The sequence below is a fragment of the Rhizobacter fulvus genome (assembly GCF_964020785.1).
The window spans coordinates 3,434,057-3,491,727 of the sequence record NZ_OZ224516.1 but is presented as its reverse complement, the minus strand read 5'-3'; the positions used below and the strand labels follow the sequence as shown (position 1 = coordinate 3,491,727).

The following is a 57,671-nucleotide window of genomic DNA, read 5'->3' as shown; positions in this document are numbered from 1 at the left end:
CAGGCCGGCAGCCACGGTCGTGAAGCGCGGCTTGATGGCGTTCAGCGAGCCCTTGCTGAAGTCCAGCAGCACGTTGTCGCCGAACACCAGGTCGTCCTGCGCGCCGCCGTCGAGGCGGTCGCCCGCGGCGCCGCCGGCCAGCACGTCGTCGCCGTCGCCACCGCGCAGGGTGTCGACACCGCCGGACGCGCGGTCGATGGTCTCGACCCGCACGATGACGTTGCCGAGACCGGCCACCGGCGCGAACTCGATCCGCGCCGCGTCGCCGACCAGGATGTCGTTGTCCGCCCCGCCGTCAGCGAGGTCGGCGCCGAGCCCGCCGAGCAGCAGGTCGTTGCCGGCGTCGCCATACAGCTTGTCGTCGCCCGTGACCAGGCGCGTGACGATGCTCAGCAGCTGCGTCGGGCCATCGTTGCCGGCCACCCGCGCGAAGTCGATGCGCGCGTCGTCGCCGGCCACGATGTCGGCGCCTGCGCCGGCATGCACCTCGTCGTTGCCGGCCCCGCCGATCACCAGGTCGGCGCCGCCGCCCGCATAGATCGTGTCGTCGCCGCCGATCGTCTCGTCGATCGACCAGACCACGCGCGGCCCGCGGAACAGCCCGTCGGTCTGGTCCTCGGGGAAGGCCGAGACGCGGTAGAAGTAGTTGTTCTTCTGCACCGGGGTCGTCAGCGGGTAGTTCCCCACCGGCTGGGCGTCCCAGGTCCGGTCGACGGTCAGCGTGTTGGCGGTGTTGCCGGTGATCGTGCGGTACTGCACGTGACCTTGCGGCGAGATCGCCTGCACGCTCAGACCGACCAGCCCGCCGTACAGCTGCGAGAACGCGGCGTTCGCGTCGGTGAGCGTGCTGACGGTCGAACCGGTCAGCGGCGGGTTGGTCGGGCTCAGCGGCACCGAGTGGCCGAGCCGCGTGACGATCTCGTCGACCAGCACGTTGTTGTCGGTGGTCGGGTCGCGGTCGGGATCGACCGACACCGTTCTGACGTAGTCGACACGGCCGCGGTCGCCGAACAGGATGTCGTCGCCGCTGCCGCCGGTGATCTTGTCGGCACCGTCCCAGCCGAACACGACCAGCGGCAGGCTCGACGCACTGCCGTCGGCCGTGTCGTCGCCGCTGTTCAGGTTCAGCGCGAACGCGCCGTCGTCGCCGTTCTGCAGGTTCACCGTGACCTTGTCGTTGCCGGCGCCGGTGTCGAGGAGGGTCAGCGTGTAGAAATCGCCGGTGCGCGCGGTGGTGTGGTCCTCGGCGTTGGTGGTGTAGTCGACGCGCACCGTGTCGTCGCCGCGGCCCAGGCTGACCTGGACCACCTCGATGTCGCCATAGCTCACGCCGCTCGGCTGCGGCCGGCCGTTGAACAGGATGCTCGGGCCCATGCCGAAGCCGGTGATCCGGCCGTGCGTATCGCCGCCGGCGATGCGGAACTCGCTGCGGTCGGTCGGCACCGCGGCACCCGCCGGCGTCGTCGGATTCTTCAGCTTGACCCAGCGCGTGTCGGCGTCGGTGCCGGCGCCGATGCTCTCGATCTCCCACGAGCGGCCCAGCCCGGGGCCGACGCTGATCTCGATGCGGCGGCCGACCAGCGGGGCGCCCGGATCGAGCTTCGCCACCGCATCGAGCGCCGCCGCCTCGACCAGCAGCTTCAGGTTGGCCGCGTCGAAGCCGCGGACCACGCCGTCGGCCGAGCTCAGTGCGCCGTTTTCGTTGGCGACGCTGTCGTTGTCGTACACGAACAGGTAGTCGACCTGCTCGCTCTCCTTGGCGAAGAAGTTTGCGCTCAGCGAGGTGATGGCGTACTGGCTGTCGGTCGTCGGCGCGGTCACGTTCGCGGTGCCCGGGTTGACGATGCTCGGGTTCAGGAGCTTGAGGCGCACCAGGCCGCCGCCGATCTCGGTCAGCTCGGTGATCTGCCAGAAGCGGTCGAACCTGTCGTCCGGGCGGGACGGGTCGAGCACGACGCCGGTCCCCGGACCACTGCTCAGCTCGAGCGTCTTGTCCAGCAGCACCTGGATGTCGGTGAGCGAGACGGTCGAATCGTCGGCGTGCAGTTCGGCGAGCGCCTTCAACAGGTCGGACTTCAACACCGTCATGGTCTCGAAGGCCCCGGCACCGGTGCCCGGCACGAAACCCTGCACCGCGCCGTGCGGCGGCAGGATGTTGAGCTCGCCCGGCAGCATCAGCGGCGTGGGCAGGCTCAGCGAGCCGGCCCCGGCCGCGCCCTCGATGATCAGCGGGCCGCGGATCTTGTTGACCGTCTGCAGGTCGGGCGCGAAGACCTGGGTCTCGTTGCCGTCGAACACCGTGTCGTCGATCGCGCGCACCGTGACCGTCTGCGGCGTGTTCCAGTTGGCCGAGGTGAAGGTCAGGAACATCTGCGAGGCGCCGCCGACCGTCACCTGCTCCTGGAACAGCGCGGTGCGGCCATAGGTGCTGCGGGTGTCGACCGCGTCGACCTTGATCCTGACGACCTGGCCGGCGGTCGGCGCCTGCGACAGGCGGACCGTGTAGCTGTCGCTGTTGCCGGCGGCGCCCTCGATCACGTCGATCGAGCCGTCGTCGGGCATCTGCACGATCACGCTCGGCGTGTCCTCGTCGTAGATGTCGACCACGCTGTCCTTGACGAAGGCACCCTGGTAGCCGGCCTCCTTGTAGTTGTAGGCGACGGTCACGAAGCCGGTCACGAACTCGGGCTGGCCGTTCGCGTCGAAGAAGCTCAGCGTGTTGCCGGTGACCGAGAAGCGCGCCGCATCCAGCAGCACCCCGTTGAGCTTGACGGCGACGCTGTCGACGATCGGCTTGTGCTCGAGCAGCAGATACGTGGTCGGCTTGGTCGCCGGGATCTCCGGGTCGACGCCGAGCTTGTCGAAGTCGCCATCCACCGCGACGAATGCGGGCGGCGTACCGGCCGCACCGCCGCCGGAGGGCAGCGTCTGCTCGGCATCCGCGCTGGCGACGGTGTAGCTGATGTAGTCGGTGTGGAAGCCCTCGACGACCGTGTCGTTCGGCGCGGTGATCGTGATCTGCTGGCGAACGTTCCAGTTCCCCGTCGTGAAGGTCAGGGTCGGCTTGCCGCCCACGGTCGTCACCGAGGGCCCGGACAGCACCACCTGGCCGTTCAGCACGTTCATCGTCACCGTCACGTTTGCGGTCGGCGCCTTCGTCAGCACCACGTCGAAGGTGTCGGTGAAGCCGGCCACGCTCGGGCCGTTCTCGAGCACGGTGTTGTCGCGCCCGGTCGGCGTGATGATCACGCCGTCGCGGTCGTCGTCCTCCATCAGCACCTTGACGCTCAGGGTCTGCGCGGCCTGGTAGTTCGGGTCGCTGCTGTCGCTGCTCTTCAGGCTGTGGTTGATGAAGGTGAAGCGCCGGCCTTCGCTGGCGGTGTCGTGCGCGGCCGCGAACTTGACGTACTGCACCTTGTCCCAGTTGCTCGCGTCGAAGGTCAGCGTCGGCACGTTCGCGGCGCCGGTCAGGCTGTCGAAGCCCAGCGACGTGTTGAGCAGGCCGAGGTTCGAATAGTCCTCGACCGGGCTGACCACGCCGTCGAAGAAGAACTCCAGGTCCTTGAAGTTCTTCGCCGCGTCCTCGGGCGACATGCCGGCCGGCACGACCTTGATCCGCACCGTGCCGGTGGGCGCGCGCGTGAGCCGGATGCCGTAGTAGTCGTAGGCCCAGCCGGCGCTGGCCACGCTCGAGTCCTCGACCACGCGCGAGCTGCCGCCGCTCTCGGTGACGATGACGAAGCTCTCCTCGTTGTCGGCGACGTTGGCCGACACGCCTTCGATCGGCACGCCGCTCCAGTCGGGATCGCTGTCGGGGGCGTTCTCGACGCTGTGCAGGATCACCCCGCTGTGGCCCTTGAAGTCGTTGCTGACCACGGCCACCGGCGCGCCCGACGGGTTGACGCCGACGAAGAAGGTGTCGCTGCCCAGCCCGCCGTCGATCTCGGTCACGACCTCCAGGCCGGTGGACTGCACGAAGAAGCGGTCGTCGCCCTCGGCGCCGTCGGCCACGATCTTTTCGATGTTGACGTAGCTGACGTTCAGGCCGGCGCCGAAGATGCCGGCGTCGGTGATGACGAAGTCGTCGCCGAACTCGGTGCCGACGATGCGCACCGTGTCGAAGCCATCGCCGCCGTCGATGCCGACCGGCGCGTTGACCACGTACAGGATCGTGTCGGCGCCGCCGTCGCCCTTCATGTCGGTGCGGGCGCGCTCGTTGTCGGTCGAGCCGCGCAGCGCGAACGCACGCACCGTGAACACGTCGTCGCCGTCGCCGCCGTTCAGGTTCAGCACCGCGATGTTGTGGAACACGGTGAACTGGTCGGCGCCGTCGCCGCCGTTGATCGTGGTGGCCGCGCTCACGCCGTTGGAAAGCCAGCCGCGGGTGATCTCGAGCGACGTGAACACGTCTTCCGCGGTGATGCCGGTGATCGCCGGCTGGCCCGCGAAGTCCTTGACCCGCTCGGAGCGGAACACCTGCCCGACCTGCACCTTGTCGGCGCCCAGGCCGAGGTTGACGGTCGTGGGCACGAGCACGTCGTCGAGCGCGACGATGTCGTCGCCGGCGAGCGTGTTGACCGTCAGCCCTTCGAGGTTGCGGTAGTTGAACCGCTCGACGTTCGCGCCGCCGTTGTTGATCAACGCGACGAAGCCGGTGTCGGTGTCGCTGCCCAGCACCTCCAGTTCGGTCTTGTAGGCGGCGGTGATCGCCGCCTCGAGCTGTGCCTTCAGCGGATCGCCGACCGCGTCCCAGGCGGCGCCGATCGCGTCCAGCAGCAGCGGCGGCAGCGGCTTGACGCCGTAGGCCGCGGTGATCGCCTTGGCGATCTCCTCCAGCTTGCCGGGGAACTGGCCGGTGTCGGTGGCGAGGAGACCGGTGACGAGCGTCTTGACGGCGGCGGCGCTCGGGGTGCCGGCGCCACCCGGGTTGGCGTCGATGGCGGCCAGCACGCCGGTCTGCACCGCGGCGGTGTAGAGCCCGATGAGGGTGTGCACCAGCCCGGCCGGGATGTCGTGCGGCCCGTAGGAATCCTCGAGCGCCTGCAGCACCGCGCGCAGCTTGTCGGGCTCCTCGGAGTTGAAGATCTTGTCGGTCAGGCCCTCGACCACGTCCTTCGGTGCCGGCGCGTCCTTTCCGACGAGCTTCGGCAACGTCGGGAAATAGAAGTCGGCCATGCCGCGCAGCAGCACGGTGTCGGCTCGCGGCGTGCCGATCAGCACCAGCTGGTCGGTGTCGCTCTTGTCCGGGCCGCTGTCGTAGGCGGTGCTCAGGTCGGTGATGTTGCCGCCCCGCGCGGTGATGCGGTAGGTGTCGCTGCCCTGCTCGCCGTCGAGCACGTCGGAGCCGTAGCCGGCGACGAGCAGGTCGTTGCCGAGACCTCCCTTGACGACGTCGTTGCCGTTGCCGCCTTCGAGGAAGTCGTTGCCGTCGTCGCCGAACAGCTTGTCGGGATCGGACTCGCCGTAGATCGTGTCGTTGCCGCCATCGCCGTAGAGGCTGTCGGCGCCGGTGCCGCCCCAGATGATGTCGCCGTCGCCGACGCTGACCGAGCCGTCGTCGCCGTGGATCACGTCGTTGCCGGCGCCGCCCAGGATCTTGTCCGCACCCATCCCGCCGAAGATCGTGTCGGCCTCGCCGCCGACGGTCACGGTCGGCTTCGCGAGGTCGCCGCCGATGAAGGTGCCGAAGTCGCCGAACAGCGTGTCGTCGCCGAGGCCGCCGTCGATCGTGTCCAGGCCCGAGCCGCCGAAGACGACGTCGTTGCCGGCGTCGCCGTGGATCGTGTCGTTGCCCTTGCCGCCGTACAGCCAGTCGTCGCCCTCGCCGCCGCTGATCAGCAGGTCCGCGAAGCCCGCACCGACCTCGGTGTCGCTGACGACGGCGGGGCTGTTGTAGGTGAACAGCGCGCCATCGCCGACGACGATGTCGTTGCCCTTGCCGCCGTCGAGCAGCTTGTCGGCCGCGCCGGAGCCGGCCACGATGTCGTCGCCGTCGTTGCCGCGGATGGTGTCTGCGCCGTCGCTGACGCCGATCAGCGCGCGCACGTAGCCGTGGCGCACCGCCATGTCGATCAGGCCTTCGGTGACCTCGCCGTTGTCGCCGAGCACGATGTCGTTGCCGCCCATCGCATCGATCGTGTCGCCGCCTTCGTTGCCGAAGATCAGGTCCGCGCCCGCGCCGCCGGTGATGAGGTCGTCGCCGGTGCCGCCGCGGATGATGCCGCCGCCGGCACCGCCCAGGAGGGTGTCGTTGCCGACGCCGCCGTCGATGTCGAACTTGACCGACCCGTCGACGCCGGACAGATCGATCGTGTCGTCGCCCTCGCCCCCGACGACGATGATCCGGCCGGTGACGCTGTAGGTCTGGTGCGGCTTGGCGTCGTCGCCGAGGTTGTCGGACCAGACTTCCACCTTGCCGGCGCCCGCACTCTTGACGAAGATGTGCTCGCCGAAGTCGGTCAGGTCGCCGAGCTTGCGCTGGCCGGCGAAGTCGCCGATGTTGATGATCAGGTCGCCGTTGTCGAGCTCGCTGGCCAGCACCGGCGGGCGGAAGAAGTCGACATCGAAGTCCGCCAGCGTCACCGGCGGCGTGATGTTGAACTTCTTGTCCAGCTCGAAGAAGCCGAAGTCGATCTTCAGGAACGCGAACAGCTCCGCCGTGACCTTGCCGCTCACGTCGAACACCGCCAGCGGCGCGAGGAAGCGCTCGGCCTCGTTCGGGGCCTTCAGCTGGTTGTTGAAGTTGGTGAAGAGTTCGTCCAGCCGCACCCGGCCGTCGTGGTCGTTGTCGAACAGGTTGAAGTCGACGCCGATGAAGATGCCGCCGCCGACGCCGCCGCGCGCGATCCCGAGGTTCAGCTCGGCCGCGGCCCACAGCCCGCCGTCGAAGGTGAGCTCGGGCGGGTCGGTGCCGTCGCTGGCGTCCGAGGGCGTCGGGTCGTCGTCGATGTACAGGCCGTTGGCCAGCAGCAGCGGGTTCTTGAAATCGCTGGCGGCGAAATCGGCGAAGCCCTTCGAGTCGTAGCCGAACGCGAAGTCGATGTTCAGCGCCGCCTCGAGGTTGATCGAGACGCCGAGCGGCCCGAAGATCGAGAAGAACGCGGAGAACTCGGCGTCGAAATGCAGCTTGGGCATGTCGTACGACACCAGCTTCGCCGGCTTGCCCAGCAGCAGGCCGAACACCTGCGCCGGGTCCTCGAGGATGTCGAGGCGGAACGGCTTCGGATTCGTGCCGCCTCCCTCCTGGTCGGCCAGGCCGCCCAGCACCTCGCCGGCCACGCCGGCGACCTCGCCGAGCACGTCCTGCAAGCCGTCCGGCAGACCGCTGATGTAGTCGTTGAAGCTGCCGTTCGGGCCGAACAGCTTGTTGGCGAAGCCGGCGACGTCGAAGTCGCCCGAGCCCAGATCGCCGAAGTTGTCGTACAGCGAATTGCCGCTCTCGTAGACCTTGAAGTCGCCGAACGGCACCAGCAGCGAGCCGTCGTCCGGGATGTCGATCGAGTTCAGCACCGAGATCACGTCGAGGATGGTCTCGAGCGCGTCGATGAACGCCGGGTCGACGCTGCCGGTGGCCTTGGCGATGTCCAGCAGCGTGATGTCCAGGCCGAGGTCGGACAGCACCGGCAGCGGCGTGGTCACGATGTCGATGATCGGCTGGATCGGCTCGGTGATCTCCTGGATCTTCTCGACCAGCGGGCTCACCACGTTGCTCAGGTACGAGCCGACATCCAGGCTCACGTTCCTGAATTCGACGAGCTTGAGGCCGTCCTGGATCGCGCTGCCGAACTGGAAGCCGTCGTTCGGGTTCAGCAGGCTGAACTGCGGCAGGTTCCAGTCGAGCAGGAAATCGGCCTGGATCTGCGGGAAGCCGCCGTCGTCCCCGGCGATGCCCAGCGTCATCGCGAGCTCGACCGACGCCTCGGCCGCGAACAGCACGTCGAAGCTCATGCGGCCCAGTTCGGACAGGCCCAGGCGGGTGTCGGCCGGGTTGTCGCCGTTTTCGATGTTGATCGCGAAGCTCGCGTTCAGGTGGGTCTGGTCGCCGTCGCCGTTCACGTCCTCGTTCAGGGCGGTGAACTGCAGGAAACCGAGCGTGCCCTTCAGGCTGCCGCCGGGCAGCGTGACGCCCACGTCGAGCAGCAGCTCGTCCGGGTCGTCGACGAACAGGAAGAAGCCGTCCTTGCCGCTCAGGCCGAAGCCGAGGTCGAGCTCCCAGTCGATGTTGAGCTTGATCTCGCCGTCGGTTTCCAGGCCGAGGCCCGGGATGCCGATGTCCAGGCCGATGTCGGCGCCGGCGTCGACCAGGTTCTGGCCGATCTTGACCTTCCACCAGATCTCGGCGTCGGCGATGTTGTTGACCTCCGCCAGGTTGTTGAAGCTGCGGATGTCGTTCGCGGTGCCGGCGACGAACTTGCCGCCCTGCTTCACCGCGTCGCCGTTCTGGTCGACCGCGATCAGCAGGCCGCTGTTGCCGAGCAGCTTGAACAGGATGTCCTTGATGCCGTTCTCGCTCGGGTCGGCCAGCTTCTCGACCTCGCTGCGGAAGTTGTTCAGGAAACCGGTGCGGAAGTCGCCGACCACGTCGGCGGCGCCGGCGAGCTTGTCGCCGATCAGCGGCAGGCTCAGGCCCATCACCTGGCCGTCGAGCGTGTCCTGCACGCCGCCCAGCACCACGTCGACGCCGTCGACGATGAACAGGATCTGGTCGAGCAGGCTCAGGTTCGCCAGGCCGCTGGTCAGGCCGTCCAGCACGTTGGACACGTCGAGCACGATCGTGTCGGCGGGCGGTGCGGTGCCGTCGGTCTTGAGTGCCAGCCCGTTGGCGATGTTCTTCAGGTCGCCCTTGAGCGTGATGTCGCCGATGCCGTGCGACTCGGTCGGGAAGTAGATCGGCAGCGTCACGTCGACCGGCGCGGCGAAGCTCGCGTCCAGCGTGCCCAGCACCGCGCCGAGCTGCCCGGTCAGCAGCACCCGGCCGCCGGCGTCCGCGACGACCGAGTCGCCGGTCTTGGCGAAGTCGAAGAACACCTTGAGGTCGCCATCGATGCTGGCTTCGCCGTCGATGATCGACAGGCTCAGCGGCCCGAGGCCGGCCTTGAACGCCATGTCGCTGCCGCTCAGACCCAGATGCGCGTCGAGCTTGCTGGTGTCGTACAGGTAGACCTGCGACGGGTCGTTCAGGCCGATGCCCAGGTCCAGGTAGAAGTGCCCGCTGCCCTCGGCCGCGAGCGTGGCCGCGCCGCCGAAGTCGACCAGGCCGGACGGCAGGTTCAGGTCGGGGATGCGCACGTTCAGGGACTTGCTGAACGCGGCGCCCAGGTCGAGCTTGATCTTGACCAGGTCGTCGCTTGTATCGCCGAGCAGCAGGTGGTCGTCGATCTCGAAGTCGATCAGGTCCGGTTGGCCCGGCGCCGGGTGCGCGGCGACGCCGAAGGCATCGCTGATCACCTGGTCGAGCAGCTGCAGCGAGCCCGCCGGGTTCTTCTGCGCCTGCTTCAGGGCCTCGGAGAAGGTGTCGACGAAGTTGAGCAGGTCGTTGATGCTGACGTCGACCAGCGGGATCGGCGTGTTCAGCACGCCCGAGACGCCGTCGATCTGGCTCAGCAGGTCGCGGATCAGCAGCAGGGCGTCGACGATCGACGCGAAGTCGAAATTGACGTTGTCGAATGCCAGCAGCTTGTCGAAGTTGTCGAACTGGAAGTCGACGGCCGGCGCGAGCGGCGTGGCCGCGGTCAGCCCGACCAAGGACGCAGGCAGCAGCCCGTCGTGGGTGGCGACCTTGACCGTCGTCCCGACGCCTGCGACGTAGACGACTTCGGTCGCGAAGGTGCTGTAGGCGCTGTCACCGGTGCCGATCTGGATGCGCGAACCGCGCGTCAGGTCGTGGGTGCGGTCGCCGCTCACGGTGAACGACTTGCCGTCGGCGGCACGCACTGCGCCGATGAGTGCCACCGGACCGTCGGCGAAGGTGTCGAACACGTCGCCCAGGTTCAGCAGGTCGAGCGTGACGGTCGGCGCGTCGGGCGAGCCCGGCGCGGGCAGGTTCAGGAAGTCCAGGCCGCTGACCGTGACGTCGAGCGTGACCTCGCCGCCGCCGGTCAGGGCCGGCGTGGCGAGCAGCTTGCTGGAGAAGTCGGGCAGCGCGTTGATGAATTCGCGCAGCGAGATGTTGCCGTCGGCCCCCGCGCCGCTGGTGGTCGGGTCCTTCAGGCCGACGCTCAGCTCGGCGCTGAACGCCGCATTGCCGCCCAGGTGGATGCCGACGAAACCGAAGTTGGCATCGGCGCTGACCGGGCCGACCGTGGTGACGTCCAAGGTCGCCGTCAGGTTCGCGTCCTTCATGAAGAAGCGATCGGTCAGCTGGACGCCGACCAGCTGGGCGCCATCGATCCGGCCATCGAGCTCGGCGTCCTTCGTCGAGTCGACCCCCGCGATGCCGAGGCCCGTGGCCGCACCGGAACCGTTGACCTGGCTGACCATGAAGCGCGCGGCGTTGGGGCCGCCGGGCACGAAGGTCGTGTCCCGGAGCGTCAGGCCGGTGGCGGCCGCGTTGACCTCGACCTGGACCTTGCCGGCCGTCGCGGCCTCGATCGCCGCGATCACGCCGGCGATGTCGGTCGCCCCGTCCAGCGTCACCTGGTAGACCGTGCCGTTGCTGACCCGGATCTCGACGTCGACGTTGTTGGACGACACCACGGCGACCGGCAGCCCGAGCCCGGCCGCGGCGGCATTGCCGGCCACGGTGAAGGCCGTGAGCGCAGGATCGGCGGCCGTGAGCAGCAACTTGTTGCCCTGCGAGCCGGCGACCAGCTTGCCGGCGAAGTTGGTCGCCACCGAGGAGCCCACCGGCAATTGCAGGCCGTTTCCGGCCAGCGCGGTGATTTCCAGCCGCAGGACGGTGCCCGCGTCGGCGACAAACTTGACCCGTGCCTTGCCCGCCTCGGAGCTCGTGCCCGACGACTTGGCGCTGACGAAGGCATCGAGGTTCGCCGCCTTCAGCGCGGCGTTGATGTCTTCGACCAGATCCGACAAGCTGGTGTTGCCGGCCAGGTTGGCGACGGTGACCGACACCAGTGCCCCGCCGTTGATGCGCACGCCGAAGGCCGCGCTGGCCGGCGCGAAGTTGCTCAGCACGCCGGTCTTCAGGGTCGGCACCGACAGGGCCTGGTTCACATCGTGGACCAGGCTCAGGATGGAATTGTTGGTCGCCGTGTCGTCGGCGTAGATCGTCACCGTGCCCGAAGGTCCGGTGCCGCCGGTGGTGGTCACGGTGAGCGTGGCATCGGCGGCCAGGCGCCCGACGAACGACACGAGGTCTTTCGTGGCCTGCACGGCGGGCTTGGTGATGACGGCCTGGGTGGACAGACCCAGCTCCAGCACCGCCGGGTCGTCGATCGCCGCGGCGAAGCCGACCTCGCCGACGGATGTGTCCGCGATGCGCAGCACCAGCGACGCGCCGTCGTTGTCCGCGACGATCTTGCCGTCGAGCCCGGCCGGCAGCGCGGCCAGCAGCGCCGCATTGACGTCGCCGACGAGCGTGGTCGGATTGCCCAGGATGTCGTTCAGGTCGGTGTTGTCCGCCGTGGCGGACAAGGGCACCGTGACCAGATAGCTCGCGTTGCCGACCTTGAGGGTGAAGTGCGCGTCGCCGCCGACCAGCTTGAAGGTCTCGAGCGCGTCGCCGACCAGCGCGCCGGTGGCCAGCTGGTACGCCGGCAGGCCCAGGTCCTTGACCGCCGGGTCCGTGGCCGCCGCCTTCACGCTGAAGCCTTCCAAGCCGAACGGCGCGCTCGTGGCCACGACCTTGAGCCGGTTGCCGTCGGCGACGACGTCGAATCCGTTGAGGGCGCTCAGCTGGTCGATCGCGAGGTTGATCTTTGCCAGGAGATCGACGAGCGGCGTGGCCGCGTCGGCGCCCTTGGCCACCTTCACGACGTGGGCGACGCGGTACGTGTCGCCCACCGCCCAGACATTGTTCGTGCCGCCGGTCAGCGCCGTGGTCGTGATCATCGGCGCGAAGAGCTGCACCGGCTGCGGCGAGATTTCCTTCTGACCTACCGAAACCACGATGGCCGACGAGCCGTCGGTGATGTTGAACACCGTGTCGCCGGGGCTGACGAACGCAAAATGGCCGTTCAGGTCGACCAGTTCCGTGCCGTTCCCGAACGCGTGCGTGGTGCCGCCCGCGGCGTCGTTGAACATGCTGATCTCGAAGGTCGCGTCGCCGCTCAGCTGGCGGATCGCGCTGATGACCGGGTTCGGCGCGGTGACCGCCGGCGCGGTCTGGATCGCGACGCCGGCGCCGTCGTTCAACGCGTCGAGCAGCGTCGCCGGGGTCGCGCCACTGCCGTCCGACAGGTTGGCCTGCGCGCCGGGCACCGTCTTGCCGAGGTAGACGCCGAGCATGAAGCCGTCGTCGAAGCCGACGCTCGCGCTGACCTTGACTTTGGTGTCGCTCTGGATGCCGATCAGCGGGCCGAGGTCGAGGTTGAAGTCGATCGGCAGTTCCTTGGTGAAGTCGAGCTGCGGCAGCAGCGCGCCGAGCTTGATCGTCAGCGCCTCGGTGCTCGGGTCGTAGGCGACCGCGGTGCCCGCGCCCAGGATCGTGCCGAGCCGCGCGACCAGCGACTGCGCGGTGTCGAAGGTGGCCGAGTTGTCGGCGCGCAGCAGCTTGACGGTGTCGTCGCCGATGCCCTTGTGCACGTTGGCGACCGCGAGGTTGTTGGCCGTGGCGGCGGCCGTCACGGTGACGAAGACCTGCTCCTCGACCGTGCCGCGCTTGAGCGTGACGCGCAGCTGCACGTCGCCCGCGATGATGCCGTCGGTCGGCGTCGCCTCGTGCTCGGTCTTGAACACGGCGGCCGCGAGCGCGGCGAAACCCAGACCGGCCGCGCCGAAGTCCGCAGCGGCACCGCTGGCGAGCTCGACCTTGAACGAATCGACCGTCGGATCGACGATCTGGAACAGCAGCTTGTTCGTGTTGGCCGGCGTGTTGCCCGTGCCCTGCACGATCAGCACCGAGCCGAGGCCGGCCGTGTCGAGCGCCGCGTTCAGGTCGGACGACAGGCGGTCGGCGCCGTCCTTGACGCCGTCGGCGCCCTTGTCGTACAGCAGGCCGCTGGTCAGCACGTCGGCGAAGCCGAGCACACCGTCGATTGCACCGTTCACCAGCGGCACGTCGATCTGGTCGAAGAAGCCGCTGTTGCGCAGCTTGTCGAGTTCGTCGGCCAGGCGCCCGATCAGGCTGACGACGCCGGCGGCGTCGATGTTGCCGAAATTCAGGGCCGTGGTGTCCAGGCCGCTGAAGTCGAAGGTGTAGGTCGTGGTGTCGAAGATGTCGGCGGCACCGAAGGTCACCGTGCCGGCGTCGAGATCGGTGACGCCCGAGAGCGCCTCGATGGTGATCGGCAGTTCCCCCGCCAGCGTGCCGCTGGTGGCCACGTCGATCGAGTCGATGTGGGCGGCGATCTCCGCCAGCGTGATGCGCTGGTCGGCGTTGGCATCGAGCACGCTCAGGTCGACGGTGACGTCGGCATCGAAGTCGATCGTGCCGTCGTTGACGCCGACCGACAGGAAGCCCAGGTGCGCGCCGAAATCGAGATCGGCCGAGTGGGCTTCGGCATGCAGCAGCAGCGTCTCGGCGCGGATGTAGAAGTTGCTCGCGACATCCTGCGTCAGGTCGACGCCGAACCCGAAGCGCGGCAGCTGCGACGCGGCGCTGTCGACGAACGCGAACAGCGCCCCCACGTCGAGCTGGCCGTCGAGCTCGAGGCCGAGGCCACCGGCCCCGTCGCCCAGGTGCAGCGGCAGGTTCGCGGCGAAGGCCTGGCGCAGGTCGATGTCGAACTCGAACGACGAGCCGTCGTTCGCGTTGAAGCTGCCGAGCAGGGGCGGCAGTATCGCGAAGAGCCCTTCGAAGGTCGGGTTCGGGTTGGCGGCGAAGTAGTCGACGATCGGCTGGCGGACCTCGCTCTGCACGGTGCCCGACAGATTGACCAGGTCGGCGATCGACTTGTCGATGCCGGGGATCTTCACCTGCAGCGGCGGCGCGGTCTCGATGCTGTGCGCGAAGTCGACCACGCCCTGCAGGCCGGCGAGGATCGCGGCCTCGAGCTCGGGGCTGATCGGCACCTGCAGCGTGTGGTCCGGGATCGTCGGGGCAAACGCAGTGGCGTGCGACGCAAGCTCGTTCCTCGCCGCCGCGTCGGTCACGGCCTGCGCGGTCGCGCCGTCGCCGAGATCGGGGAACTCGAGCGCGCCGTTCTGCCAGTCGTCGAACAGCGCGCGGAAGACCGGGCGCAGCGTGGCGCTCTCCCACAGCGGGTCGTTGCCGCTGCCGCCGCCGTAGACGACGTCGCTCCACGCCGCCGGCACGGTCTCGTTGTAGGTGAAGCCCGGCGTGGCCACCGGGGCGAGCGTGACCGGGTCGCGCTTGTTCTCGATCCGGAACCGGGCGCCGTCCGACACCCGCACCAGCATGATCGGGCCGGCGATGACGTGCTTGTCGCCGCCGCCCGTCACGTTGCTCAGGGTCACCTTCAGCGCCTGGCCGGCGGCGATCGTGAAGACGTGGTCCGTCTTCGCCGTCGCCTCGGCGGCGGTACGGAGCTGCTCGAACGCCAGGTCGCCGTCGCTCTCGTCGTTCGCGAACTGGCTCTGGTTCATCTGGAACGTGACGGCGCTGCCGCCGGCGATCGAGACGCTGTACTGCGCCTTGTCGGTCGGCGACATCTTCTGGTCCGGGAACGCCGAGTTCGCCAGGTTGTCCAGGTCCTGCGTGACGTTGCCCTGCCAGCTCGCGTAGACCTTGTACTCGCCCGCCGCCAGCCCGGTGGCGGTGTACTCGACGAGGCTCGGCGAGTTGGCGCCGTCGGTGAACTCGCCGATCCGGAACAGGGTGTTGTTGACGGTGTAGTTGTCGGCGCGCCAGATCTGGTCGGCGTCGATCGAGGTCAGCCACGGTCGGCCCTCGGCACTGCCGGGTGCGCCGGGCAGCGTCGCGGTCAGCACGTTGCCGCCGTGGGCGCCGTTCAGGTTCAAGGTGCTGAAGTCGTAGGGCGTGGCCGCGCCGTTGAGCTTGCCGAGCGCGTCGCTGTAGAGCTTGCTCAGCTGCCCGGCGGCCGCGCCGGCACCGGCCACGGCGTCGCCGGCCGGGCTTTCCATCAGCAGCGCCATCTTCGACAGCGTGACCGCATTCGCGTACGCGTCGAACGCCGCCTTGTCCATCACCGCCGTGGCGTTCAGGCCGCCCTCCGGATCGTCGAAGAACTTCAGCTGGAACGGGCCGCTGTCGACGTTCTGCGGGATCACCGTGCCATGGTGACCGGCCGGCAGGCCGAGCAGCGCGTCGAGCCGCTCGTGGTCGCCGGGCTTGAAGATCGGCACCAGCTTGCCGGCGATCGTGATGGACTCGAGGTCCATCTTGTTCGACAGCCCGCGCAGCTGCTCGAAGAACGTGAAGTCGACACCGAAGCGCTTCTCGATCTGGCCCTTCAGGAAGCTCTTGATGAAGCCCTTGGAGTCGTCGGCGGCCGGCGTGGCCGGGTTCAGCGTGGCGTCGACCGGCGCCAGGATCGCACCGAGCCCGCTCGCAAAATCCTTCAGCGCGCTGCGCAGCAGGCCGAGCTCGGCCGGCATCCCGATCATCGGCAGCAGGTGCTGGGTGAGGAACGAGTCGCGGGTCGAGCCGTCACCGTCCGGGTCGTCGAGCTCGGCGATGATCACGTCGAGCAGGCCGACGCTGTCCTCGGCCTTCGAGCGGATCGACGCCGAATCGGCGGTGTCGACGAAGCCGGTGGCGGCGCCGACCTTCTCCTGCAGTTCGCGCCGGCTGCCGGCGTCGAACATCGCCTTCGTGACCGCCAGGCCGAACTCGCCCCAGTGGCGCACGCCTTCGTCGATCTCGTCGACCCAGTTGTAGAGGTAGGCGCGGAAGACGTCGGCCTTGAACGTGTCGCTGACCGGGTCGCCGTTCACCAGCTTGTCGATCAGCTGGGCGGCCAGCGTGCCGAGGTCGTTGGTGTCGGTGCTGCGGGCGCCCTTCTCCACCGCCTTGTCGAGCACCGACGCACGGATCTTGTAGATGCCGTCGAGCAGCGGGCCGCGGCTGCCGATGCCCACCAGCTGCACGCCGGCCGCGCCGACCTCGTCGACCAGTTCGCCGCGGTGGGTCGCGTCGGCGAGGCCGCCGACCACCGTGATCGCGGCGGCGGTCACGGATTTCACGACGTAGGTGCTGCCGTTCGCGTTCATGCCGAGCGCGTCGAAGCGCATGCCGGCGACGAAGCCGTCGGCCAGGAAGCTGCCGCCGATGTCGCTGCGCGTGAAGGTGCCGGTCTCGGCATCGGCGACGAGCTGGCCGGCCGTGAACGCGGCCGTCTTGGCGGGCCGCACGACGATCTTCTCGTCGCCGTCGGCGACCTCGTTGGCGAGCGCCCCGCTCACCGTCAGCTGGGTCGGCGTCACCGCGGTGATCAGGAACGTGCCGTTGTTCGCGGCATTCGCGAAGCCGGTGACGGTGATCTTGTGGCCGACCTTGAAGCCCTCGTTCTCGAAGCCGTTGTATCCCGCCAGGCCGAGCAGGCCGATGTCCGAGCGCGTGAAGGTGCCGGACGTGGGGCCGGTGCTGGCGGCCGTCAGCGTGCCCTTGTCCCAGTCCATCTCGACCACCGAGGTCGGATCGTCGGGGAAGGCGCGCAGGAAGGTCTCGTAGATGAACCGGGCCGGCACGTCGTAGGCGATCGCCGGCGTGCTGTCGTCGCTGTAGTCGTCGTCGTTCGGGTCTGCCGTGCCCTTGTCGTCGATCAGGGTGCGCTCGGCCTTGTTGGCGTCGAAGCCCGGCAGCGAGTCGGCGATGTAGCCCTCGGTCAGGAAGTGGCGCACCATGTTGCCGAGGTCACGCTGGTCGCCCGGCAGCGACACCGCGGCGGCGCCGAAGCCCGGGGCCACGCCCTCGGTGAACGAATTGACCAGGGTGTGCGCCCAGTGATCGGCGGCCGAGTGGGTCAGGAAGCCGTAGCTCCACGCCAGGATCTGCGACTTCTCGTCGGCGTCGAACGGCGAGCCGGCGCCCTGCGCCTTCCACGCCATGTCGAGCACGCGGGTGAGCCAGGTCGCGTGGTCGATCGGGTGGATCGCGAACTGGCCCATCAGCGCGTCGGGGAAGCCGTCGCCCGCGACGGCGCCGGCGTTGTAGTACGAGCGCCAGTTCTTCAGCGCGTCGACGATCAGCGGGTGCACGGTGTACTCGAACGACGTGCCGTCGATGTCGATCGAGACCTTGCCGTTGTCGACCGCGTCGTCGGCCGCGTCGCTCGCGATTGCCACATGGACCTTCGGATCGAACGCGAGCGGGGCCAGCAGGTTGTCGCCATCCGCGTCGTGCGCGGCCAGCGTGCCGAGCAGGTGCCCGGCTTCGTGCGCGATCGTGGTGGCGAGCTGCGCCGCGACATCGGGCAGGCTGAGCTCGGCCCAGGTCATGCTGGCACTGAAGACGAACGCGTTGTCCTCCGGGTTCAGGTTGCCGAGGTCCTCGGCTTCCGAGAGCCCGTAGAACTGGCCCCACGGCGCGAACGACGCGCCGTCGCCGCCCAGGTAGATGGTCGAGAACGCGCCGTCGGTCGGGCGATCGGTCGTGAAGCGCACGTTGGGCCCGAAGTCGAGGTCGTCCAGCGTCGCCAGCGTGGCGGCCAGCACCGCGCTCTCCTGGCCGGCCAGCGCGCCCGAGGTGGTGAACGCGGCGACGTCGATCCCCTCGACCCGCACCGGGCCGCGGTAGTCCACGTGCTCGGCGCCGTCGGCGTCGATGTAGAAGATCTGGACCGGCGCCGGCGAGTAGCCCACGCCCGCGCCCAGCCCGGGCAGCAGGTCGCTGCTGAGCAGCATGCGCGGTTCGACCGGCTCGAACACCACGGGGCGTCGCCGCTGCCGCGGCGGCGCGGCCTCGTCGCCACGCATCGCGCGATAGGCGTCCTGCAGGTGCCCGAACAGGGCGGACGGGCGGAACGACCGCGGGGCGGGTGCGGGTTGCTGCATGACGACCTCCTCTGCTGTCGTCTGCGGCACCGGCCGGCGGTTCGGCTCGCGACGGTCGAGGCCCTCACAGCCGCGTTTCGTCGAGCACGAACCACCGCGCCGTGCGGGCGACAGTTCGCATCAATGTAAATTCCTGTTAATTGGCGGGGTATAGGTACCCAGCCATAAAACTAGGGGGGCCGGGGTGGTGCCGGGCAGCGCGGCCGGTCCCTACCGGCTGATCGTCAGCAGCCCGCTCGCCCGCGCAATCGCGACGGCCTCGGCCCGGTCGTTGGCCGACAGCTTGTGCAGCACCGCGGAGACGTGGTGCTCCGCCGTGCGCAACGCCACCCCGAGCCGGGACGCGACCTCGGTGTTGTTCAGCCCGTGCGCCAGCAGTTCGAGCACCTGCCGCTCGCGCGCGGACAGGGCGTGCGCCGCACCCCGAGCACCGGTCGGTGCGCGACGCTGGCGGCCAGGCAGGGCGATCGCGCCGCCCCGCGCGCGGGCCAGGCGGTGCACCGCCACCTCGGCGGCGCCGGCGCCGATCCGCCGGCAGATCTCCAGCGCCTGGCGCAGCGCCGCGTCCGCGTCGGCGTCCGACCCGCGCTGTGCGGCGTGCAGCCACGCCAGCGCGGCTTCGTTGGGCGCGCCCAGCCGCAGCCAGGCCTGGGCGGCGGCGGCGGGATCGCCGTCGAGTTCGAGACGCCAGGGCGCGGCGGCGTGCGCCGGCAGCACCTGGGTGGCGTCGCCGGCGCGGCGACGCCAGGTCGCGAACTCGCCGGCCTCCCAGGCGTTCACGCCGGCGCCGGGCAGGCCGCGCAGGCGCTCGAGCGCCGCCACGCAGGCCGCATCGTCGCCGCGCAACCAGGCGGCCTCGGCCAGTGCCGAGACGAGCGGCGCGATGCGCTGGACCTCGCCGGTGGGCAGCGCGAGGGCCAGCGCCTGCTCGAGCAGTTCGGTCGCGTCGGGGTCGCCGCGGCGTATGTGCACCTTGGCCTGCACGGTCAGCGCCGGCAGCCGCATCACCGCGGTCAGGCGCGGCGTCGCCAGCACCTCGTCGGCGATGCGTTCGGCTTCGGCCAGGCGTCCCTGCTCCAGCCGCAACTGCGCCAGCCAGCCGACCAGGTAATGGGTCCAGGCGTCCAGGTCGTGACGACGGTCGAAGGCGATGCCTTCGGCGAGCCAGTGCTCGGCGCGGGCATAGTCCTTGAACACCACGGCATGCTCGCTGACGTTGGTGTAGACCCGCGCCGCCTGCTCGTGGAAGCCGTTGTCCAGCGCCAGCGCCAGGCTCTGCTCGAGCCGCGCCTGACCGCCGGGCCGGCCCGCGAACATCTCCGCGGTGCCGACGTTGTTGAGCGCGTGGCACAGGATCTCGGCCTGGCCGAGCTGGCATGCCAGCGCGATGGCGCGCTCGCCCCAGTGCACCGCGAGATCGGTCTGGTCCTGCAGCATGTAGTGCTGCGACCGCACGCTGTACGCCCACGCGAGCTCCGGCCCCGGCGGCAACGGCTCGAGCGTCGCGACCGCCTCCTCGGCGTAGCGCTCGGCCAGCCCGCTCTCGCCGCGGTACCAGTGCAGCCGCGCGAGCCAGCGCAGGTTCAGGCCGATCTTGTCGATGCGGCCCTCGGCGCGCCACAGCGCGATCGCCTGGTGCCGGGCGTCGATCACCTGGTCGTCGATGGCGAGCGACAGGCCGGCTTCGTACGACCAGCTCTCGAACAGCTGCGCGCGCATGGCCGGCGGCGCATCGTCGGCGAAGCGCAGCGCGACCGCGAGCTGGAGCGCCGCCTCGCGGTGCGAGCCGACGGCCGCCGCCTCGGTCGCGGCGTGCGGCGCCAGCCGGAGCACCTGCGCGGCGTCGCCCGCCTCGGCCGCGTGATGGGTCAGGCGCGAGAGCGACACCGCCATGCCGGCCGGCGCCGCGGCCAGCGCCGCCAGCACGCTGGTGTGGCGCGCCCGGCGCTGTGCCGGCGTCAGCGCGTCCAGCACGGCGCGGCGCGCCAGCTCGTGGCGGAAGGCCAGCGCCCCGTCGTGCTCCGCCAGCACGCCGCGCTCGATGCAGGCGTTCAGGGCGTCCTGTTCGCGCGGCAGCAACGCATGCACCAGCCAGAGCTCGGCCCAGCCGGGGATCACGCACAGCGCGACCAGCACCTCGCGCTGCAACCGCGTCAGGCGGGCCAGGCGGCGGTGGACCGCGTCGCGCACGGTGCTGGGCACGCCGTGCTGCGCGTCGACCACGCCGCTGGCGAGCACCTCGGTCACGAAGAACGGGTTGCCGCCGGTGGCGGCATGCAGGCCGGTGTCGGGCCGCCCGGCGACCCGCGCCAGCGCCGCGACCGCCGCGGCCGACAGCGGTTCCAGCGCCAGCCGCGCCACCGACCAGGGCGGCAGGTCGTTCAAGGCCTGGCGCAGCGGGTGCTCGGGCCCGAGGCCATCGTCGCGGAAGGTCAGGACGAGCAGGACCGGCAGCGTGCCGATGCGCCGCGACAGGTACTTCACCAGGTCCAGCGTGGCCTGGTCGGCCCAGTGCACGTCCTCGATCACGACGACGGCGCCGCCGCTCGTCGCGCCGACGAGGTCGAGGAACGACGAGAACACGGCGTCGGCCGAGGCGATGTCGTCCAGCCGTTCGCGCAGCGGCACCGGCAGCCGCCGGGCGACGGCCATGTCGTGCAGCGGGCCGAGCGGCCGGGGCGACGGCAGGTCCTCGCAGCGGCCCTGCAGCACGAGCGGGCCATGCGGCAGCGCGGCGAGGAGGTGCTCGATCAGCGTCGACTTGCCGATGCCCGCTTCGCCGCAGACCAGCAGCGTCCCGCCGCGGCCTCGGCGTGCCTGATCGACCGCCTCGGCGGCGAGTCGCAACGGCGTTTCGCGCTCCAGCAGGCCCATCCGGCGGCGTGACTGCGGATCACTCGGGGTGGTCTGCGACCTCCGCCTGTTGGGGAGGGGCCGCCTCCTCGCTCGCGGCCAGGGTGCCGAACAGGCGGTCCTTGACCTCGTCGAAATTGCGCATCGAGTACAGGTGCAGGTAGAGCAGTTCGAGTTCGTCGGTCCTCGCCAGCGTGGCCAGCGATTCGGCATCGAGCGCGCGCAGCTTGGCGCGGTTCACGCCGAGGAAGCCGTTGAGCGTGAATTTGCTGCCCTGCGGCGAGACCACCTGCGCCTGCAACGGCTCGAGCAGGCCGAGTTCCTTGATGCGCTGGCCGAACTGGCGGGTGCGCTCGAACTGGGCCTGGTACTCCTGCAGGAACTTCAGCACCGCGTCGACGTACGGCGCCGGCTGGCCGTCGTCGCCGAACAGGCGCTGGCCGAGGCCGTCGCGGTTCAGGCCGGGGTACGACTCGTCGATGCACAGCGTCAGCGTCTTGCCGTCGGTGCTGGTCGAGAACACGAACGGGTAGCGGCGGATGAAGGCGGGAATGTATTTGGCCTTCCACTGCGCGTCCTGCGACAGGTACAGGTTCTGGTCGGAGCGGATGCCCAACACGACCGCGGGCACGACCTCGTCGCCCGCCGCGGTGAACACGATCGCGTACTCGGCGGCCGCGCGCAGGAATTCGACCGCCATCAGCGGCACGGCGTTGATGCCGGCGCTGAAACCGTAGCCCGACGTCGCCTGCACCGACGCGGTGCGGTGGCGCGCGCTCGACACCGGAATGGCGCTCTCGTAGATGAGCAACTGCTTCGTCATCTTCATCCTCCTGGGGTGGGGCGGCGATTGGAAGTGTCAACAAATAGTTACCGCGACAAATCGTATACCAACATGAGTACCTCGCCATACCCATCTTCCCCCACGAACGCGCGTCACACGGTTGTCACGCGACGCGGCGACCATGCGCCGCTTCGTCCCGCGTCGATCGCACGATGCCCATGCACTCCCCCGCCGGCGGCCGGCCCCACCCGGCCGGATCGGCCTCGCTCGCGCTGATGGCGGCGTCCGGCTTCGCCGGGCTGGGCTACCAGATCGTCTGGACGCAGCAATGCGCGCTCTGGCTCGGCCATGAATCGGCGGCGGTGCTCGCCGTCGTCGCGGCGTTCTTCGCCGGCCTGGCGCTGGGCGCCCGGGTCGCCGGGCCGCGGCTCGCGCGCAGCCGCCAGGCCCTGCGCTGGTATGTCGGCTGCGAGCTGACGATCGCGTCGTGGGGCCTCGTGCTGATGGCGGGCGTCGAGCCGGTCAGCCGCGGGCTGCTGGCGCTGATCGGCCCGCAGCCCGCGGCGGCCTGGCAGTGGAGCATCGCGTTCGCCGGCACGTTCGTCCTGTTGCTGCCCGCGACGGCCGCCATGGGAGCGACGCTGCCCGCGATGGAGCGCATCGGCGCAGGCTTGCACGCGCAGGGCCGCTCGATCGCCGCGCACTATGCGGCCAACACCGCCGGTGCGGTGCTCGGCGTGTTGGCGAGCGCGTTCTGGCTGGTGCCGGCGATCGGCCTGCTCCGCACCGCCGCGATCTGCGTCGCGATCAACCTCGCCTGCGCCGGCGCGGCCTGGTGGGCGCTGCCGCGGGAGCTCACGCCGCTGCAGGCCGCCGGGCACGCCGCGACCGCGCCGCGGCGCAGTGCGTTGCTGCGCCTGGCGGCGACCGGGCTGCTCGGCATCGGCTACGAGGTGCTGGTGGTCCGGGTGCTGAGCCAGGTCGACGAGGACACGGTCTACACCTTCGCGATGCTGCTGGCCATCTACCTCGTCGGCAGCGCGCTCGGGGCGGCGTGGTACGCGCGGCGGGCCCGCACCGATGCGGCCGACTCCGATCGGCTGCTGGGCGCGCTCGCCGCCGCGTGCCTGCTCGGTGCCGCCAGCCTGTGGGGCGCACAGGCCCTGCAGCACGCGGTCCGGCAAGCGCTGGGACCGGGGATGACAGCGGCACTGGGCGCCGAAGCGATGCTGGCGATCGCGGCCTTCGCGCTGCCGACGATCGCGATGGGTGCCCTGTTCAGCCACCTGGCCGCGGCCGCGCGGTCGGCCGGCGCCAGCCTGGGCGATGCGCTCGCCGCCAACACGCTCGGCGCGGCGCTCGCGCCGTTGGTGTTCGGCGTGCTGGTCGCGCCATGGCTCGGCCCGAAGGCGGCGCTGCTGCTGATCGCGGCCGGCTACCTGCTGCTGGTGCGGCGTCGGGCGTGGCACGCGCCGGCCGCGTGGGGCCCGGCGCTCGCCGCAATCGCGCTGCTCGTGCTGGCGCCACCGCTGGCGTTCGTCGACGTGCCGGCGGGCGGGCGCGTCGTCAGCTACCGCGACGGGGCGATGGCGGCGGTCAGCGTCGTCGAGGATGCCGAAGGCGTCGCCCGCCTGCGCATCAACAACCGGCAGCAGGAAGGCTCGAGCGCCTCGCGCTTCGTCGACGCCCGCCAGGCCCTGCTGCCGCTCCTGCTGCACCCGGGGCCGCGGCGCGCGCTGTTCCTCGGCCTGGGCACCGGCGTGACGGCGTCGGCTGCCGCGGAAGACCCCACCCTGCAGGTCGATGCGGTCGAGCTGCTGCCCGAGGTGATCGCCGCCTCGGCCGAGTTCACGCACCCCGACAACGGATCGCAAGCGCCCGCCGGCCGGCTGCACGTGATGGCCGCGGACGCGCGGCGTTTCGTGCGCGTCAGCCCGAACCGCTACGACGTGATCGTGTCCGACAACTTCCACCCGGCACGCAGCGGCTCGGGCGCCCTGTACACCATCGAGCACTTCCGTGCCGTGCGCGACCGGCTCGCCGACGGCGGCCTGTTCTGCCAATGGCTGCCGCTCCACCAGCTCGACCTGTCGTCGCTGCGCAGCATCGTGCAGTCGTTCCTCCAGGTCTATCCCGACGGCGCCGCCATGCTCGCGAGCAACAGCCTGGACACGCCCGTGATCGGCCTGATCGGCCGCCGCGGCGCCGGCACGCTCGGCCTCGCCCGGGCCCGCGAGCGCCTGGCCCGATCGACGTGGCCCGGTGCGCTGTCGGAGCTCGGGCTCGACGACGAGTACGCCCTGCTCGGCAGCCTGGTTGCCGGCCCGGCCGCGCTCGCGCAGTTCGCGGCCGGCGCGCCCGCCAACACCGACGACCGGCCGGTCGTGAGCTACCAGGCGCCGCGGCTGACCTACGCGCCGGATTCGACGCCGCGCGCGCGGCTGTTCGCGCTGCTCGAGGCGTGGCGCGTGGCGCCTCGCGAGGTGCTGGCCGGCGCCGACAGCGCCGACGAGCTGCGCCGGCTGCAGGACTACTGGCTCGCGCGCGACCGCTTCATCGTCGCCGGGCGCGATGTGACGCCGTCGCCGGACGTGCGCGCGATGCTCGCGCAGGTGCGTGCGCCGCTGCTCGACGTGGTGCGGATCAGCGCCGATTTCCGCCCGGCGGCCCAACCGCTGCGGCGCATGGCCCGCGCGCTCGCGGCCACCGACGCGCCGGCCGCCGACGCGTTGCTGGCCGAGTTGCAGGCTGCTCAGCGGCCCGTGTCGTCGAGGCCGTTCACGCGCCCGTGACCGGCCGGGACACCCAGTGCGACAGATCGCCGCCGAGCGTGCGCACCCGATCGGCCAGGTGCAGCGACGTGCCCTTCAGGAACTTCGCGGCGAGCACGGGGCGCTCGATCAGGGATGCGGCGTGTACTTGACGATGGTGCCGAGCCGCGGGAGACCCAAGCCCGCCTGGAGTGCACCGGCGCCGACCACACCGAACGGGCACAGCGTCAGGACCAGCGTGGTCGACATGACGCGGCGCGACCCGAGCGCGGCCACCAGCGCCGCCACTCGCACCGGCCCCGCGAAGCGTGAACGCCGACGCCGGCTTCACCCGCGCGTCGCGATGTGCTCCCGCTGCAGCAGCGATTCGAGCGCGCGTCGCAGATCCGCGATGCCGAACGGCTTCGTCAGGCAGGCGTCCATGCCGGCCGCCAGACAGTCGTCCAGCTCTTCCGTGTCCAGCGTCGCCGTCGTGGCGAGCAGGCGCAGCGCAGGTTGGGGATGGAGCGCGAGCGCTTCGCGCCGACGCAGCTCCCGGGTCGCCGACAGGCCGTCCAGTTCGGGCATGTTGACGTCCATCAGCACCACATCGAAGGGCTCGCCCGCGATGCAATCGAGCGCCTCGCGCCCGTTGCAGGCGACGACGGCGGTGGCGCCGAGTTCCGCCAGCATCGCCTGCACGACGACCTGGTTGACGGGGTTGTCCTCGGCGACGAGCACATGCACGCCGCTGAGCGGCCCGAGCGACGATGCGTCGGACGCTTGCACGGCCGTCGCACCTGCGATGTCGGGTGCGACGAAGGCTTCGAGGGACTTGCGGCGCACCGGCTTGTACAGCAGGTGGCCCGACGCCGGCAGGCCGACCAGCGCGTCGGCGCCCAGCGGCGTCAGGATGGCGATGCGGCGGCCCGCTTCGGCGTGCCGCGAGATCCAGCCTGCGACGTCCGGCATGGTCAGCAGCGGCGCGTCGATCAGCAGCATCGTGCACCGTTGCAGCTCGGCGTCGTCGGGCAAGCGATCGAGGATCACCGGATCGACCTTCAACTCGTTCAGCAAGGTCTTCAGGTGACGCTGCAAGCCCGTGTTTGCCGTCGCCAGCAGAACATCCGCGCGATGGGCGGCCCCCGACAGCACGACGTCGTCGGAATGGGGCGTGAGCGGCACGACGACCGAGAAGCGGCTGCCCTCGCCGACGACGCTGCGGACTTCGATCCTGCCGCCCATCAGCCGGCACAGCTCTTGGGCGATGCTCAGGCCCAGCCCGGTGCCGCCGAAGCGTCGCGTCACGCTCAGATCGGCCTGGACGAAGGCGTCGAACAACGCTTGTTGCTGCGCCTGCGCGATCCCGGGGCCTGAATCGACCACCTCGATCCGCATCCAGCGCTTGGTGTCTCGGCCCGAATGCGCACCGCCCTCTTGCGGGTCCATCGACAGATGGATGTGCACGCCGCCGCGCTGCGTGAACTTGACGGCGTTGCTGACCAGGTTGTTGACGACCTGGCGCAGTCGCAGCGGGTCGCCGAGGAACGATTGCGGCACGTCGGGGTTGCAGCTGGAGGAGATCTCGATCCCCTTCGCGAACGCCTGCATCGAGTAGAGCTCGTTCGATTCGAAGACGATGCCGCGCAGGAAGACGGGCTGCAGCTCGAGGCGAACCTTGCCCGCATCGAGCTTGGCGAAGTCGAGCACGTCATTGACCAGCGCAAGCAAGGTCTTGGCGCTCTGGCGCTGCATGCTCAGCAGCTGCACCCGTTGGGCGTCCGACAGCCCCTTGGCATCGAGCACTTCGGCGGCGCCGATGATGCCGGTCAGCGGCGTGCGGATCTCGTGGCTCATGTTGGCCAGGAAGCGCGCCTTGAGTTCGGCCGCTTCACTGGCCGCGCGGCGCGCCGTCTCGAGCGCGTGCGCGACGCGCGCACGACCGCGCATCGCGACGATGATCAGCCACAGCGCGAGCAGCTCCGAGCCGACCACCGCGACGACCTTTCGCCACGGCTCCACCTCCGTCGTCGCCGGAAAGGGAAACCAACTCGGGTGGACATGCAACACCGAGACGGTGGCGACGAACGCGAGGACTGCGCCGATCGCCAGCAGGTGCATGCCGGCGCCCGCCAGGATGAACGGCACGATCGACAGCCACCACGCGGCCGCCGGCAGGTCCGGGCCCTGCTTGAGCGTCGTCCAGGTCAGCCAGGCGAACAGCAGCGTGGCCAGCACGCGCAGCGGCCACGCGAACGATTGCACGCGCCAGCAAAGCGCCACGCCGGCAGCGACGAGAACCAGCACGGCCGCGGCTTCGACGGCGTCGGCGCCGGCGCCGCGGAACCAGAACGTCACCGCGTAGAAAGTCAGGCCGAACATCGCGAAACCGGCGAACGTGTAGAACAGCCACTTCTGCGTCGCCTCGTCGAGGTCGGTCGCCGTCGGCAGCTGGATCGGTGCCAGAAGTGTCTTCCTGAATCGCTGCGACATCGACACGTCCGCACCCTCCAAAAGCGGTCAGCCTTCGATCTTGAACACCGCGACCGTGCGCGACAGGTGGGCCGCCTGCACCCGCATGCTCTCGGCGGCCGCCGCGGACTCTTCGACCAGCGCGGCGTTCTGCTGCGTGACCTGATCGAGCTGCGTCACGGCCTGCCCGACCTGGTCGATGCCCTGGGACTGTTCGGTGCTCGCCGAGGCGATCTCTCCCACCAGCTCGTGAACGCGGCGCACCTGATGGACGATCTCCGTCATTGTGCGCCCGGCCTCGGCGACCAGCCTGCTGCCGTCGTCCACCCGGCTCACGCTCTGTTCGATCAGGCCCTTGATCTCCTTTGCGGCGGCGGCGCTGCGCTGGGCGAGCGAGCGCACCTCGGTCGCTACCACCGCGAAGCCGCGCCCTTGCTCGCCGGCGCGTGCCGCCTCGACCGCCGCGTTCAGCGCCAGGATGTTGGTCTGGAACGCGATGCCGTCGATCACGCCGATGATGTCGCCGATCCGCGTCGAGCTGGCGGTGATCGAGTCCATTGTCGCGACGACTTGGCCCACGACGTCGCCGCCCTGCTCGGCGACGGCCGTGGCGCCCGCCGCGAGTTGCGACGCGGTGCGCGCGTTGTCCGCGTTCTGCTTCACGGTCGAAGTCAGCTGCTCCATCGACGCCGCCGTCTGCTGCAGGCTCGAGGCCTGCTCTTCGGTGCGCTGGCTCAGGTCCAGGTTGCCCGTGGCGATCTGCGCCGACGCCGTGCCGACGGACTCGACGCCGGTACGCACGTCGCCGACCACGACGCGCAGCTTCGTCACCATCGCGCCCAGCGCGCGGGTGAGCTGAGCGAGTTCGTCCCGGCCGGCAGCCGTCGGTGCGCGGGTCAGGTCGCCGGCGGAGACCGCCTCGGCCAAACCGACCGCGTCGGCGAGCGGCCGGGAGATGGCACCGCTGATCACGACGCCGAGCGCCACCGACAAAGCGACCGCAAGCAAGACGGCGACGCCGACCCCGATCCGGCTGTTGCGGTAGATGCGCCGGGCGACTTCGGCATCGGCGGTGGCCTGCTGATCGTTGTAGTCACTCAGCTTCTTGATCGCGGTCAGCGCGGCATCGAAATGCCGGGACGCTTCGGCAGGCGTGACCAGCGCCGCCGCCTCGTCCCGCTTGCCCGCCGCGGCGGCGGCGGCGACCTGGTCCGTCACGCGGGCGTAGGCCGACCACGAGAGCATCGCCTGGTCGTACAGCGCGCGCTCGGCGGGGTCCGCGATCGCCGCAGCGTAGTCGCGGCGCGCGGCCTCGAATTCGGCCTTGGACGACTCGAGCTTGGCGAGCGCTTTGGGCATCGCCTCCGCGTCGCTGACCAGAAGGCGGAACTCGCGCTGCCGCAGGAAGATGGCCGCCCCGTACATCCGCAGACTGTCGCGCACGCCGGGCAGGCGAAAGCTCAACACCGATTCGGTCTGCGCATTCACGCGACCGAGTTGCAAGACCGACAGCGCGCCGAGGATGGCGATCAGCAACAGCACGAGGGAAAAGGCGAACGTCAGTTTTCCACGGACGGTCAGGGCATTCAACAGCTTCACGGAGCTCTCCAGGTTCGTTCGGGCACTTCATGACTTCGGCAACGCGGGCCGAAAGTGAAGCAATGCGTCTCTGTACATTTACTCGTATTTTTACGGTCAATTCCGCAGCTACACTCCAAAATGATGAAGCCCAGCCGCAAGAAGGCGCCCGCGCCCGCGCCGGAAGCCGCCCACGCCCGGGTCCGACGGGGCAGCCTGGCCGACGCCGACCGCACCCGCGACGAGCTGCTCGCCGCCGCCGCCCGCCTGTTTGCGGAACGCGGCCTGGTCGGCGTGACGATCCGCGCCGTCGCTGCGCTGACCGGCATGTCCCCGATGACGCCGTACCGGTACTTCCCCAGCAAGTCCGACCTGCTCGCCGGGCTGTGGCAATCGGTGATCGCCGAAGTGCACGCGGCGATGAAGGCGGCGGTCGACGAGGCCGTCGGCGCACGGGCACGCCAGCGGGCCTCGCTCGACGCGTTCCTCGCGTACTGGGAGGATCACCCCGACCATTACCGACTCGTCTACATGACCGAGCAGGCCACGCGAGCGCCCGCGCAGGGGGATGACCGGCCGTCGCTGGCCGGCTCGCCGATCTATCGCGAGATCCTCGAACTGGTGCTCGAGATCACCCGCGATCTCGCCACCGAGCTCGGCGTGGACATGACGCACGCCAAGCTGGCGGGCGACGTGCGCTTCATGATGCTGCTGGGCTACCTGAACAGCCAGCTCGTGAACCGGCGTTACCCGTGGTCGGAACGTCAGCTGCTTCGCGCGGCCTACATCGAACAGATCCTGGCCACCGTGGAACGGTGCCTGCGCTACGGACCGGGCCACGAGCCCGTCGCCCCGCCGGCGCGCGCCACGGGCGGCCGCAAGGCCCGGCCCAGGTCGCCGTCGACCTCCGCTTCCGCATAAGCGGCCCCGCCGGTCGCCAGCGCGGACTGGGCGCGTCGCGACCGGATCAGCGGGTAGAACATCTCGACGAACCAGCGCTCCTTGCCGTACACCCGATCGTCCTGCAGACCGACGTGCGCCGGATAGCGACGCGTGATCTTGGCGGTGCCGAAGAGCATGTCCCAGACGAACAGCAGGTTGCCGAAGTTGCCCTTGTAGTGGCCGATGCCATCGTCGTTGGTCAGCGCGTGGTGCGCCCAGTGCGTCGCCGGTGTCGAGATCGTGCGCTCCAGGACCCAGGCGAGCGGGTGCAACCACCGGATGCGGTACAGCGGCTCGTCCCAGCGGACGGCGCTGTGCGCGCCCAGGATGACGGTGAGCTTGACGACGATGTAGACCAGGTAGACCGTGCCGAACCCCAGGTAGATCAGCACGCCGGACGCCCACAGCCCCGGCATCATCAGGTAGTAGAAGAAGTTGTTGCGGTAGGTGACGCGGATGCTCATGTAGTGCGCGGTGTGGTGCGCCCGGTGCAGCGGCCACAACAGCGGCGTGTGCGACACCCGGTGCCAGGCGTACTGCGTCAGGTCATCGGCGAGCAGCAGCACGCCGGCCATCGCCCACCAGGGCCAGTGCGCCCACGCGTTGCGCTGCGCCGGCATGAGCCACTCGCAGAGCTGGCCGGTGATCGCGAAGATGAGTGGCTGCGACACCGCGACGAGGCTGAGGAACATGAACAGCTCCAGCTTCGTGTCGTCGCGTGTGGCGTGGAAGTCCTTGTGCCGGCCCGACGCGATCTCGAGCCCGGCAAACGTGGCGATGATCGCCGCAAGGACGATGTTCTGGATCAGGGGCATGGTGTCTTCTTGTCCCGGTCGGGTGTGCCGGGCGTGCGCCTGCGATCGGCGTGATGTGAAGGTTCGGACGGATTTTCACGATCGATGCTCATTGAGTCCAATGCATTGCAGAGCTAATATCGATGCAAGCACTGCAACAGCAGCGGGAGGAGCGGCTTGGACATCAAGCGTTGGAATCACGTCGTGGCCGTGGCCGACCGGCGCAGTTTCGCGCGCGCGGCGGAACAGGTGCATCTGAGCCAGCCCGCGCTGACCCGCAGCATCCAGGCGGCCGAAGCCGAACTGGGCCTGCGCCTGTTCGACCGGGGCACCCAGGAAGTGCTGACCACGCCCGCCGGCGAGTTCGTCGTGGCGCGAGCACGGGAGCTGGTGTTCAACAGCCGCTGCCTCGAACGCGATGTCGAGCTGTACGCCAACCGCGAGCTCGGCGACACCGCCTTCGGTTGCGGCCCGTTCCCCGCCGCGACGTTCATGCCGTCGCTGCTGGCGGGCCTGCGCCGCGATTTCCCACGCATCAACCTGCGCCTGCAGGTCAGCAACTGGGAGTTGTTGCTGGCGCGATTGCGCGACGAGGACATCGAGTTCTTCGTCGCGGACACGCGTGACCTGCCGGCCGACGCCATGCTCAAGATTCGCCCGCTGCGTCGGCAGCCCGGCGGGTTCTACGTCCGGTCGGGCCACCCGCTGCCGGTGAAAAAGCCGGTCGGCCTGGCGCAGATCTGGCGTTACGGCGTCGCGACGGTCCGGCTGCCGAAGGAAGTGCGCCTGGTCGTGAGCCGGATGCTCGACCTGGCGTCGCCCGCGGCGTTGTCGCTGGCGCTGGAATGCGACCACGTGGATTTGCTGAAGGCGGTCGCGCTGGAAAGCGACACCGTGCTGGCCGCGCCGCTCTCGGCCCTGACCGCGGAGATCGAGGCGGGAACGCTGCGAGAACTCTCCGTGATCGGGCTGCCGAAGCTGGAGTCGAACATGGGCATCGTGACCCTGCGCGGCCGCACACCGTCCCCGATGGCGGACCTGATCATCCGGCGCCTGCCGACCTCGGTCTAGCGGGACGCACTTTGGTCGGGCCGGTTGCTGCCGATAACCGGCGATGGACACCGCGACCACACTGAGCGACGACGCCTATCGGCGGCTCGGTGCCATCATTGCCCAGGTGCAGTCGCGCTTCATCCTGCGCGCACCGCCGCGCGAGGTGTTCGAGCCGCTGCTGACCGACCTGCTCGGCTTCACCGAAAGCGAGTACGGCTTCATTGCCGAGTTGCTGCACGACCCGCTCGACCAGCACCCGTTCCTGCGCATCCAGGTGCTCACGGACATCAGCTGGGACGAGCCGACCCGGCTGCTCTACGCGGAACACCTGTCCGGCAAGCGTCCGGTCGAATTCCACAACATGGCCACGCTGTTCGGCGCGGCCGTGACCGGCCGCACCACGGTGATCTCGAACGATCCGGCCACCGACTCGCGCAGCGGCGGCCGGCCGTCGCAGCACCCGCCGCTGCGTTCGTTCCTCGGCGCACCGCTCTTCCACGGCGGCGAGATGGTCGGCGTCGTCGGCCTGTCGAACCGGCCGGGCGGGTACGACGAGGGGCTCGCGCGCTTTCTCGAGCCGCTGTTTTCCAGCGTCGGCTCGATCCTGGGCGCGGTGCGGATGGAAGCGGCCCGCCGAAGCGCCGAGGAGACCGTGCTGCAAAATCGCGTGGCCCTGGTCGCGGCCGAGGCGGCGCAGCGCGCCAATGCCGCGAAGACCGAATTCCTGTCCCGCATGAGCCACGAGCTGCGCACGCCCCTCAACGCGGTCCTCGGCTTCGCGCAGTTGCTGCAGCTCGACGCCAAGACGCCGCTGAGCACGCTCCAGGCGCTGCACGTCGGTCACATCGAACGCGCCGGAAGTCACCTGCTGGCGATGATCGACGATGTGCTCGACCTCTCGCGCATCGAGAGCGGGAACTTGCCGATGGCGATGGACACCGTGCGGGTCGAGCAGGTGGTGCAGGAATCGATCGCACTCGTCGCGCCGACGGCGGCGCAAGCCGGCCTCCAGCTCGAGGTCGCCGGGCCGCAGGCGCAGGAACGCCCGTGCAGTCTCGTTCGAGCGGACCGGCTTCGCCTGCGCCAGGTGCTGGTCAACCTGCTCAGCAACGCGGTCAAATACAACCGACGCGGCGGCGACATCTCGGTGCAGTGGTCCTGCCTCGACGATTCCCGCCAGGTGGCGATCGACGTGAGCGACTCCGGCATCGGGCTGACGGACGAGCAGCTCGCGCACCTGTTCGAGCCGTTCAACCGGCTCGGCGCCGAACGCACCAAGGTCGACGGCACCGGCATCGGGCTGGTCATCTCGCGTCGGCTGGTCCACTCGATGGGCGGCGAGATCGAGGTCAGCAGCGTGGCGGGGGTCGGCAGTCGGTTCCGGGTGCTGCTGCCGGCCGCGCCGGCGTCAAGTGCCGGCAGTCCGCCGACCGAGCCCGGTGCGCTGGTGCCGGGCGCGGCCACCGGCCCTGAAGTGGCGCGGCGCACCGTCCTTTACGCGGACGACAACGCGCTCAACGTCGAGGTGGCCCTGGCCATCCTGCAGACCCGGGCCGATCTCCGGGTGGTGGTGGCCCGCAGCGGGCGCAGGGCGCTCGAGGTCGCGCAGCGCGACCCGCCCGACCTGATGCTGCTCGACATGCACCTCGGCGACATGACCGGCGTGCAGCTCCTGCAGCGGTTCGCGGCCGATCCGGTGCTGGCGCAGGTGCCGTGCGTCGCCGTCTCCGCCGACGCGATGCCGCTGGCGATCGCCGAGGCCGAACGGGCCGGTTTCAAGGCCTACCTGACGAAGCCCTTGAACGTCCGGACATTCCTCGGCTGCGTCGACCGGATGCTGAAGCCGCCGCACTGACGCTCGTGTTTCCTTCCTGTAGAACGAAACGTTCTCGGCGCTAGGAAGGCCGGCCACATCGGCGACCTGACGGCGGCGCTCGAGACGCACTGCGCAGGCACCCCCTCACGTCGGCCTAAGCCACTACCTGATCCACGCGACCGATGCCGGGACGGCCGGCGTGGCGCGCCGCGTGCTTGGGGCGGCGTGGGTGTCGGCGGATGAGGGGCTGCGCGACCGCCGCTAGCTGTCGCTCATATGTGACTTTTATGAGTCATTTATCCGATAGAATTTCTGGCAACGTCATTCGACGACCTGGCCCGCCCCGCTCGATGACCACCGCCGTTCCGATAGACCCCCGCCGCCGTGTCGAAATGTTCGGGTGCCTCGCCGAGATGATCGGCGGGTTCGCCCAGCTGGGCGCGGGTCCCGCCGCGCTGACGCACGAAGACCTGAACCGCCAGATGCGCGCCGGCACGGTATTCAAACTGACCGCTTCGGTGGGCCACGCCGGTCCGATGGACGTCCTGATCCAGAGCGTCCAGATCGATGGCTCGGTGTTCGACGTGGTCCAAATCGAAGCACCGCTGCGCGACGCGCCGTTCGTCTTTCAGCCCTAGCTGTCTGGCCGAAGCGGCCGCATGTTGCTACGCTGGTGCCTGTTTGCATCAAATCGCCACGTTGGGACCACCATGAGCGAGCCACTCGAGACCCTGCGGGCGCTCGGCGCAGCGCTGGACGGGTTGGACACCGCGCTTTGCGCTTTCGACGACGATGACCGCGCGCTCTGCTGGAACCGCAGCTTCCTGCGCTTCTTCCCCGAACACGACGGCCACGTGCACGCCGGCGAGCCCTACGCCGCGAACCTGCGCCGCTTCTATGCTTCCCGCCTGTCGCCCGAGGAAGCGCCGAACACGGAGCAGTACGTGATCGAGGGCCTGGCCCGCCACCGGACGCAGCGGGCGCCGTACGAGTTCTTTCATGACGGCAGGTGGCTGCGGGTGACCTCCGTGCCGCTGCCCGAGCTCGGCCGCGTGCGGCTCTGGAAGGCACTCGACGTCCGGGCCGAGGCGGCCGGCTCGCCCGACGAATCGACCGCGCGGTTCCTGTTGACGACGAATGCGCTCGACGACGTGGCCGACGGCGTCATGGTCACGGACCGGTTGCATCGCATCGTCTGGGCCAATGCGCCTTTCCTGCAGATGTACGGCTTCGCCGACCGCGCGGCCGCGTTCGCACTGAGCTTCGAGCAGGTGTTTCGCCGCGTCTGGGAGGCCGAGCCCGAGAACGAGGACTTTCGCGACGGCCTGCGCGCGCTGCAGGAGAACCTGCGCTTTGCCGGCGCGCCGTTCGAGCTGCCGCTGCCCGAGGGCCGCTGGACGCGGGTCGTCGAGCGCCGCAGCGCGGACGGCAAGAGCTTCTTCGCGCACGTCGACATCACGGTGTTCAAGAAGCAGCAGGAGCGTCTGCGCGTCGCGGAGCAGGAGGCGCGCGAGAACGCCCGCACGCTGCGGGTCAAGTCGGCGCTGCTCGAGGCCACCCTGGAGCGCATGGAACAGGGCGTGATGATGGTCAATGCCGAGCGCATCGTCGAGGTCTGCAACCGGCGCGCCATGGAACTGCTCGATCTGCCGCCCGCGCTGATGGCGTCCCGGCCCACGTTCACCGCAGTGCTCGAGCACCAGTGGCAGCACGACGAATTCGCCCACACCCCCGACGACATCCTCCAGTTCGTGCGTGCGGGCGGCATCCTCGATCGACCGCATCGCTACGACCGGCCGCGGCCGGATGGCCGCATCATCGAGGTGCAGAGCGTGCCGATCGATGGCGGCGGGGTGCTGCGCACCTACACCGACATCACCGAACGCAAGCGCGCCGAGGACCAGGTGCGGCACGTCGCGCGGCACGACGGACTGACCTCGCTGGTCAATCGGGACGCGTTCCTCGAAGCGCTGACGGGCTTCACCCGCGCGGGCGACGGCAGCGGCGAACAGTTCGCCGTGCATTTCATCGATCTCGATCGCTTCAAGCCGGTCAACGACCGCTTCGGCCACGCGGTGGGCGACGCGGTGCTGACCGAGGTCGCCGTCCGCCTGCGGCGCGCAGTGCGCGAGGGCGATGTCGTCGGGCGCATGGGCGGCGACGAGTTCGCGGTGCTGCAGCGCGGCGACACCCACGCCGACGCTGCGGAGGGGCTGGCCCACCGGATCCTGGCGGAGATCTGCCGCCCGATCGAGGTCGACGGTCAAGAGGTGCGCGTCGGCGCCTCGATCGGCACCGCGAGGTACCCCGCCGACGGCACGAGCGCCGAACCGCTGCTGCGCAAGGCCGACGCGCAGATGTATCTCGCCAAGGCGACCAAGCCGCCGCTCACGCGCTGATCCCGTCCCTCACGGGAACGCGACGACGCCGTAGACCCGCTCCGGCAGCACGCGCTGGAACTCGGCGATATTGTCGGGCGCGCCGACCACCGCGTACGCCGGCATTGCGCAGTCCCGCCGCTGCGTCTGCGCCGTCGGGCGCCCACGCGCATCGCTCAGCGTCGCGACCACCGGATGCAGGCCGCTCGCCGGACGGCGAATCGACACCGCGACCTCGCCCGAGCGCAGTTGCACCAGGCTGCCCGGCGGATGCACGCCGAGCGACTTGATCACCCCCATCGCCAGCGGGTCGCCGGCGTTCTGCTGGAACAGCTGGCGCACCGCGTTCTGCGGGGTCATGGCCGGCCGATGGGCGCGCGGGCTGATCTTGGCCATGAACACGTCGATCGCGCGCAGCACGCGCGCCGCATCGGACGGTGCCGCGATGCCCTGCGGATAGCCTTGCCCGCCGGGTTGCTCGTGGTGCTCGGCGAGCGTGCGCAGCCAGCTCTCGTCGGTCACGCCCAGACCGCGCAGCAGCTCGGCGGCCGCGACCGGGTGCGCGCGGATCTCGCGCATCTGCCTGGCGGTCGGCGGCTCGCCCTGTTCGGCCATGGCGGCCTGGAGCTCGAAGATCGGCAGGTTCATCGTCAGCGCGGCGCTGGCCAGCGCATCGACCTGGGCCGTGCTCCAGCCGAGCTGCTTGCCGCTGATGAGCGCAATCGTGGCGCAATGCAGCGCGTGGGTCAGCGGGTACAGCGCGAAGCGCCGGTCGTCCTGACGCACGCACAGGAACAGGGCCACGTCCGCATCCGCCTCGACCAGCGCGCGCAGGTCGTCGAGGAAGGAAGCCAGTTCTGCCGGGCCGGCCTGGCGCGCGACCAGCTGGCGGGCCAGCTTCTCGAACCGCCACAGCAGGCGCGACCAGTGGTCGAACAGCGACAGCGCGTGCAGCGAGGGAACCGCGCTCGCCGCACTCGCGCGCGCCTTCCGTTCGGCCTCGACCGCGGGCCGCTCGGCCCACGCGCCGCGTTCGAGCAAGCTCTCGTACTGCGCTTCCTCGATCAGCAGGTGCCCGGCGTTCAGCAACAGGCGGCCCTGCGCATCGAGGATGCGAAACGGCAGCGGCTGGCCGATCGCGAGCAGGTCGCGCACGGCCGGCAACGGAACACGTTCGGAGAGGTCGTTCATGGTGCGCAGTGTCGTCAGCGCACAGTCTGCGCCGCGATCGGCGCTGCGGGCACCGGATTTCCCTACGCCGACCGGGCTCGAACGCCTAGCCGATCACGGAACACTGTGCGATTCCGGCGTCGACCAGCACATGCTGGCCGGTCATGCCGTTGCTGTCGTCGGCGGCCATGAACAGCGTCACCCGTGACACGTGCCCGGCATCGAGCCGGATCTTCAGGCACTGCGCGTCGAGGAAGGCCTGGTCCGCGGCGCTGTCGCGGTGCAGCGCCGCCTGGCGTTCGGTCACGATCGCGCCCGGCACGACGGCATTCACCCGGATGTTGCGGGCGCCGAGTTCACGCGCCAGCGTGCGGGTCAGGCCGAGGATGCCGGCCTTGGCGGTCGTGTAGCCGGCCAGGTTCGGCCGCCCGCGCATCCACGAGACCGAACCCATGTTGATGACCGAGCCGCCGCCGGCCGCGGCCATCGCCGGGGCGACGGCCTGGATCGCGAAGAAGTAGTGCTTCAGGTTCAGCGCCAGCCGGTCGTCCCAGAAGTCCGGCGTTACCTCCTCCATCGCGTGCCGGTCGTCGCGGCCGGCGTTGTTGACGAGGACGTGCACCGGCCCGTGGCGCTCGATCAATTCGCGCAGCAGCTGCTGGTAGGTCGGCACGTCCCGCACGTCGCACATCGCATAGTGCGGCGAGGGCCGGCCGGCGGCTTCGATCTCCGCCACCAGCGCGTCGCCGCCGTCGGGGCGCGTACCGCAGAACGACACGCGCGCGTCCTGCGCGGCGAACGAGCGGACCAGGTCGGCGCCGATGCCGGAACTGCCGCCGCTGATGAACACGTGCCGGCCGGCGAGCGAGGGATAGCGCGTCACGGCCGCCTCACCAGCCGGCCGGGAGCACGTCCCGGAGCTCGACCGCGCGGCCGGTGGCGATGCTCTGGTGCGCGGCCAGGCCGGTCGCGACGCTGCGCAGCCCCTCTTCGAGCGACACCTCGGCCGGCGTGCCATTGCGGATCGCGGCGGCGAACTGGCGGTGCTCGATGAACGACGCGCCGAAGTGCTGGCCGGCGTACTTGACCGTCGAGTCCCAGACGCGCCGCACCGACACACCGCGCTCGGTGCCGCTCGGCGCGCCCCACGCGGCCCGCGTGCCCCAGTCCTCGCGGCGGCCGTAGCGCAGCGTCAGCGAAGGCAGCAGCGATTCGAGCTTGCCTTCGTCGCCGACCACGGTGATGTGCTCGTTGTCGACCGAGTTCTCCGCGAACATGCACAGGTCGAGCATCGCGCGCGCGCCGCTCGGATACTCGACGATCACGTAGGCGCTGTCGAGGATGTCGGGCGTGCGCCCGCCGTAGCGCTCGTCGAGGTGGTTCACGCGCTGCCCGCCGGAGGCGAACACGCGCTGCGGCCGCTCGCCGAGCACGAGGTCCATCAGGTTGAAGTAGTGGCAGCACTTCTCGACCAGCGTGCCGCCGGTGTTGGCGCTGAAGCGGTTCCAGTCGCCGACCTTGGGATAGAAGGGCTCGCGGTGCTCGCGGATCGCCACCTGGTGCAGCCGGCCGATCCGCCCGGCATGCGCCATGCGGATCATCTCGGCCACCGGCGGCATGTAGCGGTACTCCTGCGCGACCCACACCAGCGCCTGGCGCCCGCGCGCCCGCTCGACCACGTCGAGCCCGTCGGCGATCGTCGTGCACAGCGGCTTCTCGACCAGGATGTGCAGGTCGGTCGCGAGTGCCGGGCGCAGCACCTCGGCGTGGGTGTAGTTCGGCGTGGCGATCACGAGCGCGTCGCACAGGCCGCTCGCGTAGAGATCGGCGGGCGTATCGAACACGCGCGGCGGCTGCGGGCACAGCGCCAGTGCCTGGGCGCGGCTGTTCTCGTCGGTGTCGACGAGGGCCGTGACCTCGGTGCCGTCGAGCGCCAGGATGTTCTCGATGTGTTCGCGGCCCATGCTGCCGCAGCCGATGATGCCGTAGCGGATCTTGCTCATGATGTGGTTCCGGGAGGTGCCGCGCGCGCGGCGCGCGGCACGTCGGGGTCGAAGTGGTTAGAAGGTGTGGGCGATGCCGACCGCGACGCCGCGCACGTTGTTGCCGATGACCGCCGGCGCGAAGCCGTTCAGCGAATTGCCGGAATTCGCGTCGTTGCGGACCTCGGCGATCGACGCGTACAGCTCGGTGCGGCGCGACATGAAGTAGTGATAGCCCAGGCCGAAGCCCTTGGACTTGCAGGCCACGCAGTTGTCGGGCGTCTTGGCCGCGTAATTCAGCCAGACCATGCTCTGCGAGAAGTAGTACGAGGCGCCGAGCATCCAGTCGTGGCCCTTGAAGTCGGCCGTGGTCGTGTCCAGCTTCCACGGGTGGTAGTTGCCCCAGAGCTTGATCTGCGGCGTGACCGTGTACATGCCCGAGACCAGCGCCTCGGTCGCGGTCTGCTCGGCGCCGCCGCCCGCCGGCACCGTGCCGCGCTTCTGGTTGTAGGCCAGCGAGCCGTAGAACGGGCCGCCGCGGTACTCGATGTTGGCCCCGAGCACCCGCCCGCTGCCGGCCGGTGCGCCTTCGGACGCACCCGCCGCGAGCATCACGGTCGCGCCGCCGAAGGTCGGGGTCTTGTAGACGACCATGTTGTCCTCGAACGCCGAGGTGATGCCGAACTGGTAGACGCCGCCGCCGATCGTGTCGAGCGAACCGGCCGCCTTGACCGGCGAGGCCGCCGCGCTGACCCGTGCGAAGGCGCTGCGCTGCACCGACTGCACCGCGCTGTAGCCGTGCAGGCGCAGCGGGCCGGTGTCGTCGGCGAACAGGAACGACCAGAAGATCGGCACGTACTGGCGGCCCAGCGTCACCGAACCCCAGGTCGGGCTCGACAGGTAAACCTGCGCACCGGCGTTGAAGAACTTGGCGCTCTGCTGGGCGCCGACGTCCGCGTTGAAGCGGTTCTCGAGGTAGAAGCCGGCCTTCAGGCCGTCGCCGAGGTCCTCGACGCCGCGAAAAATCAGTCGCGACGCGGTGTAGGTGCCGCTGTCGATGCGCTTGAGCTTGTTGGTGCCGTCGTCGATGTACTGCGGGCCGACATCGACCCGCCCGGCGAGCGTCACGCCGCTCTGCGCCTGCGCCGTTCCTGCGAAGGCGGCTGCGACGAGCGCCAGCGCCGTGAATCCGGTCACCTTGTTCATGTTGTCTCCTGGGTTGCGGTTGAAGGGGTCGTTGCGACGACCACGGATGACATGCCCGGACGGGCGTGTTGATGGCGGGCGGCGCTCATCCCTTGAGCCCGCCCTGCGTGAGCCCGCCGACGACGCGCTCCTGGAAGATCGCGATCAGCACCGCGACCGGCACGATCGCGACGATCAGCGCCGCGGAGATGATCGGCCACGGGAACGTGAATTCGCCCTGGTAGAGCGTGATGCCGACCGGCAGCGTGCGCATCGTCGCGCTCGAATTGAGCGACAGCGCGAGCAGGAACTCGTCCCACGAATTGACGAAGGCGAGGATGCCCGCCGTGAACACGCCCGGCGCCGCCAGCGGCAGCACCACCCGCACCAGCGCGCCCATGCGGGTGCAGCCGTCGATCATCGCGGCGTTCTCCAGGTCCTTCGGGATGCTCTGGAAGAAGCTGACCAGCACCAGCGTGCACACCGGCAGGTTCAGCACCGTGTACGGCAGCACCAGCGCGACGTAGGTGTTGAGCAGGCCGAACGAGCGCATCGTCTCGAAGATCGGCACCAGCAGCGTCACCAGCGGGAACATGCTGGAGGCCACGATCGCGGTCAGGATCAGCTGGCGGTGCCGCAGGTTCAGGCGCGCGATCGCGTAGGCGGCGAGCGCCGAGACGACCAGCGAGCTGATCGTCGCCAGCAGCGCGACCCAGAAGCTGTTGCCCAGGTAGCGCAGCAGCGGCTGGTCGGTGAAGGCCTGCACGTAGTTGTGCAGCGTCGGGTTCGCCGGCAGGTAGGTGATGGGCTTGCTGACCAGCTCGGCCTCGCCCTTCAGCGAGGTCAGCAGGATCCACAGCGCCGGAAAGAATCCGTTGAAGACGACCATCGCGGCCGCGATCAGCCGCAGCCCCGGGCCCTCGAGCGGCGAGGCGAACAGGCTCTTGTCGGCCGGGTGGTCGAAGCGGGGGATGGCGGCCATCATTCGCGTCCGATGCGTCGGAGGTAGACCGCGGTGACGCACAGCGACAGCGCGAACATGAACACCGCCAGCGTCGAGCCGTAGCCGACGTCGAGGTAGTCGATCGTGGTGGCGTGGATCAGCATCGCCAGCGTCTGGGTCGCGTTGCCGGGCCCGCCGTGGGTCATCGTGACCGGGATGTCGAACGTCTGCAGCGCGGTGATCGTGCGGAAGATCAGCGCGACGATGATCGACGGCATCAGCATCGGCACCGTGATCTGCCAGAACTGCTGCCAGCGGCTCGCGCCGTCGACCTCGGCGGCCTCGTACAGCGTGCGCGGGATCATCTGCAGGCCCGCCAGCAGGATCAGCGCCATGAACGACGAGGTCTTCCAGATGATCGCGACGCAGATCGCCGCGAACGCATAGCCCGGGCTCAGCAGCCACATCGTCTGCGGCGCCCCGCCGAGGCGGCGCGCCACGTCGTTGACGACGCCGTACTCGGTGTGGAAGAACCACGCGAAGATCAGTCCGACGAACGACAGCGGCAGCGCCCACGGCAGCAGCAGCGCCAGCCGCACCGGCCAGCGCCGCCTGAACGGCAGGTTCGCCAGCAGCGCCAGGCCCAGGCCCACCACCAGCGCGCCGGGCACGGTGATCAGCGTGAACAGCAGCGTGTTCTTGGCGGCGTTCCAGAAGTCCTTGTCGTGGATCACGTCGATGTAGTTCTGCACGCCGACGAACTTGATCGCGCCGGTGCCGCCGGACAGCCGCAGGTCGTAGAAGCTGTTCCAGATCAGCTTGCCGATCGGGTAGACGACGATCAGCGCGAGCAGCACGAATGCGGGCGCCAGCAGCAGCACCGCGAGGGTCTTCTCGCTCGGATCGCGCAGGCGATCCCAGGCAGTCGGTCGGTCCATGGCGGCTCCGGTCGGGCGGTGGTGCGCAGGCGGCTGCTCGGTCAGCGCATCACGCGCTTGAGCCGGCCCTCGATCTCGTCGACACCCTCCTCGGGCTTCTTGGTCCGCGCCAGGATCGCGCTGGTGGTGGTGCGGATCGCGTCGCTCACTTCGCCGTAGCGGTCGGACTGCGGGCGGCTGCGGCCCGCGATCACGACGTTGGCCGCGTCCTTGAACCACGGCGAGGCCTTCAGCACCTCGGGGTCGGTGTAGACGCTCTGAATCGTCGGCAGCAGCGAGCCCTGCGCGGCGAGGAACCTGCTCGCCTCGGGCGAGGCCATGAACTTGACCAGCTTCGCTGCGTCGGCCTTGTGCTTGCTGAACGCGCTGACCGCCCACTGCCAGCCGCCGACGCAGGTCGCGCTCTTGCCGCCGGTCATCGCCGGCAGCGGCATCACGCCGACCTTGCCCGCGACCTTGCTGTCCTTGTCCTGGCTGAAGCGGTCCCAGGCGAAGCCCCAGTTGACCGCGAACACCACCTGCCCGGCCTTGAACTCGTTGACGGTGTCGGGCGTCTTGACCTCGGCGATGTTCTTCTTCATTACGCCGGCGTCCATCATCGACAGCCACTCCTTCATGCCCTTGACGGCGGCCGGCTTGTCGAGCGTCATCTTGCCGGCGGCGTCGTTGAAGTCCTTACCCTGGCTCCAGTACGGCAGCAGGAAGGTGCAGACCGCGCCCTCGATCGGCGCGCCCTGGATCGACAGGCCCTGCAGGTTCGCGTCGCCCTCGCCCTTCTGGATCTTCTGCGCCGCGGCGGACAGTTCCGCCCAGGTCTTCGGCTCGGCAATCTTGTATTTCTCGAGCAGGTCCTTGCGGTAGTACATGAACATCGCGTCGGCGAAGGCCGGCATCGCGGCGATCTTGCCGCCGACCACGTTGGCCGTGCCGTACACCGGCAGGTAGGGCTTGAGCGCGACCGCGGGCTCGCCGACGTAGGCGTTCAGCGGCTCCAGCCAGCCGGCGCCGAAGTACTGCGCCGGATTGACGATGTCGATCATGTAGATGTCGATCGCCGAGTCCTTCGCGTTCAGCACGGTGCTCAGGTACTGGCGCTGCAGGTCGCTGGTCGCGCCGCCGGTCTCGATCTCGATCTTCACGCCCGGGTTCTGCGCCTGGTACTGGTCGAACAGCTTGCGCATCAGGTCGGGGCGCTGGTTGGCGCCGCCGGAGAACACGCGCAGCGCGGTGTCTGCGAGCGCGCCGGTGCTGCCGAGCGCGGCGGCCAGCGCCGCCACCGCCAGCCAGGTGCGGCGGCCGGAGAGGAAAGTCGATGCGGTCATGGGATGTCTCCTTGGATGGATGTCGTCGTGCCTGTCGATGCGGGTTTCCGTGGGTCGAACCGGTCTCGTCGTCAATGCACCACGGCCCGGCCGTTCGCGTTGTCGAACAGCCGCAGCGCCGCCGGCGGCACGAACACGTCGAGCCGGTGCCCCGGCGCCTGCTTGAAGCTCGCGGGACAGCGCGCGATCCATTCGGCCCGGCCGACCTTCAGCGTCACCAGCGTCTCGGAGCCCAGCGGCTCGAGCAACATGACTTCGGCCGGGATGCGGATGTCGTCGGCGCCCGCCGGCGCCAGCCCGATGTTCTCGGGGCGGATGCCGAGCTGGCAGTCGGCGACCGCGGCACGCGCGAGTGCCGGCGGCAGCGCGATCGAGGCACCGCCCAGGTCGGCGCGACCCGCGTCCAGCGTGCAGGCGGAGAGGTTCATCGGCGGCGCGCCGGTGAAGCCGGCGACGAACAGCGCTGCGGGCCGGTTGTAGATCGCGTCCGGCGTGTCGTACTGCATCTTGTGGCCGGCCTGCAGCACGCAGATGCGGTCGGCCAGCGTCATCGCCTCGGTCTGGTCGTGGGTGACGTAGATGATGGTCGCGCCCAGCCGCTGGTGCAGGCGCTTGATCTCGGTGCGCATCTCGTTGCGCAGCTGCGCGTCGAGGTTGGACAGCGGCTCGTCGAACAGGAACACCGCCGGCTGGCGCACGATCGCGCGCCCGATCGCGACGCGCTGCCGCTGCCCGCCCGAGAGCTCGCGCGGCTTGCGCTGCAGCATGTGGTCGATGCGCAGCAGCGCCGCGGCGTCGTTGACCCGTTTCTGGATCTCGGCCTCCGGCGTCTTGCGCAGCCGCAGCCCGAAGGCCATGTTGTCGAACAGGCTCTTGTGCGGATAGAGCGCGTAGTCCTGGAACACCATCGCGATGTCGCGGGCGCGCGGTGGCAGCTGGTTGACGACGGCGTCGCCGATGCGCACCTCGCCGCTCGTGATCGGCTCGAGCCCGGCGATCATCCGCAGCAGCGTGCTCTTGCCGCAGCCCGACGGGCCGACGAACACGACGAATTCGCCGTGCCGGATGTCGAGGTCGATCCCGTGGATGACCTTGACCTTGTTGTCGTAGGACTTCGCGACCTGACGCAGTTCGACGGCGGCCATGATCAGTACCCCGACGACGATGCGGCGACCGGCGCCGGTGCCCCGCCGCCGCGCTTCAGCGCGCCGACCGCCCCCTGCGCGGCGCGCATCAGGAAGCCCAGGTCCGAGGCGATCGCGACATAGTCGAACCCCGCCGCCCGGTACTGCTGCACCACCTCGACCGTGCCGCCCACCGTGCCGACCGGCTTGCCGACCGCGTGGCAGCGCGTGACTGCCCGCGACATCACGTCCATCACCTCGGGGTGCGTCAGGTTGCCGACATGGCCCATCGCCCCGGACAGGTCGGCCGGGCCGAGGAAGATCGCATCGACCCCTTCGACCACCGCGATGGCCTCCAGCTGGTCCATCGCCGCGGGCGTTTCGAGCTGCACGATCACCGCGATCGAGCGGTTGGCCACGCGGTAGTAGTCGGGCACGGTGCCGAAGCGCGAGCCGCGGCTCATGCCGGCCATGCCGCGCACGCCTTCGGGCGGGTAGCGGGTCGCGGCGACGGCGCGGCGTGCCTCGTCGGCGTTCTGCACGAACGGGAACAGCAGCGTCTTCGCGCCGGCGTCGAGCACGCGCTTGACCATCACGGTGTCGTTCCAGGGCACGCGCAGCACCGGCAGCATCGGCGTGCCGGCCGTGGCCTGCAGCAGGTGCACCACGTCCATCAGGTCGAGCGGCGTGTGCTCCATGTCGAGCACGCCCCAGTCGAAGCCGGCGCAGCCGACCGCCTCGGCCACGATCGGGCTCGCCGACATGACCCAGGTGCCGAGCGGCGCGTGGCCGTTCGCTTGCGCGAGCAGGGTTTGAAAGGCGTTCATCGTGCGCACATCCTTCAGAAGATCGGGGGCTCGGGCGTGGGCGCCGAGCCTTCCAGGAAATCGAAATCGCAGCCCTCGTGCGCCTGCGTCACGTGCTGCGTGTAGAGGCGGGCGTAGCCGCGCGCGTAGGGCTGCGCGGGCGGCTTCCAGTGCGCGTGGCGCGCCATCAGCTCGGCGTCGTCGACGACCAGCGCGAGCAGCCGCGCCGCCACGTCGAGCTCGATGATGTCGCCGGTGCGCACCAGCGCCAGCGGGCCGCCGACCGCCGCCTCGGGAGAGATGTGCAGCACGCAGCTGCCGTAGTGGGTGCCGCTCATGCGCGCGTCGGACAGCCGCACCATGTCGCGCACGCCGCGTTCGAGCAGCTTCTTCGGGATCGGCAGGTTGCCCCATTCGGGCATGCCCGGCGCGCCGACCGGGCCGGCGTTGCGCAGCACCAGCACGCTGTTCTCGTCGACGTCGAGATCGGGGTCGTTCATCGCGGCCTGCATCTCGGGCTGGCTGTCGAACACCAGCGCGCGGCCGCGGTGGCGCAGGAACTTGGCACTCGCCGCCGACGGCTTCATCACCGCGCCGTTCGGCGCGAGGTTGCCGCGCAGCACCGCGAGCGCGCCGCCGGGGCTGACCGGCCGGTCGAGCGGGCGGATCACCTCGGGGTCGCGGACCGTCAGCCCCGCGATGTTCTCGCCGACGCTGCGGCCGGTGACGGTCAGCTCGCCGAGCGACAGCTCGGCGCGGATCACGTTCATCAGCGCGGGCAGGCCGCCGGCGTAATGGAAGTCCTCCATCAGCCGGTCGCCGCTCGGGAACAGGTTGGCGATCACCGGCAGGCGCCGGCCGACCGCGTCGAGGTCGTCGAGCGTCAGCGCCACGCCGGCGCGACGCGCCAGCGCGATGATGTGGACCGCCGCATTGGTCGAGCCACCGAGCGCCATCTGCACCGCCACCGCGTTCATGAACGCGCCGCGGGTCAGGATGCGTTGCGGCGTCAGGTCGTCCCGGATCATGCGGACGATCGCCTCGCCGGTGCCGGTGGCCATGCGCGAGTGCGCCGCGTCCATCGCCGGGATGCTGGTCGAGCCCGGCAGCGCCAGGCCGAGCGCCTCGGTCATGCTGGTCATCGTGCTCGCGGTGCCCATCGTGTTGCAGGTGCCGGGCGAACGGGTCATGCGCGACTCGAGCGCGATCCACTCGGCCTCGTCGACGCGGCCGGCCTGCTTCTCGTCCCAGAACATGCGGGTGTGGGTGCCGGCGCCGACGGTCTGCGAGCGGCCGTCGCGGACGTGGCGGTCGTTCAGCATCGGCCCGGCCGGGCAGAAGATCGTCGGCAGCCCCATGCTGATCGCGCCCATCAGCGTGCCGGGCGTCGTCTTGTCGCAGCCGGCCAGCAGCACCGCACCGTCCACCGGAAGCGACCGCAGCAACTCCTCGACCTCCATCGCGAGGAAGTTGCGGTAGAGCATGGTCGTGGGCTTGACCATCACCTCGCCCAGGCTCATGGCCGGCAGTTCGAACGGGTAGCCGCCGGCCATCAGCACGCCGCGCTTGACGCTCTCGGCGCGCTCGCGCAGGTGGGCGTGGCAGGGCGACAGATCGCTCCAGGTGTTGATGACGGCGACGATCGGCCGGTCGAGCACGTCCTCGCGCCGCAGGCCCATCTGCTGGATGCGCTGGCGGTGCGCGAAGCCGCGCATGCCGGTGTCGGCGAACCAGCGGCGACTGCGCAATTCGGACAACGATTTGGTCATGGCGGCGGGCGTGGAAGAATCAGGTGTCAGCGCTAACGTGTTACCGCTAACATTAAGGCCGGAAACCGATGTCGACCATCAAGAGAAACCCTAGTGCCGCTGCATTGCCAACACCCGCCGACCCCGCACCGGCGCCCGCGCGCCACCGCCGCGGCCACGGCCGCGCGACCCTGCAGGATGTGGCCCAGCAGGCCGGGGTGACCGCGATCACCGTGTCGCGCTACCTGCGCGCACCGGAGGTCGTCGCGGCCGAGACCGGGCAGCGCATCGAGGACGCCCTGCTCGCCACCGGCTACGTGCCCAACAAGCAGGCCGGGCAGCTCGCCAGCGGCCATTCGAAGATGGTCGCGGCCATCATCCCGAGCATCGCGAACTCGATCTTCGCGGAGACCGTGCAGGGCCTGTCGGACGGGTTGCAGGAGGCCGGCTACGAGTTGCTGCTGGCCTCCACCGGCTACTCACGCGAACGCGAACAGGCGCAGGTGCGCGCCGTGCTCGGCTGGTTTCCGAGTGCGCTGGTCGTGACCGGCCGGCACCACAGCGACGCCGCGCTCGCGCTGCTGCGCGCGGCACAGGCCGCGCACACGCCCGTCGTCGAGATCTGGGACCAGCAGCCGCGCGAACTCAGCAACGGCTTTGCGCAGGTCGGTTTCAACCACGCCGAGGTCGGCGCGGCGATGGCCGCACACCTGCTGCAGCAAGGACACCGCCGCCTGGCCTATGTCGACAGCGGCGTCGGCGAGGACTTTCGCGCGCACGAGCGTGGCAAGGGCTTCGTGGCCGCGGCGCAGGCCGCCGGCGCCGAAGTCCGTCACCTGACCGCACAGCCCGGCGACGCGTTCGACGCGGGGCGCCACGCGCTCGCACTGCTGCTGGACGGACACCCGGCCCGGCCCGTCACCGCGATCGCGCTGGCCAACGACAACTTCGCCTGCGGCGCGCTGCTCGAAGCGCAGCAGCGCGGGCTCGACATCCCGGCGCAGATCGCCATCATGGGCTTCGGCGATTTCGAGATCGGCCGCCAGTTGCGCCCGTCATTGACGACGATCCGCCCGCCGCGCTACGAGATCGGCCGCCGGGCCGCCGTGCTGCTGCTGGCGGCGCTGCAGGACGGCGCGCCGCTGACGCCGCAGTCGCTGCCCTGGCAACTGATCCCGAGAGCGAGCACCTGACCATGACGACCTCAGCCACTCCCCTGCGCGTGCCGCTCGACGACGGCCAGTCGGTCTCTGCGCTGCTGCAAGGGCCGCCGTCCGCAGCGGCCTGCTACGTGCTCGCGCATGGCGCCGGCGCCGGGATGACCCACCCGTTCATGGCGGCCGTCGCCGACGGCCTGGCCGCGCGCGGGATCGCGACGCTGCGCTACCAGTTTCCGTATGTCGAGAACGGCTCGCGGCGGCCCGACACGCCGACGCTGGCCCATGCGACCGTGCGCGCGGCCTGCCGCCTCGCGCGCGCGCAGACCGGGCTGCCGCTGATCGCGGGCGGCAAGTCCTTCGGCGGCCGGATGACCTCGCAGGCCCAGGCGATCGAGCCGCTTGCCGACGTGGCCGGCCTCGCGTTCCTCGGCTTCCCGCTGCATGCGCCGGACAAGCCGTCGATCGAGCGCGCCAGGCACCTGGCCGAGGTCCGCGTGCCGATGCTCTTCGTCCAGGGCACGCGGGACAAGCTCGCCGAGCTGTCGCTCATCACCGGCGTCGTCGGCGGCCTCGGCGCGGGCGCGACGCTGCGGCTCATCGACCACGCCGACCACGGTTTCGAGGTGCTCGTGCGCTCGGGCCGGAAACCCGCCGAGGTGATGACCGAGGTGCTGGACGCGCTCGCGGGCTGGATGCGCGAGACGGTGCGCGCGGGCTGATCCGGGGCGGTCAGCGCGGTGCGGCCTCGATCGCGCGCAGCATCGCCAGCATCAGCGCATCGATGTCGTAGGGCTTGCGCAGCAGCTCCAGGTCGCTCGGCACCTCGCGCACGGTGTAGCCGGTCGCCACGACGACCGGCAGCGACGGCCGATGCGCGCGCGCCCAGCGCGCCAGATCCAGCCCGGAGCTGCCGCCCGGCATCACGATGTCGGTGAACAGCACGTCGAAGCGTTCCCGCTCTTCGTGCAGCAGCTGCCGGGCGGCGTCCGACGACGTGCACAGCCGCACCGCGTGGCCCAGGCGTTCGAGCGCCGGCACCACCACGGCGGAAACCAGAACGTCGTCCTCGACCATCAGGATCTGCAGCGGCAGCACGCGCGGCGCCGGCGCGTTGGCGGGGGTCGAGGCCGGCGCCTTCGCGTCGGCCGCCGCCACCGGCAGCCACAGGCTCACCGTGGTGCCGCGACCGGGCACGCTGTCGATCGAGGCATGGCCCTCGCTCTGCCGCACGAACGCCGCCACCTGCGCCAGCCCGAGCCCGCTGCCGGCGCCGATCGGCTTGGTGGTGAAGTACGGCTCGAACGCCTTCGCCTTCGTCAGCTCGTCCATGCCCGAGCCGTTGTCGGCAACGCTCAGGCAGACCTGGTCGGTCGCATCGAGCGCATTGGCCGCGGCCGCGTGCAGCGTCGCACCGATGGCGATCCGCCCGCCGTTCGGCATGGCGTCGCGCGCGTTGAACACCAGGTTCAGCACCGCGAGTTCAAGCTGCGCCGGATCGACATACACCGGCGGGAGGTCGGTGGGCACGTCGACGCTGAGCACGATCTTCTCCCCGACCGCCTTGTCCGTCAGCTCCTGGCTGCCATCGAGCAGCCGCGCGAGCTGCACCGGCTCGCGCTTGAGCGGGCGCTCGCGGCCGAAGCTCAACATCTGGCGCACCAGGTCGGCCGCGCGCCGCGTGGCCTGCTTGGCCGACTGCATCACCCGCGCGTTGCGGCCTTCCTTCGCATCGCGTTCGAGCACCTGCAGCGCGACGCTGATCGTCTGCAGCAGGTTGTTGAACTCGTGCGCGAGCCCGCCGGTGAGCCGGCCGATGGCTTCGCGCTTCTGCCCCTCGAGCAGCTTGGCCTGCGCCGATTCGGCATCGACGACCGCCTGCCGCACCCGTGTCTCGAGGAGCTGCTTGGCCTCGTGCGAGCGCCGGCCGGCGGCGTGCAGCGCGCGGCTGACCTCGCGCACCTCCAGGACCGGAAACGCGCGCTCGGGCGGGACCGAATCGTCGCCCAGCCGGAGCGCGTCGTCGCGCAACGCGATCACCGGCGCGCCGACACGCCGCGCGAGGTACAGCACGGCCGCCAGGCCGATCGCCAGGATCGCCGCGCCGGCCGCGAGCACCTGCATCGTCAGGCGCTGCGCGGCCGCGGCCAGCGCGTTCTTCGGCAGCGCCAGCACGACGGTCCAGCCGTACTTGTTGGCCGGCGTGAGGAACGTCAGCGAGGGCACGCCGTCGAGCGTGACGGACTCGCCGAAGCCGACCTCCTTCGCCCGCACGCGGCGCTGGATTTCCGGCCCCGCCTTGGCGCCGACCCATTTCTGCGGGTCGCGGCTGCGGGCCATGATCACGAAGTCCTGGTTCACGACGGCGGACAAGCTGCCTTGCGCCGCGTTCTGGCTGTCGAGAATGCCCTGGATCGCGGCCAACTCGAACACGACGCCCACGTTGCGCACGACAGGCAACGACTGCGCTTCCGGCACGAAGGCGCCGAGCACGGGCCGACCGGTCGCCGCGCCCCGGGATGCAAACAGGATGGCCGACCCCTCGCGCAGCAGCGGCAGCCCGGGCGGTCGCTCGCGCGTCGCCTGGGCATCGAACGGCAACACCGTGTTGACCAGCTGCGTGCGCTCGTCCACCAGCACCGCCCAGGCGCCGGACCCCTTCAGCGCCGCGCTCGCCTCGCGGTGGAAACGATGCAGGTCCTGTTCGGCCAGCGAGGAGGACGCGCTCAACGCGCGCGCCATGAACACCCGCTTGTCCAGCTCGCGCTCGACGCTCGAGGCGATGCTCTCGCCCAGTTGCTCGACGGCGTGACGCGCGTCCGCCACCTCGCGCAGGTAGGTGATCCGCGCCAGCAACGAAAAGCCCGCCAGTGCGGGCAGCCAGACGGCCATGACCAACAGGACCAGGAGGGTTCGAATGCTCAAGGCGCGACGCGATGCTCGGTGGGCGTGGACGGTGAGCGGATCATACGAGCCACCGAAGTCGCGTCAGGCGCCGACGGCCCCGATCTCGCCGCGGCGGATCGACGCCGCGCGCTCGCGCACCGCCGCCCGCTCCGCGTCGGTCAGGCGCGCGACGTTCTTCACCTGCAGCGCCATCCGCGGGTTGTCGGCCAGCAGCGCTTCATGGCGCATCAGGAAGTCCCAGTACAGCGTCGTGAACGGGCACGCGCGCTCGCCGCGGCGCTGCGCCGGGTCGTAGCGGCACCCGGCACAGTGCGGGCTCATGCGCTGGATGTACTTGCCGGTCGCCACATAGGGCTTGCTGCCCATCAGGCCGCCGTCCGCGTACTGGCTCATCCCCAGCGTGTTCGGCAGCTCCACCCACTCGACCGCGTCGACATACACCGCGAGGTACCACGCGTGCACCTGCTTCGGCTGGACACCGAGCATCAACGCATACAGGCCGGTGACCATCAGGCGCTGGATGTGGTTGGCATAGCCGTGCGTCAGCGTCTGCGCGAGCGCATCGCGCACGCAGGCCATGTCGGTCGCGCCGGTCCAGTACCACGCCGGCAGGTCCTGCTGCGCATCGAGCGCGTTGCGCTCGACATAGTCCGGCATGCGGGTCCAGTAGAGGCCGCGCACGTACTCGCGCCAGCCGAGGATCTGGCGGACGAAGCCCTCGACGCTCGCCAGCGGCGCGTGGCCGTCGCGGTACGCGGCCTCGGCCGCGGCGACGACCTCGTGCGGGTCGAGCAGCTTCAGGTTCAGCGCCGCCGACAGCTGCGCGTGGTACAGCCAGGGGTCGCCGGGCCAGATCGCGTCCTGGTAGCGGCCGAACAAGGGCAGGCGCTCGCGGATGAACGCCTGGAGCGCAAGCCGGGCTTGCGCGCGCGTCACCGGCCAGCCGAAGCTGTCGAGCCGGCCGGGGTGCGATGCGAACCGCCGCTCGACCATGCCAAGCACCTCGCGGGTGACCTCGTCCGGTGTGAAGGTGGCACGCGGCGGCACCCCGTCCGGCCCGTTCTTGCCGAAGGACTCGCGGTTCTCGGCGTCGCAGTTCCAGCGGCCGCCGGCCGGCGCGCCGTCGTCCATCAGCACGCCGTGGCGGGCGCGCTGCTCGCGGTAGAAGAACTCCATGCGCAAGGTCTTCCGACCGCGCGCGTGCACGGCGAACTCGCGCACCGTGGTGAAGAAGTGGCGATCCTCGCGGATGTCCAGCGGCAGGTCGTTGGCCGCCGCCACGGCCTTGATCGCCTGCAGCACACGCCAGTCCCCCGGCGCGGTCATCACGAGACGCGTCGGGCGCAGCCGGCGGATGTCCGCCTGCAGCTGCGCGGACAGGCTGCCCGCGTTGCCGGGTGCCTCGAGGCGCTTGTAGTGCAGCGGCCGGCCCGCCGCCTGCAGCGCGAGCGCAAAGTGGCGCATCGCGGCCAGGAACATCGCGATCCGCGGTTTGCCGGACCAGACATGCGTGGACTCGTCCCCGACCTCGGCCATCCAGACCGCGTCGGTCCGCGCATCGAAGCCATCGAACCCCGACGCCGCGAGATCGAGCTGGTCGCCCAGCACGACGACCAGCGTGCGCAGCTCAGCCACGCGGCGCCGGCTTGCGCCGGCAAGCCTCGGAACAGAACTTGACCTCGGCCCAGTTCTTCGCCCAGCGCTTGCGCCAGGTCATCGGCAAGCCGCACGCCGCGCACGGCTTGCTCGGCAATGCCGCCTTGTTGCCGCGGAATCCGACCGGGTGCTGGCTCATGGCGACGATCGTACGGTCAGCGGCGCCGGGCCTGCCGGCGCGCCGCCGATTGGCCCCACGCGTGGCCCGCCGTCACCGAGCGGACGACTCGCCGCGCGTCCGTCAGCGGGCCGGCGCGCTGGCGCCCGCCTCCGCCGCGGAGGCCGCCGCCGCGGGCGCGGCCAGCGCGACCCGCACGCCGGCGAGTTCCGGATGTGTCTTCAGCATGCTCGCGCCGTACATCGGCTTGAACGCGCCCTGGTGGCAGGTGGCGCAGTTCAGTTTCGGCACGTCGCCGGTCGGCCCGAGCCGGTTCGCCGGGAACACGCCGGCGAGCGGATCGAGGTAGGTGGTGTTCAGGTCGCGCGCCATGCGGATGCCGTACCACGCGGTCGCGCGCTGCGGCGTGCTCGTGTCCCACTCGGCGAACGAGCGCGAGTTGTGGCAGTAGGTGCAGTTCACGCCGAGCGACTTCGACATGTGCATCATCAGGCCGTAGGTGTACTCGGCCTGCTTGGTCGACTGGCGGTTGCCCGACGCGAGCGCCGTCTGCCCGATCACGCGGATCTCGTTGCCCTGGTCCAGGAACGGCGTGAACGGGTCGTTGGGCAGCGACGCGACGCCCACCGACGGCGCCGGCGCGTTCTGACCCGCCCGGTTGCCCAGCATCGTGGCCGCATGGGTGTCGACCGGAGGCGCGAACCACAGGTTCGACGGCACCGGCTGGCCGCGATGGCAGGTGTAGCAGGTGACGCCGGTCTCGGCGACGTGGGTCTTCCAGTCGGTGTTGATGTGGCGCGTCATCTCGAGCATGCGACGCGCGACGACCTTGGTGTAGAGCGCATCGCTGGAGAAGTCCTCGCCGGCCTTGTGGCAGTAGGTGCAGCCCTGGTCGGGCGCGACCCAGGCCGTCATCGACACCATCAGCCGCGTGAACTCGCCGACGCCCAGGTCGCCGACGACCTTGACGTTCTTGAACACGGTGGAGGCCGCCGGTCCGCCCGGCGGCACCATCGGCGAATCGGCCGGCAGCGCGTTGGCCGGCGCCGCCGCGGCGATCAGGCGCGGGTTGTAGACCTGGTCCATGCCGGTGCCGCGGTAGCCGCGCTGCACGGAGTCGATCGGCGGGCGCTCGCAGGCGGCCAGCAATGTCGCCGCGACGAGCACGGCGAACCCTCGGAAGAGACGCATCATGGCTTGACTCCCTGCAGCGTGGCCGGGTCGATCACCGGCGCGAACACGGCCGGGTAGATCGGCGCGACGTGGTGCTTGACGGCCCAGAGGTACCAGTTGTCGACAACCGTGCCGGTGAGCAGGATGCCGATGCCGCCGACCAGCGGGCACAGCACCGCGAACCACCAGCCCCAGCGGTGGATGGATTCCATCGTCGCGTTGAAGCCCATGGTCCAGCGCCAGAACAGCGCGGCGCGTTCGCTGGCGGTGCCGCGGTCGACGATCTGCTCGATCTCGCGCTCGCCGCCGAAGCGGCTGACCGCGAGGATGGTCGCGCCGTGCATCGCGAACAGCAGCGTCGCGCCGTACAGGAACGCGATCGACAGCATGTGGAACGGGTTGTAGAACAGGTTGCCGTAGCGGATCGAGAACGCCGCCGTCCAGTCCAGGTGCGGGAAGATGCCGAACGGCACCGCCTCGCCCCACGAGCCCATCAGGATCGGGCGGATGAAGCCCAGCACCAGCATCAGCCAGATCGCCGCCGCGAAGGCCCAGGGGATGTGCGTGCCCATGCCGAGCGCGCGCGCCCGGCGGTACATGCGTGCCCACCACAGCAGCACCGAGCTGGTCATGAAGAAGCCGGCCATCAGCCACCAGCCGCCCTGGTTGAGCGGCGGGAACAGCTTCAGGCCCATGCTCGGCGGCGGCGGCTCCAGGCCGAGCCACGGGAGCTGGCGCACGAACTGGATCGGGTTCCAGTTCACCGAGGCCAGCATGTTCAGCCCGATGATCTCGATGCAGATGAACATGCACAGCGCCGAGGCCAGGCCGAGCCAGCCGAGGTAGATCGGCCCGACCTGCGCGTCGCCGAGCTTGCCGAGCCAGTGCACGTGGACTGGCGGGCCCTCGCGTTCCCTGTTGCCCTGCGCGAGCGGGATGCCGGCGTACGCAGGCGCATAGGCCTGCACGCGGGTGAAGATGTTCTGGTACTCAGCCATCAGGGTCTCCTCGGGCTGTTGTATTCGGTCAATTCGCCCAGATGGGAAGGTTCAGCCACCAGCTCCACCACTCGGGCCAGCCGCGGGTCCAGAACGGGCCGCTGATGACGATGCACACGGCGCTCCAGAAGCCGGCCGACAGGGCCAGGAACAGCCCGAGCCGGTGGATGCCCAGCGTGCCGATCGAGTAGCCGATCGTGTCGCGGAAGAAGGTGTTCTCGTGCTCCGCGGTCTTGACGGTCTCGCCTTTCGCGGGGTTCGTGGCCGACAGGATCAGCCCGCCGTGCAGCGACAGCGCGAAGGTGGTCGCGAAGAAGAAGCTCACGCCCAGCATGTGCGCCGGGTTGTAGTGGAAGTGCAGGTACTGGTAGCCGGTGTTCGAGACCCAGTCCAGGTGGCTCATGATCCCGTACGGGAAGCCGTGGCCCCAGGCGCCCAGCAGCACCGGCCGGATCACCGTGAGCGTCACGTAGGCGAGGATCGCGATCGAGAACGCGAACGGCACGTGGTAGCCGATGCCGAGCTTGCGGCAGATCTCCACCTCGCGCAGCGCCCACGACACGAACGAGCCGATCGCGCAGACCGTGATGAGTTGCCACAGGCCGCCCTCCATCAGCGGCGCCATGCGCAGGCCGTACTTGAGGTCGGGTGGCGCGATCGAGATCTGCCACAGGTTCCAGGTGTGTCCCTGCGACGCACCCCAGACGATCAGCAGCGTTCCGACGGTCGCGAAGAACAGCGTCGTCACCCCGAAGAAGCCGACATAGAACGGGCCGACCCAGAAGTCGAACAGGTCGCCCCCGGTCAAGGTGCCGCCGCGGACTCGGTACTTGCGCTCGAAACTCAGCATCGCCATGGTCTTGTCCCCGATCGATGCGCGGCCGTTGCCGGCGCGCGCATCTTCAGACTCGTTATCGCAGCCGGGTGCGGTGCGTCACGCCGCGCCCTGCCTGCTCCGACGTAAACCGCCGTCGCTACTTGCTCGCCGGCGCCGCGGCGGGTGCCGGCATCGGTGACATCTGCGCCGCGACGGCCGTGGCCTTGCGCGGGCCCTCGAGCCAGTTGAAGCGGTCGGTGCTCAGCAGGATGAAGTGAATCACCAGTGCCAGCACGAACAGGAACGTGAACAGGGCGATCAACGTCCTGCGCGGATCGAAAAGCATCCAGATGCGCCACATGTTGTGTCCTCCTAGCCGGTGAAGCCGACCGCGATGTACGCCATCGCGACTTCCTTGGCGTCGTGCACGATCGACGCATAGCCGCTCGCACCCGGCAGCCACGGCCGCCATTGCCACGCCAGGAAGTGCGCGACGACCGCGATCAGCGTGAAGATGATGAAGCTCGTCATGAAGATTCCGTGGAACTCCTTGGCTTCCTGTTCCGTGAGTCCGGACAGGGAGCCTTGCCTGCTGTCAGCCATGCTCTTTCTCCTTCTGGGCCGGTACGACCCTGTTCGGCCTTTCGGCCAACACCGCGAAAATGCCCCCGCGGCGGGGTTTGACGCAGCGGGTGCCGCGGCAATTCGATGAGGGCGCGCGACTCACGCGGGCTCCCCCTGTCTGAGGGCGTCGCGCGACTTCGCGACGCGCGCGGCCGTCACGCGCTCTTCGCCATCGCGCTTCGCGTCGCGCTCGGCGCGATCGCGCAGCCGCTTCGCGGCCGAGATCTGCACCAGCACCGGTTCGGACTCGACGAACTCGCCGAGCAGCGCCTGCGCGTCGTCGTCCCAAGGGCGCGCCGGCTCGTCGCCGAGGCGCGCCGGCGTCGGATCGACCTTGTCGAGGTCGGTGCCGAGCGGCAGGATGTGGAACAGCGCGTCGAACAGCGCGTTGCAGAACTCCTGGATCAGGTAGGTCGCACCCGCGTAGCCCATGAACGGCGTGCCGGTCGCGCGCCGGATGATCGGCAGCGGGAACGACGCCGGGATGAAGCTCGTCTTCATCATCCCGCCCCCGCCGATCTCGGCCAGGTACATGCGCTCGTTGTAGCTGCCGTACATCACCAGCGGCGTCTTGTCCCTGGTGAGCCGGCGCACCGCGTCGTTGTCGGTCTTCGCGCCAGGCTTGCGCGCGACCGCGAACTGGCACGGCAGGCCCATCTCGTCCTCGAGGAAGTGGCGGATGCCGCGGGTATAGGTCTCGTTGGCGACGACCGCGAAACTGGCGGTGCCGAAGAAGTCCTGCGTCACCGATCGCCACAGGTCCCAGATCGGCTTGATCGTGCTGTGCTTCTCGCGCTCGATAAAGGGCTCGGGGTCGAGCCCCAGCAGCTCGCCCAGCGACCGCAGGAACTTGGTCGTGCTGTGCAGGCCGATCGGCGCCTGCAGGTACGGCCGCTCGAGCGCCTCGCACAGCATGCGGCCGAATTCTCGGTACATGCAGATGTTGACGTCGGCCTCGACCAGGCGCGACACGTCGGCCAGGTGGCTGCCGAGCGGGAACACCATGTTGATCTCGGCGCCGATGCCCTGCACCAGGCGGCGGATCTCGGCCAGGTCGCTCGGCGAATTGAAGGTGCCGTAGCTCGGGCCGATGATGTTGACGCGCGGCTTCTCGCCGGCAGGCCGTTCGGCGAAGGGCTTGCGTGCCGGGACCTTTTTCAGCCCGTACTCCGACCAGAGCCAGAACATCGCGCGGTTCGCGCACTGCCACTGGTCCTCGTCGATCGTGCGCGGCAGGAAGCGCTGCAGGTTCGTGCCCTCGGGCGTGACGCCGCCGCCGATCATCTCGGCGATCGAGCCGGTCACGACCACCGACGGCAGGTCCGGATCGAGCGCGGCGTGCGCGCGGCGCATCGATCCTTCGGTGCCTTCGCGGCCGAGCTGTTCCTCGGCCAGGCCGGTGACGACGATCGGCAGCTCGTGCGGCGGCAGCGCGTCGGTGTAGTGCAGCACCGAGGTCACCGGCAGGTTCTCGCACCCGACCGGTCCGTCGATCACGACCTGCAGGCCCTTGATCGCAGTGAACACATAGACCGCGCCCCAGTAGCCGC

General features: G+C 70.0%; 33 protein-coding genes (2 of these 33 running past the window's edge). 8 read left to right on the top strand and 25 right to left on the bottom strand.

Annotation, left to right across the window (positions count from 1 at the left end):
- The 3 genes from ACWH49_RS16615 to ACWH49_RS16605 form a co-directional block, all read right to left on the bottom strand.
- Positions 1-18,033: the 5' portion of an LEPR-XLL domain-containing protein gene (locus ACWH49_RS16615; RefSeq protein WP_448172466.1), read on the bottom strand. It extends 3,681 nt beyond the left edge of the window; 18,033 of the gene's 21,714 nt are visible here — the first part of the coding sequence; the start codon lies at positions 18,031-18,033; its stop codon lies beyond the left edge, outside the window.
- Between the two features lie 210 nt (positions 18,034-18,243).
- Positions 18,244-20,907: an ATP-binding protein gene (locus ACWH49_RS16610; RefSeq protein ID WP_448172465.1), complete on the bottom strand. Its 2,664-nt coding sequence runs from the start codon at positions 20,905-20,907 to the stop codon at positions 18,244-18,246.
- A gap of 19 nt (positions 20,908-20,926) precedes the next feature.
- Entirely contained in the window at positions 20,927-21,709 is a 783-nt protein-coding gene (locus tag ACWH49_RS16605) for a SapC family protein (protein ID WP_448172464.1), read from the bottom strand.
- A 173-nt stretch (positions 21,710-21,882) separates the two neighbouring features.
- Here ACWH49_RS16605 and ACWH49_RS16600 point away from each other — a divergent pair, with 173 nt between their 5' ends.
- Entirely contained in the window at positions 21,883-24,462 is a 2,580-nt protein-coding gene (locus tag ACWH49_RS16600) for a fused MFS/spermidine synthase (protein ID WP_448172463.1), read from the top strand.
- Between the two features lie 306 nt (positions 24,463-24,768).
- Here the strand turns inward: ACWH49_RS16600 and ACWH49_RS16595 are convergent, their stop codons facing one another.
- Positions 24,769-26,913, bottom strand: coding sequence for an ATP-binding protein (locus ACWH49_RS16595; RefSeq protein ID WP_448172462.1), 2,145 nt, complete (start codon positions 26,911-26,913; stop codon positions 24,769-24,771).
- 27 nt (positions 26,914-26,940) lie between these two features.
- Positions 26,941-28,491 (bottom strand): methyl-accepting chemotaxis protein, encoded by a 1,551-nt coding sequence (locus tag ACWH49_RS16590; RefSeq protein ID WP_448172461.1) that lies wholly within the window; start codon positions 28,489-28,491, stop codon positions 26,941-26,943.
- 123 nt (positions 28,492-28,614) lie between these two features.
- Here ACWH49_RS16590 and ACWH49_RS16585 point away from each other — a divergent pair, with 123 nt between their 5' ends.
- Entirely contained in the window at positions 28,615-29,391 is a 777-nt protein-coding gene (locus ACWH49_RS16585) for a TetR/AcrR family transcriptional regulator (RefSeq protein ID WP_448172460.1), read from the top strand.
- On the opposite strand, the gene ACWH49_RS16580 is transcribed toward ACWH49_RS16585, so the two are convergent.
- On the bottom strand, positions 29,295-30,227 hold the full coding sequence (locus ACWH49_RS16580; protein ID WP_448172459.1) for a sterol desaturase family protein: 933 nt from the start codon (positions 30,225-30,227) through the stop codon (positions 29,295-29,297). The genes ACWH49_RS16585 and ACWH49_RS16580 overlap by 97 nt on opposite strands.
- Before the next feature lie 156 nt (positions 30,228-30,383).
- Between ACWH49_RS16580 and ACWH49_RS16575 the strand changes: the two genes are divergently transcribed.
- The 4 genes from ACWH49_RS16575 to ACWH49_RS16560 all read left to right on the top strand — a co-directional run bounded on the left by ACWH49_RS16575 (position 30,384) and on the right by ACWH49_RS16560 (position 35,474).
- Complete coding sequence (locus tag ACWH49_RS16575; protein WP_448172458.1) at positions 30,384-31,277, top strand: LysR family transcriptional regulator; 894 nt, start codon at positions 30,384-30,386, stop codon at positions 31,275-31,277.
- A gap of 43 nt (positions 31,278-31,320) precedes the next feature.
- Positions 31,321-33,114, top strand: coding sequence for a hybrid sensor histidine kinase/response regulator (locus ACWH49_RS16570; protein WP_448172457.1), 1,794 nt, complete (start codon positions 31,321-31,323; stop codon positions 33,112-33,114).
- 311 nt (positions 33,115-33,425) lie between these two features.
- Entirely contained in the window at positions 33,426-33,713 is a 288-nt protein-coding gene (locus ACWH49_RS16565; RefSeq protein WP_448172456.1) for a hypothetical protein, read from the top strand.
- A gap of 72 nt (positions 33,714-33,785) precedes the next feature.
- Entirely contained in the window at positions 33,786-35,474 is a 1,689-nt protein-coding gene (locus ACWH49_RS16560) for a PAS-domain containing protein (protein ID WP_448172455.1), read from the top strand.
- A gap of 9 nt (positions 35,475-35,483) precedes the next feature.
- On the opposite strand, the gene ACWH49_RS16555 is transcribed toward ACWH49_RS16560, so the two are convergent.
- The 10 genes from ACWH49_RS16555 to araD all read right to left on the bottom strand — a co-directional run bounded on the left by ACWH49_RS16555 (position 35,484) and on the right by araD (position 46,692).
- Positions 35,484-36,644, bottom strand: a complete 1,161-nt coding sequence (locus tag ACWH49_RS16555; RefSeq protein WP_448172454.1) for an HD-GYP domain-containing protein — start codon at positions 36,642-36,644, stop codon at positions 35,484-35,486.
- 85 nt (positions 36,645-36,729) lie between these two features.
- A complete protein-coding gene (locus ACWH49_RS16550) occupies positions 36,730-37,506 on the bottom strand; it encodes an SDR family NAD(P)-dependent oxidoreductase (protein WP_448172453.1) in 777 nt (258 codons plus the stop codon).
- Between the two features lie 7 nt (positions 37,507-37,513).
- Positions 37,514-38,626: a Gfo/Idh/MocA family protein gene (locus ACWH49_RS16545; RefSeq protein ID WP_448172452.1), complete on the bottom strand. Its 1,113-nt coding sequence runs from the start codon at positions 38,624-38,626 to the stop codon at positions 37,514-37,516.
- Positions 38,627-38,683: 57 nt separating this feature from the next.
- Positions 38,684-39,811 carry a porin gene (locus ACWH49_RS16540; protein ID WP_448172451.1) on the bottom strand — a complete coding sequence of 376 codons (1,128 nt, stop codon included), beginning with the start codon at positions 39,809-39,811 and terminating at the stop codon, positions 38,684-38,686.
- Between the two features lie 85 nt (positions 39,812-39,896).
- Positions 39,897-40,772, bottom strand: a complete 876-nt coding sequence (locus ACWH49_RS16535; protein WP_448172450.1) for a carbohydrate ABC transporter permease — start codon at positions 40,770-40,772, stop codon at positions 39,897-39,899.
- On the bottom strand, positions 40,772-41,671 hold the full coding sequence (locus ACWH49_RS16530) for a carbohydrate ABC transporter permease (protein WP_448172449.1): 900 nt from the start codon (positions 41,669-41,671) through the stop codon (positions 40,772-40,774). Before ACWH49_RS16530 ends, ACWH49_RS16535 begins: the two co-directional genes overlap by 1 nt.
- Positions 41,672-41,712: 41 nt before the next feature.
- Entirely contained in the window at positions 41,713-42,993 is a 1,281-nt protein-coding gene (locus ACWH49_RS16525) for an ABC transporter substrate-binding protein (protein ID WP_448172448.1), read from the bottom strand.
- A gap of 71 nt (positions 42,994-43,064) precedes the next feature.
- Entirely contained in the window at positions 43,065-44,138 is a 1,074-nt protein-coding gene (locus ACWH49_RS16520; protein ID WP_448172447.1) for an ABC transporter ATP-binding protein, read from the bottom strand.
- 2 nt (positions 44,139-44,140) lie between these two features.
- Complete coding sequence (locus tag ACWH49_RS16515; RefSeq protein WP_448172446.1) at positions 44,141-44,944, bottom strand: HpcH/HpaI aldolase family protein; 804 nt, start codon at positions 44,942-44,944, stop codon at positions 44,141-44,143.
- 14 nt (positions 44,945-44,958) lie between these two features.
- Positions 44,959-46,692 (bottom strand): L-arabinonate dehydratase, encoded by a 1,734-nt coding sequence (araD, locus tag ACWH49_RS16510; protein WP_448172445.1) that lies wholly within the window; start codon positions 46,690-46,692, stop codon positions 44,959-44,961.
- A gap of 104 nt (positions 46,693-46,796) precedes the next feature.
- Here araD and ACWH49_RS16505 point away from each other — a divergent pair, with 104 nt between their 5' ends.
- On the top strand, positions 46,797-47,864 hold the full coding sequence (locus ACWH49_RS16505; protein WP_448172444.1) for a LacI family DNA-binding transcriptional regulator: 1,068 nt from the start codon (positions 46,797-46,799) through the stop codon (positions 47,862-47,864).
- A 2-nt stretch (positions 47,865-47,866) separates the two neighbouring features.
- On the top strand, positions 47,867-48,550 hold the full coding sequence (locus ACWH49_RS16500) for an alpha/beta hydrolase family protein (protein WP_448172443.1): 684 nt from the start codon (positions 47,867-47,869) through the stop codon (positions 48,548-48,550).
- 10 nt (positions 48,551-48,560) lie between these two features.
- Here the strand turns inward: ACWH49_RS16500 and ACWH49_RS16495 are convergent, their stop codons facing one another.
- The 9 genes from ACWH49_RS16495 to bchZ all read right to left on the bottom strand — a co-directional run.
- Positions 48,561-50,753 carry an ATP-binding protein gene (locus tag ACWH49_RS16495; RefSeq protein ID WP_448172442.1) on the bottom strand — a complete coding sequence of 731 codons (2,193 nt, stop codon included), beginning with the start codon at positions 50,751-50,753 and terminating at the stop codon, positions 48,561-48,563.
- A 63-nt stretch (positions 50,754-50,816) separates the two neighbouring features.
- Positions 50,817-52,370, bottom strand: a complete 1,554-nt coding sequence (locus tag ACWH49_RS16490) for a cryptochrome/photolyase family protein (protein ID WP_448172441.1) — start codon at positions 52,368-52,370, stop codon at positions 50,817-50,819.
- Entirely contained in the window at positions 52,363-52,530 is a 168-nt protein-coding gene (locus tag ACWH49_RS16485; RefSeq protein ID WP_448172440.1) for a DUF2256 domain-containing protein, read from the bottom strand. Before ACWH49_RS16485 ends, ACWH49_RS16490 begins: the two co-directional genes overlap by 8 nt.
- 102 nt (positions 52,531-52,632) lie before the next feature.
- On the bottom strand, positions 52,633-53,703 hold the full coding sequence (gene pufC / locus ACWH49_RS16480) for a photosynthetic reaction center cytochrome PufC (RefSeq protein WP_448172439.1): 1,071 nt from the start codon (positions 53,701-53,703) through the stop codon (positions 52,633-52,635).
- Positions 53,700-54,680: a photosynthetic reaction center subunit M gene (gene pufM / locus ACWH49_RS16475; RefSeq protein ID WP_448172438.1), complete on the bottom strand. Its 981-nt coding sequence runs from the start codon at positions 54,678-54,680 to the stop codon at positions 53,700-53,702. The genes pufC and pufM overlap by 4 nt, the downstream gene beginning before the upstream one ends.
- A gap of 28 nt (positions 54,681-54,708) precedes the next feature.
- Positions 54,709-55,536, bottom strand: coding sequence for a photosynthetic reaction center subunit L (pufL, locus tag ACWH49_RS16470; RefSeq protein WP_056461985.1), 828 nt, complete (start codon positions 55,534-55,536; stop codon positions 54,709-54,711).
- Positions 55,537-55,654: 118 nt separating this feature from the next.
- Complete coding sequence (gene pufA, locus ACWH49_RS16465) at positions 55,655-55,858, bottom strand: light-harvesting antenna LH1, alpha subunit (RefSeq protein WP_056461980.1); 204 nt, start codon at positions 55,856-55,858, stop codon at positions 55,655-55,657.
- Between the two features lie 11 nt (positions 55,859-55,869).
- Positions 55,870-56,100 (bottom strand): light-harvesting antenna LH1, beta subunit, encoded by a 231-nt coding sequence (gene pufB / locus ACWH49_RS16460; protein WP_082548658.1) that lies wholly within the window; start codon positions 56,098-56,100, stop codon positions 55,870-55,872.
- A gap of 120 nt (positions 56,101-56,220) precedes the next feature.
- A protein-coding gene (bchZ, locus tag ACWH49_RS16455; protein WP_448172437.1) for a chlorophyllide a reductase subunit Z crosses the window boundary here: on the bottom strand, positions 56,221-57,671 show its 3' portion. The gene runs 31 nt beyond the window's last position; the window shows 1,451 of its 1,482 coding nt (coding positions 32-1,482); its start codon lies beyond the right edge, outside the window; it ends in the stop codon at positions 56,221-56,223.

What these genes read in the sequence shown, in the direction of transcription:
- ACWH49_RS16600 (WP_448172463.1), top strand. Translation starts at nt 21,883, where the DNA reads ATGCCCATGCACTCCCCCGCCGGCGGCCGGCCCCACCCGGCCGGATCG.
- ACWH49_RS16525 (WP_448172448.1), bottom strand. Translation starts at nt 42,993, where the DNA reads ATGACCGCATCGACTTTCCTCTCCGGCCGCCGCACCTGGCTGGCGGTG.
- pufC (WP_448172439.1), bottom strand. Translation starts at nt 53,703, where the DNA reads ATGATGCGTCTCTTCCGAGGGTTCGCCGTGCTCGTCGCGGCGACATTG.
- ACWH49_RS16485 (WP_448172440.1), bottom strand. Translation starts at nt 52,530, where the DNA reads ATGAGCCAGCACCCGGTCGGATTCCGCGGCAACAAGGCGGCATTGCCG.
- ACWH49_RS16555 (WP_448172454.1), bottom strand. Translation starts at nt 36,644, where the DNA reads ATGAACGACCTCTCCGAACGTGTTCCGTTGCCGGCCGTGCGCGACCTG.
- pufA (WP_056461980.1), bottom strand. Translation starts at nt 55,858, where the DNA reads ATGTGGCGCATCTGGATGCTTTTCGATCCGCGCAGGACGTTGATCGCC.
- ACWH49_RS16585 (WP_448172460.1), top strand. Translation starts at nt 28,615, where the DNA reads ATGAAGCCCAGCCGCAAGAAGGCGCCCGCGCCCGCGCCGGAAGCCGCC.
- ACWH49_RS16570 (WP_448172457.1), top strand. Translation starts at nt 31,321, where the DNA reads ATGGACACCGCGACCACACTGAGCGACGACGCCTATCGGCGGCTCGGT.
- ACWH49_RS16610 (WP_448172465.1), bottom strand. Translation starts at nt 20,907, where the DNA reads ATGGGCCTGCTGGAGCGCGAAACGCCGTTGCGACTCGCCGCCGAGGCG.
- pufB (WP_082548658.1), bottom strand. Translation starts at nt 56,100, where the DNA reads ATGGCTGACAGCAGGCAAGGCTCCCTGTCCGGACTCACGGAACAGGAA.
- pufL (WP_056461985.1), bottom strand. Translation starts at nt 55,536, where the DNA reads ATGGCGATGCTGAGTTTCGAGCGCAAGTACCGAGTCCGCGGCGGCACC.
- araD (WP_448172445.1), bottom strand. Translation starts at nt 46,692, where the DNA reads ATGACCAAATCGTTGTCCGAATTGCGCAGTCGCCGCTGGTTCGCCGAC.
- pufM (WP_448172438.1), bottom strand. Translation starts at nt 54,680, where the DNA reads ATGGCTGAGTACCAGAACATCTTCACCCGCGTGCAGGCCTATGCGCCT.
- ACWH49_RS16540 (WP_448172451.1), bottom strand. Translation starts at nt 39,811, where the DNA reads ATGAACAAGGTGACCGGATTCACGGCGCTGGCGCTCGTCGCAGCCGCC.
- ACWH49_RS16605 (WP_448172464.1), bottom strand. Translation starts at nt 21,709, where the DNA reads ATGACGAAGCAGTTGCTCATCTACGAGAGCGCCATTCCGGTGTCGAGC.
- ACWH49_RS16580 (WP_448172459.1), bottom strand. Translation starts at nt 30,227, where the DNA reads ATGCCCCTGATCCAGAACATCGTCCTTGCGGCGATCATCGCCACGTTT.
- ACWH49_RS16515 (WP_448172446.1), bottom strand. Translation starts at nt 44,944, where the DNA reads ATGAACGCCTTTCAAACCCTGCTCGCGCAAGCGAACGGCCACGCGCCG.
- ACWH49_RS16560 (WP_448172455.1), top strand. Translation starts at nt 33,786, where the DNA reads ATGAGCGAGCCACTCGAGACCCTGCGGGCGCTCGGCGCAGCGCTGGAC.
- ACWH49_RS16530 (WP_448172449.1), bottom strand. Translation starts at nt 41,671, where the DNA reads ATGGACCGACCGACTGCCTGGGATCGCCTGCGCGATCCGAGCGAGAAG.
- ACWH49_RS16595 (WP_448172462.1), bottom strand. Translation starts at nt 26,913, where the DNA reads ATGTCGCAGCGATTCAGGAAGACACTTCTGGCACCGATCCAGCTGCCG.
- ACWH49_RS16535 (WP_448172450.1), bottom strand. Translation starts at nt 40,772, where the DNA reads ATGGCCGCCATCCCCCGCTTCGACCACCCGGCCGACAAGAGCCTGTTC.
- ACWH49_RS16500 (WP_448172443.1), top strand. Translation starts at nt 47,867, where the DNA reads ATGACGACCTCAGCCACTCCCCTGCGCGTGCCGCTCGACGACGGCCAG.
- ACWH49_RS16545 (WP_448172452.1), bottom strand. Translation starts at nt 38,626, where the DNA reads ATGAGCAAGATCCGCTACGGCATCATCGGCTGCGGCAGCATGGGCCGC.
- ACWH49_RS16520 (WP_448172447.1), bottom strand. Translation starts at nt 44,138, where the DNA reads ATGGCCGCCGTCGAACTGCGTCAGGTCGCGAAGTCCTACGACAACAAG.
- ACWH49_RS16565 (WP_448172456.1), top strand. Translation starts at nt 33,426, where the DNA reads ATGACCACCGCCGTTCCGATAGACCCCCGCCGCCGTGTCGAAATGTTC.